The 57671-nt window shown below is 63.6% G+C and carries 43 protein-coding genes (1 of these 43 running past the window's edge); 14 read left to right on the forward strand and 29 right to left on the reverse strand.

Going from position 1 to position 57671, the window contains the following annotated elements:
* Positions 1 to 210: 210 nt before the first annotated feature.
* Positions 211 to 1002: an ABC transporter ATP-binding protein gene (locus FJ934_RS09115; protein WP_140608922.1), complete on the reverse strand. Its 792-nt coding sequence runs from the start codon at positions 1000 to 1002 to the stop codon at positions 211 to 213.
* A gap of 124 nt (positions 1003 to 1126) precedes the next feature.
* Here FJ934_RS09115 and FJ934_RS09120 point away from each other — a divergent pair, with 124 nt between their 5' ends.
* The gene (locus FJ934_RS09120) at positions 1127 to 1531 is read left to right on the forward strand and encodes a cupin domain-containing protein (protein ID WP_140608924.1); all 405 of its coding nucleotides are present in this window, start codon (positions 1127 to 1129) and stop codon (positions 1529 to 1531) included.
* 227 nt (positions 1532 to 1758) lie between these two features.
* Here the strand turns inward: FJ934_RS09120 and FJ934_RS09130 are convergent, their stop codons facing one another.
* From FJ934_RS09130 to FJ934_RS09150, 5 genes are all read right to left on the reverse strand, one after another.
* On the reverse strand, positions 1759 to 1956 hold the full coding sequence (locus FJ934_RS09130) for a hypothetical protein (RefSeq protein ID WP_140608926.1): 198 nt from the start codon (positions 1954 to 1956) through the stop codon (positions 1759 to 1761).
* Position 1957: 1 nt separating this feature from the next.
* Positions 1958 to 3409 (reverse strand): dihydropyrimidinase, encoded by a 1452-nt coding sequence (gene hydA / locus FJ934_RS09135; RefSeq protein ID WP_140608928.1) that lies wholly within the window; start codon positions 3407 to 3409, stop codon positions 1958 to 1960.
* A gap of 63 nt (positions 3410 to 3472) precedes the next feature.
* Positions 3473 to 4723, reverse strand: coding sequence for a Zn-dependent hydrolase (locus FJ934_RS09140; RefSeq protein WP_140608930.1), 1251 nt, complete (start codon positions 4721 to 4723; stop codon positions 3473 to 3475).
* Positions 4609 to 5163, reverse strand: a complete 555-nt coding sequence (locus FJ934_RS09145; RefSeq protein WP_348642482.1) for an endonuclease domain-containing protein — start codon at positions 5161 to 5163, stop codon at positions 4609 to 4611. The genes FJ934_RS09140 and FJ934_RS09145 overlap by 115 nt, the downstream gene beginning before the upstream one ends.
* Positions 5164 to 5275: 112 nt before the next feature.
* Positions 5276 to 6604: an aspartate aminotransferase family protein gene (locus tag FJ934_RS09150; protein WP_140608932.1), complete on the reverse strand. Its 1329-nt coding sequence runs from the start codon at positions 6602 to 6604 to the stop codon at positions 5276 to 5278.
* Between the two features lie 227 nt (positions 6605 to 6831).
* Between FJ934_RS09150 and FJ934_RS09155 the strand changes: the two genes are divergently transcribed.
* On the forward strand, positions 6832 to 7467 hold the full coding sequence (locus FJ934_RS09155; protein ID WP_027051045.1) for a TetR family transcriptional regulator C-terminal domain-containing protein: 636 nt from the start codon (positions 6832 to 6834) through the stop codon (positions 7465 to 7467).
* A 320-nt stretch (positions 7468 to 7787) separates the two neighbouring features.
* On the opposite strand, the gene FJ934_RS09160 is transcribed toward FJ934_RS09155, so the two are convergent.
* The 5 genes from FJ934_RS09160 to FJ934_RS09180 all read right to left on the reverse strand — a co-directional run bounded on the left by FJ934_RS09160 (position 7788) and on the right by FJ934_RS09180 (position 12598).
* Entirely contained in the window at positions 7788 to 8069 is a 282-nt protein-coding gene (locus FJ934_RS09160; RefSeq protein WP_140608934.1) for a DUF3592 domain-containing protein, read from the reverse strand.
* Between the two features lie 397 nt (positions 8070 to 8466).
* The gene (locus FJ934_RS09165; RefSeq protein WP_140608936.1) at positions 8467 to 8925 is read right to left on the reverse strand and encodes a carboxymuconolactone decarboxylase family protein; all 459 of its coding nucleotides are present in this window, start codon (positions 8923 to 8925) and stop codon (positions 8467 to 8469) included.
* A 28-nt stretch (positions 8926 to 8953) separates the two neighbouring features.
* Positions 8954 to 9472 (reverse strand): Rrf2 family transcriptional regulator, encoded by a 519-nt coding sequence (locus FJ934_RS09170; protein ID WP_140609128.1) that lies wholly within the window; start codon positions 9470 to 9472, stop codon positions 8954 to 8956.
* Positions 9473 to 9917: 445 nt separating this feature from the next.
* Complete coding sequence (gene preA, locus FJ934_RS09175) at positions 9918 to 11231, reverse strand: NAD-dependent dihydropyrimidine dehydrogenase subunit PreA (protein WP_140608938.1); 1314 nt, start codon at positions 11229 to 11231, stop codon at positions 9918 to 9920.
* A gap of 2 nt (positions 11232 to 11233) precedes the next feature.
* On the reverse strand, positions 11234 to 12598 hold the full coding sequence (locus FJ934_RS09180; RefSeq protein WP_140608940.1) for an NAD(P)-dependent oxidoreductase: 1365 nt from the start codon (positions 12596 to 12598) through the stop codon (positions 11234 to 11236).
* Positions 12599 to 12869: 271 nt separating this feature from the next.
* Here FJ934_RS09180 and FJ934_RS09185 point away from each other — a divergent pair, with 271 nt between their 5' ends.
* The gene (locus FJ934_RS09185; protein ID WP_140608942.1) at positions 12870 to 13646 is read left to right on the forward strand and encodes a VOC family protein; all 777 of its coding nucleotides are present in this window, start codon (positions 12870 to 12872) and stop codon (positions 13644 to 13646) included.
* Positions 13647 to 13721: 75 nt separating this feature from the next.
* Here the strand turns inward: FJ934_RS09185 and FJ934_RS09190 are convergent, their stop codons facing one another.
* Positions 13722 to 14210 (reverse strand): hypothetical protein, encoded by a 489-nt coding sequence (locus FJ934_RS09190; RefSeq protein WP_140608944.1) that lies wholly within the window; start codon positions 14208 to 14210, stop codon positions 13722 to 13724.
* 222 nt (positions 14211 to 14432) lie between these two features.
* On the opposite strand from FJ934_RS09190, the gene FJ934_RS09195 reads away from it, so the two are divergent.
* Complete coding sequence (locus FJ934_RS09195) at positions 14433 to 14825, forward strand: DoxX family protein (RefSeq protein ID WP_140608947.1); 393 nt, start codon at positions 14433 to 14435, stop codon at positions 14823 to 14825.
* 22 nt (positions 14826 to 14847) lie between these two features.
* Here FJ934_RS09195 and FJ934_RS09200 read toward each other — a convergent pair whose 3' ends face one another.
* The gene (locus FJ934_RS09200; RefSeq protein ID WP_140608949.1) at positions 14848 to 17274 is read right to left on the reverse strand and encodes an FAD-dependent oxidoreductase; all 2427 of its coding nucleotides are present in this window, start codon (positions 17272 to 17274) and stop codon (positions 14848 to 14850) included.
* Positions 17275 to 17501: 227 nt separating this feature from the next.
* Positions 17502 to 19040 (reverse strand): trimethylamine methyltransferase family protein, encoded by a 1539-nt coding sequence (locus FJ934_RS09210; protein ID WP_140608953.1) that lies wholly within the window; start codon positions 19038 to 19040, stop codon positions 17502 to 17504.
* A gap of 217 nt (positions 19041 to 19257) precedes the next feature.
* Here FJ934_RS09210 and FJ934_RS09215 point away from each other — a divergent pair, with 217 nt between their 5' ends.
* Positions 19258 to 19848: a transglycosylase SLT domain-containing protein gene (locus FJ934_RS09215; RefSeq protein ID WP_140608955.1), complete on the forward strand. Its 591-nt coding sequence runs from the start codon at positions 19258 to 19260 to the stop codon at positions 19846 to 19848.
* 107 nt (positions 19849 to 19955) lie between these two features.
* On the opposite strand, the gene FJ934_RS09220 is transcribed toward FJ934_RS09215, so the two are convergent.
* The 6 genes from FJ934_RS09220 to FJ934_RS09245 all read right to left on the reverse strand — a co-directional run bounded on the left by FJ934_RS09220 (position 19956) and on the right by FJ934_RS09245 (position 34599).
* Positions 19956 to 22301, reverse strand: a complete 2346-nt coding sequence (locus FJ934_RS09220) for an ABC transporter ATP-binding protein (protein ID WP_140608957.1) — start codon at positions 22299 to 22301, stop codon at positions 19956 to 19958.
* Between the two features lie 50 nt (positions 22302 to 22351).
* A complete protein-coding gene (locus FJ934_RS09225) occupies positions 22352 to 23509 on the reverse strand; it encodes an ABC transporter permease (RefSeq protein ID WP_140608959.1) in 1158 nt (385 codons plus the stop codon).
* An 11-nt stretch (positions 23510 to 23520) separates the two neighbouring features.
* The gene (locus FJ934_RS09230; RefSeq protein ID WP_140608961.1) at positions 23521 to 24555 is read right to left on the reverse strand and encodes an ABC transporter permease; all 1035 of its coding nucleotides are present in this window, start codon (positions 24553 to 24555) and stop codon (positions 23521 to 23523) included.
* Between the two features lie 149 nt (positions 24556 to 24704).
* Entirely contained in the window at positions 24705 to 26363 is a 1659-nt protein-coding gene (locus FJ934_RS09235; protein WP_140608963.1) for an ABC transporter substrate-binding protein, read from the reverse strand.
* Positions 26364 to 26615: 252 nt separating this feature from the next.
* On the reverse strand, positions 26616 to 32669 hold the full coding sequence (locus tag FJ934_RS09240; RefSeq protein ID WP_140608965.1) for a translocation/assembly module TamB domain-containing protein: 6054 nt from the start codon (positions 32667 to 32669) through the stop codon (positions 26616 to 26618).
* Between the two features lies 1 nt (position 32670).
* Complete coding sequence (locus FJ934_RS09245) at positions 32671 to 34599, reverse strand: autotransporter assembly complex family protein (RefSeq protein ID WP_140608967.1); 1929 nt, start codon at positions 34597 to 34599, stop codon at positions 32671 to 32673.
* A gap of 281 nt (positions 34600 to 34880) precedes the next feature.
* Between FJ934_RS09245 and FJ934_RS09250 the strand changes: the two genes are divergently transcribed.
* The 6 genes from FJ934_RS09250 to FJ934_RS09280 all read left to right on the forward strand — a co-directional run bounded on the left by FJ934_RS09250 (position 34881) and on the right by FJ934_RS09280 (position 46806).
* A complete protein-coding gene (locus FJ934_RS09250) occupies positions 34881 to 40361 on the forward strand; it encodes an alpha-2-macroglobulin family protein (protein ID WP_140608969.1) in 5481 nt (1826 codons plus the stop codon).
* 212 nt (positions 40362 to 40573) lie between these two features.
* A complete protein-coding gene (gene pbpC / locus FJ934_RS09260) occupies positions 40574 to 42664 on the forward strand; it encodes a penicillin-binding protein 1C (protein ID WP_246671470.1) in 2091 nt (696 codons plus the stop codon).
* A 240-nt stretch (positions 42665 to 42904) separates the two neighbouring features.
* The gene (locus FJ934_RS09265) at positions 42905 to 43933 is read left to right on the forward strand and encodes a sulfate ABC transporter substrate-binding protein (RefSeq protein WP_140608971.1); all 1029 of its coding nucleotides are present in this window, start codon (positions 42905 to 42907) and stop codon (positions 43931 to 43933) included.
* 17 nt (positions 43934 to 43950) lie between these two features.
* The gene (cysT, locus tag FJ934_RS09270; RefSeq protein ID WP_140608974.1) at positions 43951 to 44802 is read left to right on the forward strand and encodes a sulfate ABC transporter permease subunit CysT; all 852 of its coding nucleotides are present in this window, start codon (positions 43951 to 43953) and stop codon (positions 44800 to 44802) included.
* The gene (gene cysW / locus FJ934_RS09275; protein WP_140608976.1) at positions 44795 to 45679 is read left to right on the forward strand and encodes a sulfate ABC transporter permease subunit CysW; all 885 of its coding nucleotides are present in this window, start codon (positions 44795 to 44797) and stop codon (positions 45677 to 45679) included. Before cysT ends, cysW begins: the two co-directional genes overlap by 8 nt.
* Before the next feature lie 71 nt (positions 45680 to 45750).
* The gene (locus FJ934_RS09280) at positions 45751 to 46806 is read left to right on the forward strand and encodes a sulfate/molybdate ABC transporter ATP-binding protein (RefSeq protein ID WP_140608978.1); all 1056 of its coding nucleotides are present in this window, start codon (positions 45751 to 45753) and stop codon (positions 46804 to 46806) included.
* A 7-nt stretch (positions 46807 to 46813) separates the two neighbouring features.
* Here the strand turns inward: FJ934_RS09280 and FJ934_RS09285 are convergent, their stop codons facing one another.
* Both FJ934_RS09285 and FJ934_RS09290 read right to left on the reverse strand, forming a co-directional pair.
* A complete protein-coding gene (locus tag FJ934_RS09285; RefSeq protein ID WP_181165565.1) occupies positions 46814 to 47215 on the reverse strand; it encodes a type II toxin-antitoxin system VapC family toxin in 402 nt (133 codons plus the stop codon).
* Positions 47212 to 47484 carry an antitoxin gene (locus FJ934_RS09290; protein ID WP_140608982.1) on the reverse strand — a complete coding sequence of 91 codons (273 nt, stop codon included), beginning with the start codon at positions 47482 to 47484 and terminating at the stop codon, positions 47212 to 47214. Before FJ934_RS09290 ends, FJ934_RS09285 begins: the two co-directional genes overlap by 4 nt.
* A 223-nt stretch (positions 47485 to 47707) precedes the next feature.
* Between FJ934_RS09290 and FJ934_RS09295 the strand changes: the two genes are divergently transcribed.
* The 3 genes from FJ934_RS09295 to FJ934_RS09305 all read left to right on the forward strand — a co-directional run bounded on the left by FJ934_RS09295 (position 47708) and on the right by FJ934_RS09305 (position 50547).
* Entirely contained in the window at positions 47708 to 48694 is a 987-nt protein-coding gene (locus FJ934_RS09295) for a sulfate ABC transporter substrate-binding protein (protein ID WP_140608984.1), read from the forward strand.
* Positions 48695 to 48945: 251 nt separating this feature from the next.
* Entirely contained in the window at positions 48946 to 49395 is a 450-nt protein-coding gene (locus tag FJ934_RS09300; protein ID WP_023768256.1) for an Rrf2 family transcriptional regulator, read from the forward strand.
* 9 nt (positions 49396 to 49404) lie between these two features.
* Positions 49405 to 50547 (forward strand): hypothetical protein, encoded by a 1143-nt coding sequence (locus tag FJ934_RS09305; RefSeq protein ID WP_140608986.1) that lies wholly within the window; start codon positions 49405 to 49407, stop codon positions 50545 to 50547.
* On the opposite strand, the gene FJ934_RS09310 is transcribed toward FJ934_RS09305, so the two are convergent.
* From FJ934_RS09310 to FJ934_RS09340, 7 genes are all read right to left on the reverse strand, one after another.
* The gene (locus FJ934_RS09310; protein ID WP_140608988.1) at positions 50542 to 51090 is read right to left on the reverse strand and encodes a gluconokinase; all 549 of its coding nucleotides are present in this window, start codon (positions 51088 to 51090) and stop codon (positions 50542 to 50544) included. The genes FJ934_RS09305 and FJ934_RS09310 overlap by 6 nt on opposite strands.
* A gap of 2 nt (positions 51091 to 51092) precedes the next feature.
* Positions 51093 to 52079, reverse strand: coding sequence for an ABC transporter permease (locus FJ934_RS09315; protein WP_140608990.1), 987 nt, complete (start codon positions 52077 to 52079; stop codon positions 51093 to 51095).
* Positions 52076 to 53056: an ABC transporter permease gene (locus FJ934_RS09320; RefSeq protein WP_140608992.1), complete on the reverse strand. Its 981-nt coding sequence runs from the start codon at positions 53054 to 53056 to the stop codon at positions 52076 to 52078. Before FJ934_RS09320 ends, FJ934_RS09315 begins: the two co-directional genes overlap by 4 nt.
* Positions 53053 to 54600 (reverse strand): sugar ABC transporter ATP-binding protein, encoded by a 1548-nt coding sequence (locus tag FJ934_RS09325; RefSeq protein ID WP_140608994.1) that lies wholly within the window; start codon positions 54598 to 54600, stop codon positions 53053 to 53055. The genes FJ934_RS09320 and FJ934_RS09325 overlap by 4 nt, the downstream gene beginning before the upstream one ends.
* A gap of 75 nt (positions 54601 to 54675) precedes the next feature.
* A complete protein-coding gene (locus FJ934_RS09330) occupies positions 54676 to 55803 on the reverse strand; it encodes a sugar ABC transporter substrate-binding protein (RefSeq protein ID WP_140608996.1) in 1128 nt (375 codons plus the stop codon).
* Between the two features lie 223 nt (positions 55804 to 56026).
* Positions 56027 to 57061 carry a LacI family DNA-binding transcriptional regulator gene (locus FJ934_RS09335; RefSeq protein WP_181165566.1) on the reverse strand — a complete coding sequence of 345 codons (1035 nt, stop codon included), beginning with the start codon at positions 57059 to 57061 and terminating at the stop codon, positions 56027 to 56029.
* Between the two features lie 157 nt (positions 57062 to 57218).
* On the reverse strand, positions 57219 to 57671 hold the final stretch of the coding sequence (locus FJ934_RS09340) for an MFS transporter (RefSeq protein WP_140608998.1). The gene runs 777 nt beyond the window's last position; only the last 453 of its 1230 coding nucleotides appear in the window; its start codon lies off the right edge, out of view; it ends in the stop codon at positions 57219 to 57221.

The following is a 57671-nucleotide window of genomic DNA, read 5'->3' on the forward strand; positions in this document are numbered from 1 at the left end:
CGCGCCTCGGAAGGCGAACATTTTCGACCGCTCACACCCCTCGATCGACGTCACGGCATGGATCCTAGGGTCTGCGCCGCGTCGCTTCGCTCCTTGCTCCGCCCTAGGATGACGAAATCGCCATGGACGGCTCGCGTCACGCAGGCGGCTTCGCGCCTGCTCCGCCCTAGGATGACGAAGGCGCTCTTGGCCGCTCGCTTGCCATGACCCTCAATCATCATAGCTGTGCCCTGCCCTCAAGCCGTCGCGCACCCGCGCCGCGATTGCCAAAAACTCCGGGCTCTCGCGGATGTCGAGTGGGCGCTTCCTCGGCAGCGTCGATTCGATGATGTCGCTGACGCGGCCCGGGCGCGGCGACATGACGACGATGCGCGTCGACAGATACACGGCCTCCGGAATGGAGTGGGTGACGAAGCAGATGGTCTTGTTCGTCCGCCCCCACAATTGCAGCAACTGCTCGTTGAGATGGTCGCGAACGATCTCGTCCAGCGCGCCGAACGGTTCGTCCATCAACAGCACGTCGGCGTCAAAGGCCAGCGCACGGGCGATCGAGGCGCGCTGCTGCATGCCGCCGGAAAGCTGCCAGGGATATTTCTTCTCGAAGCCCGAAAGGTTGACGAGATCGAGCGTGCGCTTGATCCGTTCCACCTGCTCCGCCCTGGACAGCCCCATGATCTCCAGCGGCAGCGCGACATTGCGCTCGATGGTGCGCCACGGAAACAGTGCGGCGGCCTGGAAGACATACCCGTAGGCGCGCTTCTCGCGCGCCTGTTCTGCCGTCATGCCGTTGACCGATATCGTCCCGGACGTCGGCTTCTCCAGGTCGGCAATGACGCGCAGCAGGGTGGTCTTGCCGCAACCCGACGGGCCGATGAAAGAGACGAACTCACCCTTGCCGATGGTGAGATCGACATTGGACAGCGCCTGCACCGGCCCGTCATTGGTCTGGAAAGTGAGGCCAAGTTTGCTTGCCGCGACGACGGCTGGCGAAATCCCTGTCATCGGTGGGTGCCTGCCTTGTCCCGTCCCTGCGGCGGGATTCCGATTGCTTTTATCGCGATGTTGTTTTCCACTCGCCCAGTCCCATTGAATTTGTCCCACTCGATTGACGCCCGGAGTTTTCCCGATGTCGCCCAAACCGATATGCCATCTTATCCGCCCTGAAAGCACTTATGAAGGCAAGCAGGGATTGACCTATTTCGCCGGCATTGCCGCGGAATCGGTCGGCTCCTCCGGCATCTGCATGCACGTCCTCACCATGCCGCCCGGCGCGCGCGCCAAGGCGCATCTGCACGAGAACCATGAAACCGCGATCTACGTGCTCTCCGGCGAGGTCCACACCTGGTATGGCGACCGGCTCGAGCATCACATCGTCGTCAAGGCCGGCGATCTCTTCTACATCCCGGCCGGTGTGCCGCATCTGCCGGCCAATCTGAGCAACGCTCCCTCTTCGGCCGTCATTGCCCGCACCGACCCCAACGAACAGGAAAGCGTGGTCCTGCTGCCGGAGCTGGATGCGCTGGTTGCGTGACACCGGGACAAGGCGTGGAGGCCGCGCAATCGCTTCAGGCCGGTGCTGCCCCTCATCCGCCTGCCGGCACCTTCTCCCCGTATAGGGACGGGGAGAAGGGATCTCAGCGCAGCCTCGGCGATCTCTCTGGAAATTGGCGAAATCCTTGGCGACGGCGTCCTTCTCCCCGTCCCTATACGGGGAGAAGTGCCCGGCAGGGCGATGAGGGGCGGCGCCGATTTCGGCGATCATCGGCACCGGGAGACTTCGCCCATCACATTGCCGTCCTCGTCGACGACAACGAGCCGCCTGGCCACCTCCTGGCCGTTCCTGTTGATACAGCCATATTTGTCGCCATAGGGTTTGGACAGGTCGATGCCGGCCGCTGAAGCGTGGCCGCCAGCCAGGACGAGAACGCCGGTAAGACGAAGCTTCGCGTGCCTCACCTCAAACCCCGGTCGCCGGAATGCCTGTGCGTTCGACCTTGCGCGGCGCTGTGATCTCTTTCCATGTCGACAGTGCGCGGTTGACCGCGGCGTTCGGCTCGCGGCCGACGAATTGGCCGTGGCCGGGCCGGGCCTTGACCTCCGCCTCCTCGATCGACAGTTCGCCGCGCGAGAAGACGAAGCGCGGCAACCCTGTGACCTCGACGCCTTCGAACACGTTGTAGTCGATGACCGACTGCTGCTTCTTCGAAGAAATCGTCTTCTTGCGCTTCGGATCCCAGACGATGATGTCGGCATCGGCGCCTTCGACGATGGCGCCCTTCTTCGGATACATGTTGAGGATCTTGGCGATGTTGGTCGAGGTCACGGCGACGAACTCGTTCATTGTCAGCCGCCCGGTGTTGACGCCCTTGGTCCATAGCACCGGCATGCGATCCTCGAGCCCGCCGGTGCCGTTGGGGATCTTGGTGAAATCGCCGACTCCAAAGCGCTTCTGCTTGGTGGTGAAGGCGCAATGGTCGGTCGCCACCACCTGCAGCGAGCCCGCCTGCAGGCCGGCCCACAGCGAATCCTGGTGCAGCTTGTTGCGGAACGGCGGGCTCATTACGCGGCGCGCCGCATGGTCCCAATCCTTGTCGAAATACTCGCTCTCATCCAGCGTCAGATGCTGGATCAGCGGCTCGCCGAACACACGCATGCCCTTCTGGCGGGCGCGGCGGATCGCCTCGTGGCTCTGCTCGCAGGAGACGTGCACGACATAGAGCGGCACGCCCGCCATGTCGGCGATCATGATTGCGCGATTTGTGGCTTCGCCCTCTACTTCCGGCGGACGCGAATAGGCGTGACCTTCCGGGCCGTTATTGCCGGCGGCGAGCAGCTTCTGCGACAGGGCCGCAACCACATCGCCATTCTCGGCATGCACCAGCGGCAGCGCGCCAAGGTCGGCGCAGCGCTGGAACGAGGCATACATCTCGTCATCGTCGACCATCAGCGCGCCCTTGTAGGCCATGAAGTGCTTGAACGAAGTGATGCCCTTGTCGACGACGTCAGCCATCTCGTCGAACACCTGCTTGCCCCACCAGGTGATCGCCATGTGGAAGGAGTAATCGCAGGAGGCCTTGGAGGTCTTGTTGTCCCACATCTGCAAGGCTTCGAGCAGCGACTGCTGCGGCGCCGGCAGGCAGAAATCGACCACCATCGTGGTGCCGCCGGCGAGGGCCGCACGCGTGCCTGATTCGAAATCATCGGCCGAATAGGTGCCCATGAACGGCATTTCCAGATGGGTGTGCGGATCGATGCCGCCGGGCATCACATAGCAGCCGGTGGCGTCGAACTCATGGTCGCCATGCAGTTCCGAGCCGATGGCAACGATCTTGCCATGCTGCATCAGCACATCGGCCTTCCACGTGCGGTCAGCGGTGACGATGGTGCCGTTTCGGATGACTTTGGTCATTTTTGTTCCCTTGTTTCTCTTCGCGCTTCTTAATGAGCTGCGTTTGAAAGGTAATCTCTAAGCTCACTCCACGATGACCGCCGTTTCCACCACCGCGTGGAACAGCACGTCGGCGCCGGCGGCGGCCCATTCCTTGGTGATTTCCTCGGCCTCGTTGTGGCTGAGCCCGTCGACGCAAGGGCACATCACCATGGCGGTGGGCGCGACGCGGTTGATCCAGCAGGCGTCGTGGCCGGCGCCGGAGACGATGTTGCGGTGCGTGTAGCCGAGGCGCTCGGCGGCGTCGCGGATCGCCTTGACGCAGCCCTTGTCGAAGGTTACGGGATCGAAAGCGCCGACCTGCTCGATCTTGTATTGGATGTCGAGCGCGTCGCAGATCGTGTCGATGCCTTCGCGGATGCGACCGTCCATGGCGTCGAGCACTTCCTTCTCCGGCGAGCGGATGTCGATGGTGAAGACGGTGCGCCCGGCAATGATGTTGCGCGAGTTGGGGAAGACTTCCATGTGGCCGACAGCGCCGACGGCGTCGGGCTGGTAGTCCATGGCGATCTCGTGCACCAGTTCGATGACCCGCGCCATGCCGAGCCCGGCATTGCGGCGCTTGGGCATCGGCGTCGAGCCGGTATGCGCTTCCTTGCCGGTCAGCGTCACCTGCAGCCATTTCAGGCCCTGGCCGTGGGTGACGACGCCGATGTCGATGCCTTCGTCCTCGAGGATCGGGCCCTGTTCGATATGCAGTTCGAAGAAGGCGTGAATCTTGCGGTCGCCGACCTTCTCGGTGCCCTTCCAGCCGATGCGCTCCAGTTCCTCGCCGAATTTTTTGCCGTTCTTGTCCGTGTGCTCGTAGACGTCGGCCTGTTCGAGCACGCCGGCGAACACGCCCGACGCCATCATCGCCGGTGCGAAGCGCGCGCCTTCCTCGTTGGTCCAGTTGGTGACGACGATCGGATGCTTGGTCTTGATGCCGAGGTCGTTGAGCGAGCGCACGACCTCGAGCCCACCGAGAACGCCGAGCACGCCGTCATACTTGCCGCCGGTCGGCTGCGTGTCGAGATGGCTGCCGACATAGACGGGCGGCAGGCTGGGATCGGTGCCTTCGCGGCGGGCGAACATGGTGCCCATTTCGTCAACACCCATTTCGAGCCCGGCTGCATCGCACCAGCGCTTGAACAGATGCCGGCCCTCGCCGTCCTCGTCGGTCACGGTCTGGCGATTGTTGCCGCCGGCAATGCCGGGGCCGATCTTCGCCATCTCCATGATCGAATCCCACAAACGGTCTGAATTGATTCGCAGATTCTCGCCGGGTGCGGCCATTCAAAACCCCATCGATTGCGCGGCGTCCCCCTCCCCTCGAGGGGAGGGTGGCCGCGAAGCGGTCGGGTGGGGTCGCCGCTCATGCGCTCGACCTTTTCCTTGACCACCTGCGCGACATGCCAAGCGCTGTTTATGACATCAGGCTCGTCGACGTGAAAGACGTCAAACCCGAGCGAATGCAGATAGGCGTCACGGACAGCATCGTGCCGTTTGCCCTTCTCGTACTCGTGAAGATCACCGTCGACTTCAACGATCAGCTTCACGGAAAGGCAGGCAAAGTGAACGATGTAAGGCCCAAACGGGCACTGACGCCGGAATTTGATGCCTGCCGATTTCAGCTCACGCAACTCATACCAAAGGAGAGATTCACCCGTGGTCGCGTGAACTCGAAGCGCGCGCGCCTTCTGGCGCATTTCGAAGCTCACGCGGGTACGGGGCATCAGTGGCCGCCTCGCTGCAAAAAATCAGGTCGGCGCACTGCCGCGCTGACCCCACCCGGCCGCTTCGCGGCCACCCTCCCCTCGAGGGGGAGGGATATCCGCGCCCAGTTCTTCAATCGATAGACCTCAGCACTTCACGCACATGGTCGATCAGTTCATTGATCTGGCCCTTGGTGATGATCAGCGGCGGCGACAGCGCGATGATGTCGCCGGTGGTGCGGATCAGCGCGCCGCGTTCGAACGCCTTGACGAAGGCCGAGAAGGCACGCTTGGTCGGCTGGCCGGCGATCGGCGCCAGTTCGACGGCGCCGATCAGGCCGATGTTCCTGATGTCGATGACATGCGGCTCGCCCTTCAGCGAATGCAGCGCGTCCTCCCAATAGGGAGCCAGTTCCTCGCCACGGGTCAGCAGGCCTTCTTCCTTGTAGGTGTCGAGCGTGCCGAGTGCGGCGGCGCAAGCAACCGGATTGCCCGAATAGGTGTAGCCGTGGAAGAACTCGATCATGTGCTCGGGGCCGGTCATGAAGGCGTCGTGGATTTCCTTCTTCACGAACACCGCGCCCATCGGGATGACGCCGTTGGAGACACCCTTGGCGGTGGTCATGATATCGGGCGTGACGCCGAAATAATCGGCGCCGAACGGCGCCCCGAGACGGCCGAAACCGGTGATGACCTCGTCGAAGATCAACAGGATGCCGTGCTTGGTACAAATTTCGCGAAGCTTCTGCAGATAGCCCTTGGGCGGCAGGATGACGCCGGTGGAACCAGCGACCGGCTCGACGATGACGGCGGCGATGGTCGAGGCGTCATGCAGGGTGACGATGCGCTCCAGCTCGTTGGCGAGTTCCGCGCCATATTCCGGCACGCCCTTGGAGAAGGCGTTCTTCTCGGGCAGGTGCGTATGCGGCATGTGGTCGACGCCGCCAAGCAACGTGCCGAACATCTTGCGATTGCTGACGATGCCGCCGACCGAGATGCCGCCGAAATTGACGCCATGATAACCGCGCTCGCGGCCGATCAGACGGGTGCGCGAGCCCTCGCCCTTCACGCGGTGATAGGCGATCGCCATCTTCAGCGCCGTCTCGACGGATTCCGAACCGGAATTGGTGAAGAACACATGGTCCATGCCCTTGGGCGCGATGTCGACCAGGCGGTTCGCCAGTTCGAACACGATCGGATGGCCCATCTGGAAGGCCGGCGCGTAGTCGAGCTCGGCGGCCTGGTGCTGGATCGCCTCGGTGATCTTCGGACGGCAGTGGCCGGCATTGACACACCAGAGGCCGGCGGTGCCGTCCAGCACCTTGCGGCCATCGCTGGTCGTGTAATGCATATCCTTGGCGGACACGAACATGCGTGGCGCCTGCTTGAACTGCCGGTTTGCCGTGAACGGCATCCAGAATGCGCTGAGATCGTTCGGCGTGACTTTCAGCCGGTTGGACATGACCAAGACTTCCCCTTGTAACCTGTTTCGGTGCGTCCAACGCTTGGTCTTTGCCGCGCTTTCATGCTACGCAAATTTTTGACCGATTGGACAAACGTTAGCACCGCCCTGTCGGCGGTCAAGGGATTACTAGCGGAAATGCGGCTCCTGAAGTGCGTTCCACAGGCTGGGGAAAAACTGGTCCAGAGAATTGGTCCAGATAGACGTCAACACGGGGGTCCGCAACGGTGAACACCGGCACGGAAGCCCCACGCCGCACCCGCATTCAGCAGGAAAAGCGCGAACTGATCCTGGAGGCGGCGCTCGAGGTGTTCTCCACCAACGGCTTCCGCGGCTCGACCATCGACCAGATCGCCGAAGCCGCCGGCATGTCGAAGCCCAACCTGCTCTATTATTTCCGCCGCAAGGAAGACATTCACGAGACTTTGATGCAGCGCCTGCTCGACACCTGGCTGGCGCCGCTCCGGGAACTCGACGACATCGGCGATCCCATGACCGAATTGCGCAGCTACATCAGGCGCAAGCTCGAAATGGCGCGCGATTTTCCCCGCGAAAGCCGGCTGTTCGCCAACGAGATCCTGCAGGGCGCGCCGCGCATCATGCCGCTCTTGGCCGGCGAGTTGAAGACATTGGTCGACGAGAAGGCCGCCGTCATCAAAGGCTGGATGCGTGCCGGCAAGATCGCCCGGACCGACCCTTGGCACCTGATCTTCTCGATCTGGGCGACCACGCAGCACTATGCCGATTTCGACGTTCAGGTCCGCGCCGTACTGGGGCCGAACCGCGGCGGCGACGGCCGCTTCGAGGACGCGGCGCGCTTCCTCGAGCAATTGTTCCTCGATGGGCTGAAGCCGAAGGGCTAGGGTCTCGGGAAAAGGGCTTAACGGATAGGGCCAACTTACCGGTGATTTGGTTGTTACCGACCGTAAGGATTGGCCGAGGCACCCATCATTTCGTCATCCACGGGCGGAGCAAGGAGCGAAGCGGACGCGGAGACCCGTGGTTCCTGTGTGTTTGTTCAGTGCTATGATCAAAGTGGGAAGGAGGCCGAGAGGATCCTGGTCGTCCTTTGACGGATAGGCTGCGTGACTGCGGCGGGATCAGTAGGAGATCAGGCCGGGCCAGAAGGCGAACAGCAGCAGCCCGGCGACGATTGCGTAGCCGACCGCGAGGTGGACCGCTTTCATGATGGGGCGGCCCATCTCCCGGCTCGCTTAGGGTGCAGAGGATCGTAGATGACGTCGACCGCGGCACCGATAGACCGTGTCCTGCCATTAACCGGCAGATAGGATTCGAAACGCCAGGTTCGTCCGGAGCGATCGGCGAATTCTATGATCGGGTTGTCCGAATATTCGCCAGACTTATCGATATCCACCACCTTGCCGGTGGCAAAGATGCCGCGCCGCTTGAGGACAAAACCGCCATAGGTCTGCACGCCGATGGCGCCAGGAAGAAGGCGCCGCACAGGAAGCACCAGATCTGTAAGTCGCTTGGACGCCAGCCAACGGCTTCCGCGATCACGCGGAACGGAAACAGCGCCTGATGGAAGACCTCCGAAATGCGTGCCCAGAATGCGGTCCAGCCTTGCTCCATGCCCGCTCCACTCGTGAACCCGCGATTTTCATACAGGATAATCGCGACGGAGCGATTAACACGGGGCGGCGTCGATTGCGCCGAGTTCCCCGGCCCGCTCGGAAGTACTGCCTATGAAGCGTCAGGCCCGCTCAGCGTGACACTGAAGCCGTTTATGTGCTGCCCGGTGTCAGGGCCTTGATAGTCCTCCGGAAATCGGCTGCATCGACCGCTTCCTTCAAACAGCTGGAGCGCCGACGCTTTTGCGGCGCTCCTGGGCAATCGGGCAATCAGGCCGCCTTGGCGGCCGGCATCGGATGAATGGCGTGGAACGGAATGCAAAGCCTGTTCCAGGTGTTGATCATGCCGAGCGCGACCGACAGCTTGACCAGTTCCTCTTCCGAGAAATACTCGAGCGTCCTGGCATAGAGTTCGTCCGAAACACCATTGTTGGCGATCAGCGTCACCGCCTCGGTCCAGGCCAAAGCCGCGCGTTCGCGCTCGGAAAACAGTGGCGATTCCTTCCAGGCCGAGACCAGATAGAGCCGCGGCTCGGTCTCGCCGTCACGGCGAGCCTCGCGGCTGTGCATCTCGACGCAGAACGAGCAGCCATTGATCTGCGAGGCCCTGAGCTTGATCAGGTGCAGCAGGCTCACCTCCAACCCGCATTCGTCGACCGCCTTGTTGAGCGCCATCACCGCCTTCATGACCTCCGGCGCCTTGGCGAAGAACTGTATCCTCGGTTTCATCGTGTTGTCCTTTCACATCGATTGGGTTTTAGATTTGCTTGATGGAACCGGATTTCTGCGGCCGCTGGTGGCGCTCAACGAAAGCGCAGCTCGCTGCAATCGACCGGGGATCGCCTTCCTCGGCGAAATTGGCCACGACGTCGGACAGCTTGGTCTCGGCAAGCGCGGCCCGATAGGCCCTCTCCGCCTTCAGCATCGCGGCGTTGATGCCGCAGGGTTTGACATAGGCCGAGGCATCCAGCTTGACCGGACCATTGCGGCGGATTTCGCCGCAGCGGAAAGCCGGCTCGCGCCCTTCGACCGCCAGCACGATATCAAGCAGGGTGATGCGTTCAGCCGGCCGCGCCAGCCGGTAGCCGCCGGTTGGCCCCGGCACCGATTCCAGGATGCCGGATGAAGTCAGCATGTTGAGATGCTTCAGGAGATAACTCGGTGAAAGGCCAAAGGATTCTGCCAGCGCGGCGCCTGGAATGGTGCTGTTGCCTTCGACGCTCGCCAGCGTAGCCGCGCAGTGAATGGCCGCTTCAACGCCCTCGCCAAGCTTCATGAAGCCGATCTCCTTTTCATGGATATATTTTATCATGGATATTTCTTATCTGCAATAAGCCGGTAGGTAGCGTCTCGGAGAAAGGACCTGTTTTCGAGCCCAGACGCCACTCCAATTCGGCGCTGGCGCTGCCCCTCACCTGCCTGCCGGCATCCTCTCCCCGTATAGAGACGGGGAGAGGGGTGCTGTCGTGAGAGCTTTCGCCAATCTCCGACTTTGAGGAAGAGGAGCCGGCGTCGCGGCCAGCCCTTTCTCCCCGTCTCTATACGGGGAGTTGAGAAGTGGTCCGCGCAGCGGACGAAAAGCCAATTGCTTGGCTTTTCGAACGACGAACGTCCGGCAGGACAATGAGGGGGCAGCGCCAACCCACAAATTGAAGCATTACGAAAATCGCCCCGTTCAAAACACGGGGGCGACTGAACTCAACCGACGTTACGACCAGCCGCTACTCCGCTGCCACCTTGGCCATCGGGTTGTTCGGGTGTGTGGTCCAGTTGGCGTAGACTGGCGACACCGGCTTGCCCGTCCGCTCATCCATCGCGCCTGCTGCCAGCGGCTCCATGGTGATGCAGTTGTCGACCGGGCAGACATTGACGCACAGATTGCAGCCGACGCATTCGGCCTCGATCACCTCGAAATGCCTGACGCCATTGACCATGCTGGTGATCGCCTGGTGCGAGGTATCCTCGCAGGCGATGTGGCAGCGGCCGCATTTGATGCAGGCATCCTGGTCGATATGCGCCTTGGCGACATAGTTGAGGTTGAGATACTGCCAGTCGGTGACGTTGGGCGTGGCGCGGCCGATGACATCGTCGAGCGTGCGGTGACCCTTCTCGTCTATCCAGTTTTCGAGACCGGCGATCATCTCCTGGACGATCTTGAAACCGTAGGTCATCGCCGCCGTGCAGACCTGCACATTGCCGGCGCCGAGCGCCATGAATTCGGCCGCATCGCGCCAGGTGGTGATGCCGCCGATGCCCGAGATCGGCAGGCCGCGTGTTTCGGGATCGCGCGCGATTTCGGCCACCATGTTCATGGCGATCGGCTTAACCGCCGGACCGCAATAGCCGCCATGCGAACCCTTGCCGTCGATGGTCGGCATCGGCGCGAAATTGTCGAGGTCGACACCGGTGATCGAATTGATGGTGTTGATCAGCGACACCGCGTCGGTGCCGCCGGCATGTGCTGCCCGCGCCGGCTTACGGATGTCGGTGATGTTGGGCGTCAGCTTGGTGATGACGGGCATGCGCGTGTACTGCTTGCACCAGCGCACCACCATTTCGATATATTCCGGCACCTGGCCGACGGCCGCGCCCATGCCGCGCTCCGACATGCCGTGCGGGCAACCGAAATTGAGCTCGATGCCGTCGGCGCCGGTCTCCTCGACCAGAGGCAGGATGGCCTTCCAGCTTTCCTCGAGGCAAGGCACCATGATCGAGGCGATCAATGCCCGGTCGGGCCAGTCCATCTTGACCTGCTTCATCTCGCGAAGATTGGTCTGCAAATCGCGGTCGGTGATCAGTTCGATATTGTTGAGGCCGAGCAGACGGCGGTCCGCACCCCAGATCGCGCCGTAGCGCGGGCCGTTGACGTTGACGACGGGCGGACCTTCCTCGCCCAGCGTCTTCCAGACGACACCGCCCCAGCCGGCCTTGAAGGCGCGGATGACATTATAGGCCTTGTCCGTCGGCGGCGCCGAGGCCAGCCAGAACGGATTGGGCGATTTGATGCCGATGAAAGTGTTGCGGATGTCTGCCATGCTCACGCCCTCCCGTTAAAGGTCAGTGCCCGGTGGATGGACTCCGCCGCATCGCGCCCTTGCGCCACCGCCGAGACGGTCAGGTCGTCACCACCAAAAATACAGTCGCCGCCGGCCCAGACCTTGGCGAGCGAGGTGCGCCCTTCCGCATCGACCTTGATGCGGCCGGCTTCGAGTTCGATCAATTCTCCGCTGCCGTTGAGGGCGGCCGGGACAAAGCTCTGGCCGATGGCCTTGAACACCTGGTCGGCGACGAGCGTCAGCGTCTCGCCGGTGCCGACGAGCCTGTCGCCCTTGAGCGCGGTGTATTCGAGTTCGATTGCCGACACCTTGCCGCCGTCAGCGACAACCCGCTTCGGCTGCAACCAGTGGCGGATGGTGACGCCGTTCGCGGCCGCCAGATCCTGTTCGAATTCGGAGGCGTTCATGTGCTCCTGGCCGCGCCGGTAGCAGATGGTCACCTCTTCCGCGCCAAGCAGCTTCGATTGCACGGCGGCGTCGATCGCTGTCATGCCGCCGCCGATGACGACAACGCGGCGACCAACCGGCAGGCCCGAGAGATCGCTAGCCTGCCGCAGTTCGGCGATGAACTCCACCGCATTGGTGACGCCGGAGGCATCCTCGCCATCGGCGCGCAGCGCGTTGACGCCGCCAAGCCCCATGCCGAGGAACACCGCGTCATAATTGCGGATCAGGTCGGAGAGCTGGTAATCGCGGCCCAGCGCCTTGCCGTTCTGGATGTCGATGCCGCCGATCGCGGTGACGTAGTCGACCTCGGCCTGGGCGAAATTGTCGACGCTCTTGTAGGCGGCGATGCCGTATTCGTTGAGGCCGCCGGCTTTCGGGCGCGCCTCCAGGATGGTCACGTCATGGCCATGGCGGGCGAGCCGGTGCGCGGCGGCTAGACCGGCTGGGCCGGCGCCGACCACGGCGACCGTCTTCCCCGTCGCCGCTGTGCGCGGATAAAACTGCTTGTTCTCGCTCATCGCGATATCGGTGGCATAGCGCTGCAGCCGGCCGATCTGCACCGGCTTGCCTTCCGCCACTTCGCGAACGCATACCTCCTCGCACAGCGTCTCGGTCGGGCAGACGCGGGCGCACATGCCGCCAAGAATGTTCTGGTCGAAGATGGTCTTGGCCGACCCGATCGGGTTGCCGGTCGAGATTTGGCGGATGAACAGCGGGATGTCGATCGAGGTCGGGCATGCATTCATGCACGGCGCGTCGTAGCAGAAATAGCAGCGGTCGGATTCGACCAGCGCCTCGTGGTGATCGAGCGGCGGATGCAGGTCGGAAAAGTTGTCGGCATACTGCTCGGCCGCAAGCCGTCCGCCGGCAATGCCTTCCTTGAACTGGCCTTCTGGCATTTTCAGTTCCCCATGTTTTCGTTTTGGGAAAGGCTAGCACGTTTTATTTTTTTATCAATTGGTCAATTTTCTGGGTAAGTCGCTGAAAAACTTCGATAATAACATGACTTCTTTACTCATGTTATCGGCTGAAATCGGGCGATCCGTAGCATCGCGGACGAAACACCTTACTCAACGGCCTATCTTTGCGCAAAGTTGTCGGATTTCCGTCTCGAAGATCGTCCTATGATGGATCGAAACATGATCGACGACAAAGGTGAGGAGACCGACAATGCCGAAATCCCCAATGCCCTTCTTCTGGTACGAGCTGATGACCACGGACCTCGACGCCGCCGAGGCATTCTACACCAAGGTTATCGGCTGGACGGCGCAGCCCTTTGACAAAGCTCCCGGCATGCCGCGCTACATCGTCATGAATGTCGGCGAGCGAGGCGTCGGCGGCCTGATGACGATACCCGAGGACGCGGCCAAGATGGGCATGCCGCCCGCCTGGCTGGGTTATATCCATACCAGGGACGTCGATGCCGCCACGGCATCGCTGCAGAAAGCCGGCGGTACCGTTCATCGCCAGCCCGACGACATTCCAGGCGTCGGCCGCTTCGCCGTCGTCGCCGATCCGCAAGGCGCGACCTTCATGTTCCTGCAGCCGAACGGCCCGGACCAACCCGTCCTGCCGGCCGCGACGCCCGGTCATATCGGCTGGCACGAGCTCTACACGTCGGATTGGAAGGCCGCATTCGATTTCTATTCCGGCCAGTTCGGCTGGGCCAATGCCGGGGATTTCGACATGGGGCCGATGGGCATCTATCAGACCTTCACGGCCGGCCCCGAATCCGGCGGCGGCATCATGAACAAGCCGGAGCAGATCCCGGTGCCGGTCTGGCAGTTCTATTTCAACGTGACAGCCATCGACGCGGCGGCCAAACGCGTGACCGACAATGGCGGCAAGGTCCTGATGGGGCCGATGGAGGTCCCCGGCGGCAGCTGGATCGTGCAGTGCCAGGATCCGCAAGGCGCCCATTTCGCGCTGATGGCGCCGGGACGTTAAGGGAACTGCGACGGCTCGCACGACAGGCGGCCATTCATGACGTCGCCGACGAACGGCGATCCCGGCTGGCGCCCGTTATTCCGGCGCCAGCACGGCGACCTTGAGATCAGCTTTCTTCGCACCGCTGAACTGGAGGGTGGCCTGGCCGGCAGCAAGCTTGAAGCGCACGCTCTTGCGGATACCCGGGCAAGTCTTGACGCCGCTGTAATCGGCCGATCTCACGGCCTTGCCATCCTGGATGACATCGATCCAGGCCTCGCCCGACAGGCTTATCTGGATGCTCCCTTCGGGCGGCACGGCCACACTCGCAACGGCGCCAAACGTGCCCGGCGCTGGCGCATGCTCGGGCCGCATCGCGAAGCCGGCCTTCTCGACCGGCACCAGTGCGAGATCCGCTGCCGCACCGACCGCCAGCGTTGCCCCCGACGGCGTTGCTGGCGCCGCGGGAAACAGCGCCTGTTCGCGCGTCACCGGCCATTTGAAGGCCTCACACCCCGCGTCCTCGGCCATGACGGCGGTCGTCGCCGCCAGCATGGCTGCAAAACCAAGAACGAGTGACTTCATGGCGGGACTCCATAGGACCAAATGGCGGATCGGGAGAGATTTGCGCCAACTATAGCGCCACGATGCAAGATGACCAGTGCAACCAATCGGTTCGCTTCGCCTTCTTTCGCTGCCCAATGATGCCCTCCTCACCGACAATTGATACCGGTGCGAACGTTGTGAATGGTCCGGCTTTCGGGGATGCTTTATGGCCGGGCCGGGAGGGACAAAACGGAGTTCTAGATGAAGCTTTTCGAAGGTCTTGCCAGATACCAGCCGCAGGCGCTCGGCGTGCTGCGCATCATGACCGCGCTGCAGTTCATCGAACATGGCAGCCAGAAGCTGTTCAACTTCCCGGCAAGCGCCCAAGCCCACGCCCTCACCGGGCTGACCACGACTGCCGGCATCCTTGAATTCGCCGGCGGCATCCTGCTCGCGCTTGGCCTGTTCACCCGTCCGGTTGCGTTCCTCCTGGCCGGCGAAATGGCAATCGCCTATTTCTCGGCGCACATGCCGCGCGACTTCTTCCCGGTCAACAACAGCGGCGACGCGGCGGTCTCGTTCTGCTTCATCTTCCTTTATCTCGTCTTTGCCGGCGCCGGAGCCTTCGCGCTCGACAACCAACGCAACGCATGATGCTCCCGTGCGGGGGTGAACCTCACCCCCGCATCCGTTCGAAATTCGCATCGAACAGTGGCGTGGCCTGGATGCGCGCCGCATGCCGCTTGCCCAGCAACTCGATTTCGAAGCCGTCGCTCTCGTCGGCGATCTCCTTCGGCACATAGCCTACCGCGACGGATTTTTTGGAATGATGCGCGTAGCCGCCCGACGTCACCCAGCCGCGCACCGCGCCGCCGAACCAGATCGGCTCGTCGCCGATGACATCGGCATCGTCGGCCTCGACGATGAAAGTGCGCAGGCGCAGCTTGCCGCCCTGCTTGCGCTCGGCGAGTGCCGCCGCCTTGCCAATGAAATCGGCCTCCTTCCCATAGGCAACGAAGCGGTCGAGCCCGGCCTCCAGCGGCCCGTAGATCGGCCTGTATTCGCGTCCCCACGAGCCGTAGTTCTTCTCCAGCCGCAGTGCGTTGAGCGCACGCGAGCCGAACAGGCCGATGCCGAATTCCGCGCCGGCCGCCATCAGCGCCTGGAACGCCGCACGCTGATATTCCGGCGCCACCCAGATCTCGTAGCCGAGATCGCCGGTGTAGCTGACCCGGCCAACCAGGCACGGCGCCATGCCGATATCCATTTTCGCCACCGCCATGAACGGAAACGCCGCGTTCGAGACATCGGCGCGGCTGACCTTGGTCAGCACCTGCCGCGCCTTCGGCCCGGCGATCGCAAGGCCGGTGAGTTTCGTTCCCAGCGCTTCGATGCGCACCGAACCGTCCTTCGGCAGATGCGCCTCGAACCAGCGCAAGTGGTATTCCTCGGCGATGCCGGAGCCGGCGAGGAACCAGCCATCGGCTCCGAGATTGGCCAGCGTGAAATCGCCGATCAGTCTGCCGTCGTCCTTCAGCATCGGCGCCAGCGTCATGCGGCCGGGCTTCGACAGTTTGCAGGCAAGCATCCGGTCGAGCCAGGCCGCCGCCCCCTCGCCCGTCACCTTGTATTTGGCGAAGCTCGAAATTTCCGACAGGCCGACATCATTGCGCACCGTTGCGGCTTCGCTGGCGACATGGGCGAAATCGCTCGAACGGCGCCATGAGAACTCGTCCTTGATGCCCTCGGGGGCATACCAGAGCGGCACTTCCAGCCCGTAGGCAACGCCCCATTGCGCGCCCCTGGCCGACAACAGGTCGTAGACCGGAGTTGTCTTCAGCGGCCGCCCGGCCGGCAATTCCTCATTGGGGAAGCGGATCGAGAAGCGCCTGGAATAGTTCTCGCGCACCTTGGCGTTGGTGTAGGCCATCGTCGCCCAGTCGCCGTAGCGCGCCACGTCCATCGCCCAGATATCGGCGCCGGGATCGCCCTCGATCATCCAGTTCGACAGCGCCAGGCCAACGCCACCGCCCTGGCTGAAGCCCGCCATCACACCGCAGGCGACCCAAAAGCCCGGCAGGCCGCGCACCGGCCCGACCAGCGGGTTGCCGTCGGGCGCGAAAGTGAAGGGCCCGTTGATGATCTGCTTGATGCCCGTGTTCTGGAAGGCCGGGAAATGCCGGAAGCCGACCTCCAGCGACGGTGCGATGCGGTCGATGTCCGGCGCCAGCAATTCATGGCCGAAATTCCACGGCGTCTGGTATTCGGACCATGGCTTGTTGGCCTTCTCATAGGTCCCCATCAGCATGCCGCCGCGCTCCTGGCGCAGATACAGCTCACCGTCGAAATCGACCGCGTGGATGATCTCGGTGCCTGTCTTGGCGTTCCAGTCGGCAACCTCCGGCATGTCCTCGGTGATCAGGTACATGTGCTCCATGGCCAGAACCGGCAGTTCGAGCCCGACCATCCGGCCGACTTCGCGTGCCCACAGACCGCCGGCATTGACGACATGCTCGGCCACCACCTCGCCCCTGTTGGTGATGACGCGCCACATCCCGTCGGGCCGCCGCACGATGTCCTCGACCTTGGTGAAGCGCTCGACCTCGGCGCCGAGCTTGCGCGCGGCCTTGGCATAGGCGTGCGTCACGCCCGAAGGGTCGAGATGGCCGTCCTCCTTGTTACGGACCGCTCCGACGAACTGCTTGGGGTCGAGCAGCGGCATCAATTCGGCCGCCTCTTTCGCCGAGATTTCCTCGAGGTCGATGCCGAGATAACGGCCCTTGGCGACGACACCGCGCAGCCAGTCCAGCCGCGCCTCGGTCGCGGCGAGCAGCACGCCGCCTGTCAGATGCACCCCGGTCGCCTGGCCGGAGAGTTCCTCGATCTCCTTGTAGAGGTTGATGGTGTATTTCTGCAGCTTGGCGACGTTGGGGTCGCCATTGATCGTGTGCATGCCGCCCGCCGCGTGCCAGGTCGAGCCGGAGGTCAGTTCGTCGCGTTCCAGAAGCACGACGTCGGTCCAGCCGTGGCGGGCGAGATGGAACAGCACGGAACACCCGACGACACCGCCGCCAATGACCACGACCTTTGCATGCGATTTCATGGATTTTTTCTCGTTAGTTCAGTGAGTTGGATGGATGAGCGGATTCGGGATGGGAGGGATCTATTTGGGATTCCAAAAGGTTGGCGCTGCCCCTCATCCGCCTGCCGGCACCTTCTCCCCGTATAGGGACGGGGAGAAGGGAGAAGCTGCGACATTAGCGCCCCCCTCTCCCCGTTCTTCACGGGGAGAGGGTAAGGGTGAGGGGCAGCGCCGACCTTTGAAAACCATCACGGCTCACCCTGCCCGATAGCCTCGCGCCGCTTCGCCACATACGCCTCCAGCGCCTCGCGCACGGCGATATCCATCGCCGGCTCGACATAATCCTCTAGCGCCTTCTTCCACAGCCGCGTCGCGCGCGCGGTCGCGTCAAGCCCGCCGGCCTCCTGCCAGGCCTCGTAGTTCTGCCAGTTGGACAGCATCGGCTGGTAAAAGGCGGTGGCATAGCGCTCCAGCGTATGCGGCTCGCCGAAGAAATGGCCGCCGGTCGGCACTGCCCCCAGCGCCTCGACGGCAAGCTCGGCCTCGTCGACCACGATCGGGCGCAGGAACTCCATCATGTGCTGGATCATCTCGACATCGATGATGAACTTTTCGAAGGACGCCGTCAGCCCGCCCTCCTGCCAGCCTGCTGCATGGTAGACGAGATTGCCGTGGCCGAGCACCGCGCCCCACAGCGCCATCAGCGTTTCGTAAGCGCCTTGCGCATCGGCGGCGTTGGAGGCCGAGCCCGGCGTGGTACGGTACGGCAGGCCATAGCGCCGCGCCAATTGTCCCGACGCAATATTGGCCTTGGTGTTCTCAGGCGTGCCGAATGCCGGCGCGCCGGACTTCATGTCGACATTGGAGGTGAAGGCGCCGTACATCACCGGCGCGCCCGGCCGTACCAATTGCGTCAGCATGACGCCGAACAGCGCCTCGGCATTCTGCTGCGCCAGCGCGCCGGCCAGCGTCACCGGGCTCATCGCCCCCATCAGCGTGAATGGCGTCACCGCCACAGACTGGCCGTACTCGGCCATCGTCATCAGCCCCTCGGCCATCATCTCGTCGAAGCGGCGCGGCGAGTTGACCGAGATGATGGTGGCGATGCCCGGATCGTCACGCATCTGGTCCAGCGTCAGCCCGCGCGCGATCGCCATCATCTCGATGCCGTCCAGCGCCCTGCCCCGACCGATCGCCGAGACATGAAAGCTCTTGTCGGTCAGCGTCAGATTGGTGAAGTAGGTATCGAGATGGCGTGAATTGGCCGGCAGCTCGACCGGCGCGCAGACCTGGTTGCCGAGCATGTGGACGCAGTTGAAATGCTGCGCCAGCCGGGTGAGGTCGGCATAGTCGCGCAGATTGCCCGCGCGCCGGCCACGCTCCATGTCGTGCACATTGGGCGGCCCGGCAACAAGCGTGAAATTGATGGTGTTGCCGCCCAGGTGGACGGCGTTGGCCGGATTGCGCGGCGTTAGGCGATAGCTGGACCGCGTCGTCTTCAGCGCCTCGTCGACCATGCCGCGATCGATGCGGACATTGGCCGTTGCGTGGTCGACCTTGGCGCCGGCCTTCTCGAACAGCGACAGCGCCCGCGGGCTCATCACCTCGATGCCGAAATTCTCCAGGACGTGCATCGACGCCTGGTGGATTGCCTCGATCTGGTCGGCGGACAGCATCGCCATCGGCGGATAGGGATTTGTCACCCGCCGGGGCGGCAGTTGCGGGATGGGCGCTGGCCCCCTGTTGCTGGTGCGCTCGGCGCCGCGCTTGCGTCTTGGTTCGTTCATGCCCGACATCAAAGCCGTGGCCGACCGGCCGGTCTGTCAGGAATACGCCATTTGCAGACGCGATTTTAGCGACGGCGGCATTTCCATGACGCCACTTTATAAAGAGCGGCAACCCACGTCGAAATAACGATATCGCATTTTCTGAAGCGCCCGCGCTGGCGATGCGTTAATGGCGGCAGCAAGATTCCCTTTATGATTTCGGCCTATTGCTCATCCAATGCGTAGGTCGAGTTTTAGTAAAATTGTAGCGATTGGCGTGTTGCTGGCACTTTCGGCCTGCGCGACCGCGCCCAGCCACATCAACAATGTCTGCGCCGTATTCGACCAGAATGACGGCTGGTTCGACAATTGGCAGTCGGCCGCCGAGCGCACCTCGCAGAAATACGACGTGCCGGTCCCTGTGCTGATGGCGACGGTGCGCAAGGAATCCGGCTTCAAGAGCAACGCAAGGCCGCCGCGCACCAAGCTGCTCGGCTTCATTCCATGGAAGCACGTCTCGTCAGCCACCGGCTTCTCGCAGGCGCTGGACGGCACCTGGTCGCAATATCAGAACGAAACCGGCAATTGGGCGGCGCGGCGGACCAAATTCGCCGATGCCGTCGACTTCGTCGGCTGGTACCACTCCAAAACAGCCGATAGCTACGGCGTCGCCCGCAACGACACCTACAACCTTTACCTCGCCTACTATCTCGGCTGGACCGCCTACGGTCGCGGCAACCGTGGCGACGCCGGGGTGCAGAGCTACGCCCGGGCCACCGACAAGATGGCCCGCGACTATGCCGAACAGCTGAGGCAGTGCGGCAGCTGACGCGCTGCCAGGAGCAATTCCAGCAAAAGTGCGCGGCGGTTTTCCCGTCCGCAATTACAAACTCTAAAGCGGGTCAACGATTCCACCAAACGCTGAACCGCTCGAGCCTAATGCCGCCTTGTCGTATCGTCAGGCTTTGAAACCCCGGTTTCCGAAACCTCGTCGCGGACTTCGTGGCGACGGGCTCGGATGACAGCCTCGTTTTCCTCGACGGCCCCTCCGATTTGGTCAGCCTCCAAACTTCCCGTCTTGCCATGCGGCCGGCTGGGCTGGGTACCGGCAAAGCCGGGGCCGGCGCCATGCGGCGCGTCGTCCGGCACACCCTCCTGGGCGGCATGGTCCTTGTCGAACTTGATCACCGGCTCCATCGTCGAAAGCACGTCGTCGGAGAGCCAGCACAGGCTCATATGGCCATCGCCGAGGTTCTTGACCGGCGGCACCTTGGTCTCGCACAAATTGTCCGGCACCAGCTTCTTGTAGCCGCAGCGTGTCTGGAACGGACAGCCGGATGGCGGATTCATCGCCGACGGGATGTCGCCTTCGAGCACGATGTGCTTCTTGATCACGCTGGTGTCCGCGATCGGGATCGCCGACAGCAGCGCCTCGGTATAGGGGTGGTAAGGCGGCGCGAAGATCTGATCGGTCGTGCCCTGCTCGACTATGTAGCCGAGATACATGACGACGACGCGGTCGGCGATGTAGCGCACGACGGACAGGTCGTGGCTGATGAACAGCATCGTCGTCTTGTTCTTGCGCTGGATGTCCATCAGCAGCTCGGTCACGGCCGCCTGCACCGACACGTCGAGCGCCGACACAGGCTCGTCCGCGACCACCACCTTGGCGTCGCCGGCAAAGGCGCGCGCCACGCCGATGCGCTGCTTCTGCCCGCCCGAAAGCTGGCGCGGCTTGCGCGTCTCGAAGGCGCGCGGCAGCTTCACCAGGTCGAGCAGTTCCAGCATGCGCTTGCGCCGGTCGGCGACCGTCTTGCCGACCTTGAATTTCTCCAGCGTCCGGATGATCTGCGCCCCCACCGAATGACTGGGATTCAGCGTGTCGAACGGATTCTGGAACACCATCTGGATCGACGACACGGTGTCGACGCTGCGGTTCTCGATGCCGGTCGACTGGATTTCCTTGTTGGCGAGCGTGACGATGCCGGAGCTCGCCGTTTCGAGCCCGAGCAGCACCTTGGCCAGCGTCGATTTTCCGCAGCCGGATTCGCCGACAATGGCGACCGTTTCGGATTCACGCGCCGTGAACGAGATCGTCTCGTTGGCCTTGACGACGCGGCCTTCGCTCGAGCCGAACACCTCGCTGCCGCCAACCTTGTAGTATTTCCTGAGATCCTCGATCTTGAGCACCGGGGCGCCGGGCACGACCTTTTCGTTGACCTTCTTGGCACCGGGCGGCAGCGCCTCCCAGTCGATCTCGTTGAAGCGCACGCAGCGCGAGAAATGGCCTTCATGTCCCGCGACCTCGACCATCGGGATTTCGGCGGCATTGCAGACGCCCTCGACGAAATGGTGGCAGCGCGGGCCGAAATTGCAGCCCTTCGGCCGCTCATGCGGCAGCGGCAACTGGCCGGGGATCGAGATCAGCGGCCGCGAGTTCTTGTCCGCGCCTGGCAGCGGGATCGAGCGGAACAGCCCCTGCGTGTAGGGATGGCGCATCCGGTCGAACACGTCCTTGATCTTGCCGGTCTCGACCGCCTCGCCCGAATACATCACCGTGATGCGGTCGCAGGTCTCGAGGATGAGGCCGAGATTGTGCGATACGAAGATCATCGAGGTGCCGAACTTCTCGCCTAGCCCCTTGACCAGTTCGACGATGCCCGCCTCCACCGTCACGTCGAGCGCCGTGGTCGGCTCGTCGAGGAGGAGCAGCGCCGGCTTCGACAGCAGCGCCATGGCGATGACGATGCGTTGCTGCTGGCCGCCTGACAGCTGGTGCGGATAGGAGCGCATCATGCGCTCAGGGTCGGGAAGTTTGACCGAGCGCACCATTTCGAGTGCGCGCTTATGGGCCTCTTCCTTCGACACCTTGTCGTGGATCAACGGCACTTCCATCAGTTGCTGGCCGATCTTCATCGCCGGATTGAGGCTGGCCATCGGCTCCTGGTAGATCATGGCGATCTTGTTGCCGCGGATCGAACGCAGTTCGTCCTCGGAGAGCTCGCCCATGTCCTTGCCCTGGAACTTGATCTTGCCGCCGACGATCTTCCCGATGTTGGAAAGGTCGCGCATGATGCCGAGCGACACGGTCGACTTGCCGCAGCCGGATTCGCCCACGATGCCCATCGCCTCGCCGGGCATGACCGTGCAGGAAAAGTCCATCACGGCCGGGATCTCGCCCTTGCGGGTGAAGAAGGAGATCGACAGGTTTTCGATCTCGATGATCGGCTCATTGGTCGGCCCATTGGTCGGCTTGGCCGGATTTCGAACTGCCTCGTTCATGGGTCGCTCCAATCCTTGTTCTTAGCCAAGCGGGATCCGGGACCCCGCCTTCAATCCTTCATCGATTGCTCGCGCAGCGAGTCCGCGAGCAGGTTCAGCCCCAGCACGAACGACATCAGCGCGATCGTCGGCGGCAGCGCCGGGTGGATGAAGGAGCGCAGCAGCCGGCTGGCATCCTTGATCGCCGTGCCCCAGTCCGGGCTCTCGGGCGCGAGACCCAGGCCGAAATAGCCCAGAGTGCCGAGCAGGATGGTAGTGTAGCCGATGCGCAGGCAGGCGTCGACGATCAGCGGTCCGCGCGCATTGGGCAGGATCTCCCAAAGCATGATGTACCAGGGCGATTCACCGCGCGTCTGCGCCGCCGCCACATAGTCGCGCGTCTTGATGTCCATGGTCAGGCCGCGCACGATGCGGAACACGCCGGGACTGGAGGCGAACACCACCGCCACGAAGATGTTGAGCTGGTTGGGATCGATATGGACGATCTTCAGCGGATCCCTGTCGAAGACAAGGCCGATATAAATCCAGCCGCCGACGATGAGTGTCAGCCCGAGCAGGATGTAGATCCGGTCCGGCCGGTTCTTGAAGCGGGTCCAGAACAGCACGCAGAAGAAGATGATCGGGAACAGGAAGAAGACGCCGGCCAAAGCATACGGGATCGGCGTATCCATGATGCCCGGCGTCACCAGCAGGTAGAACAGCAGGATCACCGGGAAGGCTAGCACGAGGTTGGCCAGGAACGACAGGATCGAATCGATCTTGCCGCCGTAATAGCCGGCCGGCAGGCCGAGCGTGATGCCGACCATGAGCGCGAAACCGGTCGCCGCGGGCGCGATGATCAGCACGATCTGGCTGCCATAGACCATGCGCGAAAAGACGTCGCGCGCCAGCTTGTCGCCGCCGAACAGATAGACGAGCCCCGATTGTGGTTCGATGGCGCCGGGCAGCGTGTCCTTCATGATCGGGATCTGGCCGAGCGGATCGAAAGGCGAGATGGTCGAGGCGAAGATCGCGGTGAACAGCCAGAACAGGCAGATAAAGACGCCCGCTATGCCGACGCCGCTGTCGAACAGCTGGCCGTAGAGCGCCAGCTTCTTCTTGTAGAGGAAGCTGGCGCCCATGACGATGGCGAGCGCGACCCACACCGGCCAGAAGCGCCAGAGCACTTCGAGGATGATGGCGGAGCCGCTGATGTATTGGGCTTGCATGCGCCTTCTCCCTACTGAACCCGGATGCGCGGATTAAGGAACGCGTAGCCGACGTCGGAAATGAGCTGCGTGATCAGGACGATGAACACCGAGACCAGCGAGCAGCCGAGCAGAAGATCGATGTCGTTGTTGCCGGCCGCCTCGACCAGCGTGTAGCCGAAGCCCTGGTAGCGGAACATCACCTCGACGATGACGACGCCGGTGAGCAGCCAGGGGAACTGCAGCATGATGACGGTGAAGGGCGCGATGAGTGCGTTGCGCAGCGCGTGCTTGACCACCACGCCGCGGAAGGAAAGGCCCTTCAAGCGCGCGGTGCGGATATATTGCTGCGTCATGACCTCGACCATCGAGGCGCGCGTCATGCGGGCGATGTAGCCGATGCCATAGATGGCGAGCGTGATCACCGGGAGCGTGAAGTTATAGAAGGTGATGCCCTGGCTCGCTGACGCCGCCGACCCGTTCAGCCAGCCGAGCCAGGAGGCAAAGATGACGGTGAAGATGACGCCAGACACATATTCAGGCGTCGCCGTCGAGGCGATCGAGGCGACCGACAGCACGCGATCGGTGCGTGACCCCTCCCGCATGCCGGCAAGGATGCCGACCAGCAGCGAGACCGGCACCATCACCCCCAGCACGCACAGCATCAGAATGCCGGTGGCGCCGAGCGCCGGGAACAGCTTGGCCGCCACTGTGGTCTTGAACTTGGTCGAGCAACCGAAATCGCCCTCGATCACGCCGGAGAATGTCGGCACGGCCGGATCGTTGCAGAAGGAGAAACGCTGCGTGGTCTTTCCGGTCGCCGAATCAGTGATCGGCTGCTTGGGCACGACGCCCAGCCACTGGCCGTAGCGCACGAAGAAGTTCTGGCGGTAGCCATGATTGACCAGCCAGCTTTCGAGCTGCTCGGCCGAGGTGTGCATTTCCGTCTGGCTGATCGCCAGCTTCTTCAGATTGGGTTCGAGATTGACGAGGAAGAAGACGACCAGCGTCAGGCACAGCATCGTGAGCAGAATCGTGCCGATGCGCCTGATGATGAATGAGAACATTGTGCCCCCCTGCCGGCCGGGTTGGGGTCAGATCTGGTCAACCCTGTGTCGAAAACCCTGTGACGTGGCGCCGCCGCTGCATCCAATGCAACGGCGACGGTCCTGCGAATACGAGGGCTCAAATGCCCTCGTATTCCTCAAGCTGCGGGTCACGCCTTATCGAGCCAGACCTTGCCGAAATCGTGCTCGTAGGTGGGGTGCATCGAGTGGTTCTTCACCTCGGGCTTGATGTTGATGTAGAGCTTGCGCCAGTACGGCTGGATGATGATGCCGGATTCCTGCAGCGTCTGCTCGATGTCCTTCATCACCACCTTGCGCTTTTCTGCATCGGCGATGCCAAGCGCCTCGCCCACCTTCTTGTCGAAATCCGGATTGGCATAGGCCGTCTCGTTCCAGGCTTCGCCAGAGCGGTAGGCGATGGCGATGACCTGGATACCCAGCGGGCGCATGTTCCAGTTGGTTTCCGAGAACGGGTATTTCGTCCAGTCGTTCCAGAAGGTCGAGCTCGGCAGCACGGTGCGCTTCACCTTGATGCCGGCTTCGCGCAGCTGAGCCGCGATCGCGTCGGTGGTGTTCTTGTGGTAGTCCTCGTCATTGCTGATCAGCTCGTGCTCGAAATCGATCACCCCGGCTTCCGTCAGCATCTGCTTGGCCTTGGCCATATCGCGCTTGATCTCCGGCAGCTTGACATATTCCGGATGGATCGGCGCCACATGGTGGTTTTCAGCCGGCGTGCCGGCATTGCCGTAGCCGAGTTGCAGCACCACTGAATTGTCGACTGCCAGGCACATCGCCTGACGCACCTTCTGGTCGCCATAGGGCTTGGCGTTGACGTTGAAGCGCGACACCACGGTCGCCGCCGTCACCACTTCCGAAACCGGGGCGCCGACACCTTCGATAATCTTGACGTAGTCGGCGGTCGTCTCGTGGTTGGTCTGCACTTCGCCCGACTCAAACGCCGAAACCGTCGCGGCCGGATCGGTGCCGTAGTCGATGAACTCGACGCCGTCGAGGAAGACTTCGCCCTGCCACCACTTGCCGGTCTCGCGGCGCTTGTAGACCACCTTCTGGCCGACATCGTAGGACACGAGCTCGAATGGGCCGGTGCCGATCGGGCAGTTCTTGAAGTTGGCGCCCTTCGCATCGAAGGTCTTGTGCACAACGAGTGCCGGATAGTCGGTCAGGTTGGCGATAAGGGCGATGTCGGGCTTGCTGAGCTTGAGCTTGACGGTCATGTCGTCGACCTTGACGATCGATCCTTCGCTCAGCTTCTTGGTCTTCTCGTCGACGAGGCTGCCGAGGCGGCCCGGCATCGAATTGCCTTCCGCGGCCTTGTCGGCCCAGCGGGTGAAATTGTAGATGACGTCGTCGGCGGTGAACTTGTCGCCATTGTTCCACTCGACACCAGGCCGCACATGCAGCGTGTACTCGGTGGCGTCGTCGTTGATGTCCCAGCTTGCCAGCAGATATGGCGCGAACGTGTACTGGTGGGTGTACTTCACCAGGGGCTCGAGCGCCTGGCGTTCGGCATTGGCGATTTCAGACCAGTCGGCCGTGCGCGGATCCTTGGGATCCTTGACGGACATGGCGACCTTGATCACGCCGCCCTTCTTGCCCTGCACGTCCTCGGCCTTGGCCGGTGTCGGCGCGGCAAGGCCGAGCAGGCCGTAGGCCATGGCGGTCGAAGCGCCGAAGATGCTGGCGAGCGCCAGGAATTCGCGCCGATCCACCGTTCCCGCCTTGGCTTCTTCGGCCATGGCCAGGATGTGATCCGGAACGCTGTCGCCATTACTCTTGTAGATTGTCATCACTAACTCCCATTGTTGGCTTTCCGCCGATTAACATTCCGCATCCGGGCCGTGATGTCAAAGACGGCATGGATTGGGAACATGTTAGCGAATGTGCAACTTTGGAAAGAGAGCGGTTCGCGCGATAACGACAGTCTTGGCGCAAAATTGCTAGTGCGCCCAGATTTCGCCAAAATCTCTTCGGGCCATTAAACAGAGACATTTACACAGCTTACGACAGCGCCAGTCCCGGCCATGGTGAGGGCCAGACCCTCAATATTCCCTTTCGTAGAAGATGCCGCCCTTGGCCTCGCCGGCATCCGTCGCCTCGCCCCGCAATTTGACGCCGCGCCCGACATTGAGGTCGATGGCCGCCTTGCCCGATCCCGGCTTGTCGCCCTTCTGGATGGTCACATAAGTACGGTCGTTCAGGTATTTACCGGCCGAGACCGCCGTGCCGCCCTTCTCGTCGGTGGTGACGTCGAGATCGTCGACGCCGATGGCGCTGCGCAGATTTTCCAGCAACGAGGTCGAACCGCCGACACCGGCCAGTTGCCCCGCCGCTTCGGCCAGTTGCGCGATCTGCAGCGGCGACAGATTCGACATCGAACGGCCGAAGATCAGTTGCGCCAGCACCTCGTCCTCGGGCAGCGCCGGCACCGAAGTGAAGGTGAATTTCGGATTTGTCGCCTCGCCCGACACCACGATGGTGACGGTGGCGCTGGCCGTCGCCGTTGTCGCGGTCAGGTTGAGATAAGGCACCAGCGAGCCGGAAAAGCCGACCGTGCCCTCGGTGAAGGTCAGCCGCTTGCCGAGGATCGACAGCCGGCCGCGCTGCAGGGTGAAGGTACCGACAGCTTGCGGCGACGAAGCCGGACCGGTCAGCCTCAGCGAGCCGCCGAGTTCGGCGTCGACACCCCTGCCCTGGATAAAGATCTGATTCGGCGCGTTGACCGTGACGTCCAGCGCGAGACCGCTGCCGCCGCTCTTGCCGCTCGTCGTCGCCGGCCGCAGCGCCTTGTCCTGCGCCCTGACCGCGCCTGGCGCGTTCTTGTGCTTGACATCGAGCTCCGAAAGCGAGCCCGGCAGCTTGTCGGGAACGGTGATGACGGTCTTGGCCAGGTTGACGGTCCCGGCAATCGCCGGCGCCGACGTCAGCGGGCCCTTGATCGTCAGGTCGCCGCCAAGATTGGCGGTCACCACGCGCCCGTCCGTATAGCGGCCGTCGGTGAGCTTGATCGACAGGTCGGCCGGGAAGCCTTGCGCCGGATTGATGCCGACCGTGCCGCTGGCCGACAGGCTGCCGCGCGTCGACAATGTTCCGGTCAGCCGGTTGATCCTGGCGACGCCGCCGCCAATCGAGACGTCGGCGGCGATATCGTTGACGGCGAGGCCCGAGCGCGCATCGACGAGCCGCGCGCCGGAGGTGCTGACGCTGCCGCCGATGACCGGCGACGTCGCTGGACCGCGCACCTGAACATTGACTTTGGCCGTTCCCGTCAGCGACAGGCCTTGCGCGGCAAGCTTTTGGCTGAGGATGCCGAAGGGCACGCCGCCATTGAAATCGAGCACCAGCGCCGGCGTGCCCGCCGTCGTCACCGTGCCGCCGCCCTTGAGGCCAAGGCCGGCTCCGTCGCCGACATTGGCGTTGAAGGTGAGCTTGTTGGCGGCAAAGGTGCCGGACGAGGAAACGCTGACCGCGCCGACACCGGCGCCGCGGGTCTGCGACGTCTGCACGCCAGCCGCGTCGATGTTGAAAGCAACCGCCGGACTCGCTGGCGCACCGGTCACCTTCACCGTACCCGAAATCGAACCCGCCGCATCGAGGCCGCGCGAAAAACTGTTGGCGAGCGACATCGGCACCTTGGCCAGCGTGGCATTGATGTCGAGCGTCTGCCCGACCTTGCCGGTCACCGTCGCCGTGCCGCCGCCAAGGTTGAGCACCAGCCGGTCCAGCGTCGTGATGCCATTGGCGATGCTGACGGTGGAGGCTTGGGCAATGACCGCCTGGATGCCCTGGACAGTCGCCTGTCCGGAAGCAAGTTCGATGGTCGTCGTGCCGTTGGCGGCTTTCACCCGGCCAGCCGCCTTGGCCGGAATGCCCTTGACCGTGGCGCCGCCGGAGAAGCCGGTCCAGTCGCCGTCACGCTTCAGATCGACATCGATGCCGCTGATCACCGTGCCGCCCGATATGACGGTGTCGGCATGGATCTTGCCCGAGATCACCGGCGCCGCAAGATAGTTGGCGATCAGCGCATCGATGGAAACGGTTTTCGCCTGGAGGTCGCCGCGCGTGATCGAGGCGGTGGCCGCCTTGATGGCGACCTGGGGTGCCGTGCCGTTCTTCGAAAAGGCGATCGTGCCGCGCACGTCGCCTTCGGCCTTTTCCAGCGCCAGCGCGGCAAGCGGCCCGATATCGGGCAGGTCGAGCGAGATTGTGCCTTCAGGCACGAACTTGTCGTCCAATTCCAGATCGCCGGAGATCTTGTTTGGGCCCAGCGACAGAAGCAGGCCGTTGATGGCGCTCTTGCCGTTCGCCGTCGCCAGCACGGCACTGCCTTGCAAGGCCTGTCCCGCGACATTGCCGGTCAGTTGCACATTCGCAGCCGGGTTGATGGCATCCGCCTTGCCGGTGGCGGTCAGCTTCAGCCCGGTGATCTCGCGCGACGCCACCGAAAGCCGATCGCTATTGACGGTCAGCGACAGGTCGGGGGCGGTGGCCGGCCCCTGAGCAGTCAGCGCAAAGGCAATGGCACCCTTGGCGTCCTTGGACAGCGGGGAAATATCGGTAAGAGCGCCGGTAATGTCGGCGGCCACCTTGTTGTCGGCCAGGCTTGCCTGTCCCTGTGCGCTCAGCGCGCCGGAGATCAGCTTCAACCCATCGACGTTGATAGCGCCATTGGGATCGCGCTTTATCGCGGCGCTGATCTGCGCCCGTTCACCGAGCATGCCTCGCGCCGCTGGCGGCAAGGCCGATGACGGGGCATCCGCCTTCAGCTTGAGATCGATGGCGCCATCACGCAGCGATACCTGGCCGGAGACCTGGCTGTTCAGCGCATCGCTCTTGAGAGAGCCGCTGTCGATGGCCATGGCATCGGCTGTCAGGCGCCCGCTGAGCGCGGCTGTCACCTTGCCGGCGATCAGCGGTGCGATCGTGGCATTCTCGAGACCGACCTTGTCCACCGATACCGTGCCGGAAACCGGCCCGGCGCGGTTCTTGAGATCGAACGCATCCGAGTGCAGTGCCAGCGACAGCCCGTCCACTTTCGCCGGGCTGGTGGTGACCGAGGGCAGGATCGCCGCAAAGTCCAGCCGGGTATGCGTGCTTTCGCCCGCGATTTTGGCCGACAATGACCGGATCTCGATCTTGACTGGGCTTTGCGGGCTTCCGACCGTCAGTGGCAGGCTGGGGCCGGATGAGGTGAGATCGAGCGCGAAATCGCTGGCTCCGTTCGGATTGATGGTGCCGGCGGCCTGGCCGGAAATCTTGTCGCCGGAGAGCGTGGCATGGTCAAGAGTGACGCCACCGACGACGGTGTAGGCGCCCACGGCATCGATGCCGAGCGGCCCGAGCCCGGCCTGGCGCGTCTGGCTGGTTTCGGCACCGGCGAGTTGCGCGTTGAACCGGACCTCCGGAGCAGCCGGCGTTCCGGTCACTTGCGCGATGCCACTGAGGGTGCCCGCGGCATCGAGGCCGGGCGAAAATTCATTGGCAAGGGCCGCCGGCAGCGCCGAGAATTGTGCCGCGAGATCGAGCGTCTGGCCGGCGCTGCCCGACAGCGTCATCGAGCCGCCGCCAATATCGAGCGCAAGCTTCTCGATGTTGGTCGTACCATTGGCGATGGTCAGTGACGAAGGCTTGGCGAGCGCTGTCTTGATGCCGCGAACCGTGGCCTCGCCCGAGGCGATCTCCACACTGGTGGTCCCATCGGCGATCTTCACCCGCCCGGCAGCGGTCGCCGGAATGCCCGCGATGGTGGCGCCGCCGGTGAAATTGGTCCAGTCGCCGTCGCGCTTCAGATCGACGCCGATGCCACTGATTTCGGTGGTGCCCGAAGTGACCGTATCGGCCTTGATGGTGCCCGAGATCGCCGGCGCCTTGAGAAAGTTTGCGATGAGCGCATTGACGGCGATCGTCTTGGCCGTCACCTCGCCGCGCGCGATCGATGTGCTCTTGGCGTCAATGGCCACCGAGGGCGCATCGCCTTCCTTGGCAAAGACGATGCTGCCGTTGATATCGCCGGTCACAGCCTGGCCGGCGAGCGCGGCCAGTTGATCGATGGCGGGAGCGGCAAGCGTGAGCGTGCCCAAAGGCATGTATTTGTCGTCCAGCGCCAGGTCGCCAGACACCTTGTTGTCGCCCAGCGAGACGAGAAAGCCGTTGATCGAACGCTTGCCCTCGCTGGTGACCAGCGCCGCCTTGATGTCGAGCGGCTGGTCGTTGACGGCGCCGGTCAGCGAGACGGTGGCGGAAGGGCTCGATATGTCGGCCTTGCCGCTCGCCGTCAGCTTGATCGCCTTTACCGTGCGGCCCGAGGCCGTCAGGCTGTCGCTGTCGGCTGATACCGTGAAATCGGGCGCCGTCATGGCGCCGCTTGCCGACAGCGCGAAATCGACCCCGCCGGCAACCGGCACGCCGACCGTCGGCGACAACACCGAAACGTCGCCCAATTTGCCCTTGATGTCGGCCTGGATGTCCGTGCCGTGCATGCTGGCGGTGCCGCTGGCGCTAAGCGATCCGGAGGTGAGTTCGATCGAATTGGCGGCGAACGATCCCTGCGGATCGCGGGTCGCGGCAGCCGAGAATTTTACCCGCCCGCCGAGCACCGAGGCGATCTGAGGCGGCAAGGCCGTCGCCACGGCGTCGGCGTTCATCTTGAGTTGCATCGACAGGTCGGCAAGCGCCACTGTCGCCGTCAGCGAAGCGTTGAGCGCATCGGACCGCAGCGTGCCCTGGTCAATGGCAATGGCGTCCTTGCTGATTGAACCGGCCAGATCGACGTCGACCTTGCCGGTGACCAGCGGCGCCAGCGTCGCGACGTCGGTTTTCAGGCCGCCAGCCTCCAGCTTCACCGCAACCGGGCCGGCGCGATTCTGGATGTCGAAACCGTCGGAGTGGATTTGCGCCGCCAGATCGTCGAGCCGGGTGCCGCCGGCGACGATCGAAACGAAGGAGGCGCCGATGTCGATAATCGGTGCCTTGCCGTCGCCAAAGGCGCGGGCGGTGGCGTTCTTGATCGCCAGCGTGATCGGTTGCGCCTCGCTGCCGACGCTGACCACGACGGGCGGGCCCTTGGCGGCGAGTTGGACAGAGAGATCGCTGGCGCCGGCGGGATCGACGATGCCGGTGGCGGTGCCATGCATGGCGTCGCTGTCGATATTGGCCCGGTCGACGCTGATACCACCGGCTGATGTGGCGGTGCCCGCGACATCGAAGCTGGTCTTGCCGGCAAACAGGGGCTTCAAATTCTCCGGCAGGAAGCCGGCGAAGTCGCCGTCACCCTTGGCCTCGACATGGCTGCCCTTGTCGGTGGACTGGTGACGGCCCGTCAATTGAGTGACGATCTCACCGTCGACGGTGAACGTGGCTATGCCGTTCCAGTTGGCGAGCGGCCCGGTGCCTGATGCGACTATGTCGACGGGCGGCGCATCGGGCAGCTTGAGCAGATTGGCGATGATGCCGCCCGCCGGCTCCGAAGCCTTAAGGTCGAGGTCAAGCCTGTTGTCGGCCGGCGCAAAGTGGATTTTGGCGTCAACCTTGCCTTGCTTGCCGTCATGGCGGGTAACATTGAGCACCGTCTCGACCGCCAGCGGTGTGGCTTCGGCCTTGACCGATCCCTTCGCCGCAAGCTCGGCGATGCCGCTGCCAGCCAGCTCCTGACCAAGCGCGATTTCGGGCAAGTCGATCTGCTTGATATCAATGGAAACAGGCAGCGTCGTCGTGCCGCTCTGCGCGGGCTGTTGGGTGCTGGCCACCGGCAGCCGCGCCAGTTCGATGCGGTCGGCCGCGATGCGGTCGGCGCTGAAGTTTTTCGACAGCAGCGCCAGCGGCGACCAGTCGACCGCCACTTTGCGCGCCACCAACCAGGCACCCTCGCGGTCCTCCAGCACGACATGGTCGACGCTGAGCGCGCCCGACCAGATGCCGTCGATGCCGCTGACGGTGACCTTGCGGTCGTCGCTCGAGGCCAGGCGCGAAATGATGCCGGCGAGATTGTCGCGTCCGCGTTCGGTCTTGGTCAGCACGACCAGCGCGCCGATCGCCCCCGCGACCACGATCAGCAGCGTGTAGAGGACAATGCGAAGGATGCGCCAGACCGTCCTCATCTCAAAACGCCTGTCCGATGCCGGCATAGATGCCGAAATGCGGATCGCTGGGGTCGCGGTTGAGCGGCACGGCGGCGTCGATGCGCAGTGGCCCGAACGGCGTCACATAGCGCAGGCCGACGCCGGCGCCGACCTTGACGTTGGAGAAGTTGGGAACCGATTTGGTCGATACCGTGCCGGCATCGACGAACGGCACGATGCCGATCGTGTCGGTGACGGCGATGCGCATCTCAACCGAGGTCTCGAAGAAGGACAGGCCTCCGATCGGCTGGCCGGTGAAATCCTTGGGACCGATGCCCTGATAGGCATAGCCCCGTACCGAGCCGCCGCCGCCGGAATAGAAGCGCCTGTCGGCCGGGACATTCTCAAGCCCCGTGCCGACGATCGAGCCGACGGAGACGCGTTCGGCCAGGACGAATTTCGAGGCCGTATCCAGCGACTGATAGGCCGATCCCTCGCCCTTCAGCTTGAGGAAGGCCGCGCCGCTCAGAATGTCGTAGCTGGGCTCGGCATAGGCCAGTACCCTGAAGCCCTTGGTCGGGTTCAGCCGGCTGTCCCTGTTATCATAGACATACTGCAGGGGAACGCTGGCGATCAGGTAAGTGTGTTTGCCGAAGGCATCGCGGATGCGTGAATAGTCGAGCGCCACCTCGGCCGAAACGGTCTGCTTCTTGTCGAGTTCATAGGACAGGCCGGTGCTGCCCTTGACCGAGAAATGATCATACGCGTCCGGGTGCTCGAAGACCGTTTTCACGCTGGCAAAGAACTTCGAGGCCGGTCCGATCACGCCGGGCTTCTCGAACATGATGCCGGCATTGTAGTTCAGGTCCGACAGATTGTTGTTGCCGATGCCGCTGATGGCCCCGTCGATGCGCAGCTTCTCGGCGCGACCAAACAGGTTGCGGTGTCCCCAATAGCCTTCCAGGCCAAGGCCCTCGGTGTTCGAAAACGTGCCGCCAAGCCCGAAATAGCGCGGCTTGCGCTCGCTGACCTGGACGCCGATTGGAATGTTGCCGTCGGCGTCCAGTTTGTCGGCTTCCTTGAACGTCACGCTATTGAAGACCTCGAGCCCCAGCAGCCTGTCGCGCGCATCGCTGATCTCCTGCGGGGAGTATTGCCTGCCACGCTTCAGCCCGGTCATGTATTCGGTGAAGTCGCGGTCGACCTTCTCGGTGCCTTCCACCGTGGTCGCGCCATAGCCTGCGACCGGGCCGGCAGCGACCGTCAGCGTCACATCGAGCGTCGAGGTGGCGTGGTCGGCGACGATCTGGCGGTCCGTCACCTTGGCCAGCGGCCTGCCCTGCTCCTTCAGCGTGCGCACGACCAATGCTTCGGCCTTGAGCACCGCGCCGGAGCCGGCGTCGCCGCCTGATATCAGGCCATAGTCGGCGCCCATCAGCCCAGCCGCGTCGCCTTCCAGCCGAATGTTGCCGAGTGTGAATTTGGGGCCGGTCGAGATATTGATCGCCACCGGAATGGGCTGCGGACCCTTGAATTCGGCGTCCGGCGGCAACGCGTCGAGCGGCTTGCCATCGATGGTGATGGTGACCACGCCTTCATAGCGGGCATCCGCATAGAGGGCCGCTACCAGTTGTTCGCGGTCGCTGCGCGCCTTGGCCATCAGCCCGAGCGAGCCCGAGACGGGGCGGTCCTCGTCGCCTTTCAGGGCCGAGGCGTTTTCGAGCTTCTTGACGAGATCCTTGTCAGCGTCGGGCGCGGAGAGCGTCACCGAGTAGCGCAGCGGATCGACGATGTCCGCATCTTCGTCACTGGAAGAACCCCACAGCTTGATGCCGAAAAGCTCGAACGCGGCCGCTGGTCTCGATTCGGCGACCAGCGCCGCCGAGCACATCATGGCCAAAAGCAGGGCGCGCGGAAGCACGCGCCCTGGCGCGGTACCCCCTGACATCTGCTTTTCATGCGCCGGCATTATGACAACCTAGTTCACAAAACTAAAATTGGAATGAAGTTCTGAAGTGCTCGTAAAGGGGCCACAATCCAATTGTCTGAAATAGGACGGGCTTGGAATTCACACCTTTTGCGTTTCGGCAAGAAAGCGTGATCCCCTGTCCTATGGAGGTTACTGTCCGCATACCGGTGATCGGCCGGAAAATAAACCGTTGGCAGGCGGAACCTGCCGCGTTCGCGCGTTGACAAGCCTGACCGAAGCTTGATCATGCCCGGACGTCTGCAATTGTCTGGAGGGGTGTTATGGCAATGCGCGCGGCTCGTGGTCTGTCGATTCTCATCCTTCTCTTTTTTGCCTTGGGCACTGTCGCGCAAGCGGCCGAGGCGCGAAAAATCGCAACAACGGACAATTCCGACTATTTCGGTTTCGACCTCCGATCCGACCAGAACGTCACGCTCGACCAGTGCAAGACGACCTGCCTCGGCGATCCGGCCTGCCGTGCCTTCACCTACAACACCAAGGCCAAATGGTGCTTCCTCAAATCCGACTACAACCAGCTGAAGCCCTTCAATGGTGCGGTTGCGGGCAAGATCGTCAACATCGACGGCGATCCGGATATCGGCGCGCCGCCGGAGCTTGCCTTCTTCCCCAACTGGATGGCCGACCAGGCCCAGCAATACCGCAACAAACTGCTCGGTCCCGCCTTTACCAAGCCGACCGAGGGCATGGCGGCACTGACCAATGCCGCCGAGCAGGCCGTGCTGACCGGCGACCATCGCTCCGCCATGCAGAAATACGAGGCCGCGGTCTCGGTGATGCCCGACGACGGCCAGCTCTGGCTCGATCTGGCGCGCGAAACGCTGGCCGTGCAGCCTGCCGCCAACACATCCGAAGCCTCCACTTTGCCGGCAAATGGCACCTCCGCCGCTTTCAACGCCTACAAGCTGCTGCGCACCACCAAGACGCGCGCCGACGTGCTGGCGCTGCTCGGCGCCGGCCTCGACAAACGTGACCTCTACCGCCCGGCCTTGCAGGCCTATGAGGCGAGCCTTGCCCTCGTGGCTTCGCCTTCCGTCCAGGCCGAGTATGCCGATCTGAAGGCCCGCAAGGGTTTCCGCGTCATCGACCATAGCGTCGATGCCGACACCAGCGCGCCACGCATCTGCGCGCAATTCTCCGAGGAACTGGTTAAGACCGGTGTTGATTACGCGCAGTTCGTGACCGTCGACAACGCGCCACCCAAGGGCGTCGAGGCCAAGGACAAGCAGATCTGCGTCGAAGGCCTCGAACACGGCCAGCATTATGGCGTCACCTTCCGCGCCGGCCTGCCGGCCGCCATCGGCGAAGTCACCGCCGCCCCCGTGGTGCTGTCGATCTATGTGCAGGACCGCGCGCCGTCCGCCCGCTTCACCGGCGACAGCTTCGTGCTGCCGGCCGGCGCGCGCCGCGGCATTCCGATCGTCACCGTCAACATGAACGCCGCCGAGATGAAGCTCTTCCGCATCGGCGACCGTTCGCTGGCGCAGCTTCTGTCGGGCTACCAGTTCCTGCACCAGCTCGACGGCTATGACATCTCCACCGTTTCCGAGCAGATGGGCGCGCCGGTCTGGCATGGCCAGCTCGATATCGTCAACGATTTGAACAAGGAGGTCACCACCTCCTTTCCGGTCGACGAAGCCCTGCCGCAGCGCAAGCCCGGCGTCTATGTGCTGACCGCCCAAGCCGTCAACGACAAGGGCGACAGCTACAATTCGTTGGCCACGCAGTGGTTCGTCGTCTCCGACATCGGCCTGTCGACCTATACCGGCCAGGACGGTCTCAACGTCTTTGCCCGTTCGCTCGGCTCCGCCAAGCCGATTGCCGGCGCCGAACTGACGCTGGTTGCCAGGAACAACGAGGTTCTCGGCACCGCGACGTCGGATGCCGACGGCCATGCCGTGTTCAATCCCGGCCTGACGCGCGGCGATGGCGGCATGGCGCCGGCCGTGCTGATGGCGAAGCAAGGGGACAATGATTTTGTCTTCCTCGACATGTCCAAGGCCGGCTTCGACCTGTCCGACCGTGGCGTCACCGGGCGCGCGGCGCCCGGTGCGCTGGATGTCTACGCCTGGACCGAACGCGGCATCTACCGCGCCGGCGAGGATGTCCATGTCGCCGCCCTTGCCCGCGACGGCGCGGCCAAGGCGGTCGAGAACCTGCCGCTGACCTTCATCTTCTCGCGCCCGGATGGTGTCGAGGACCGCCGCATCGTCAGCGACGGCGCCTCGGCCGGCGGCCACGCCGTCGACCTGCCTTTGGAACCCAATGCGATGCGCGGCACCTGGTCGGTGTCGATCCACACCGATCCCAAGCAGCCGGCGGTGGCCAGCCAGATGTTCCTGGTCGAGGACTTCGTGCCGGATCGCATCGAATTCGACATGAAGGCCGACAAGCAGGAGATCGCGCGGAGCGAAACCACCAACATCAACATAGATGGCCGCTTCCTTTACGGCGCGCCGGCGGCGGGTCTGGCGCTGGAAGGTGAGTTGACGTTGTCGACGTCGCGCGACTGGGACCGCTTCCCCGATTTTTCCTTCGGCCTCGCCGATGAACAGTCGGCGGAGCCCACGGTCACGCCGCTCACCAATCTGCCGGTGGTCGGCGATGACGGCAAGGCGACCTTCCCGATCTCGGTCGACCAGTTGCCTTCGACCACCAAGCTGCTCGACGGCAAGGTGACAGTGCGCATGCGCGAAGCCGGTGGCCGCGCCATCGAACGGTCGCTCAACATCGGAATCCGCCCGCAAGGCCACATGATCGGCATCCGTCCGGACTTCGCCGACAATGAAGTGCCACAGGGCGGCACGGCCAAGTTCAGCCTGATCGCCGTCGATCCCGACGGCAAGCGCGAGGCGCTGAAAGGCGCGCGCTGGACACTGGTCAAGGTCGAACGCAATTACCAGTGGTACCGCTCCAACAATTCGTGGAACTACGAGCCGGTCACCTTCACCAAGTCGATCGCCAACGGCCAGGTCGACCTCGGCGCCGATGGCGACGCAACCGTCTCCTTACCGGTCGACTGGGGCCAGTACCGGCTCGAGGTCGAAACCTCGGACCCGGAGGGACCGGCGACCAGCTATGAATTCGACGCCGGCTGGTACGTCGCCTCGACCACCACCGAAACGCCTGACGGCCTGGAAATTGCGCTGGACAAGGACAATTATGCCGCCGGCGAAGTGGCCAAGCTCAAGGTCTCGCCGCATTTTGCGGGCGAACTTCTGATCAACATCGGTTCCGACAAGCTCTTGAAGACCATCACGGCATCCGTGCCGGCCGGCGGCGGCACGGTGGACATTCCGGTTGGCGACGACTGGGGCGCCGGCGCCTATGTCACCGCGACACTGTTCCGGCCGGGCGATGCCCAAGAGAGCCGCATGCCGGCCCGCGCCATCGGCGTGAAATGGCTGAAGGTCGACCCGGGCGCCAAGAAGCTCGCCGTTGCGCTCGCGCCGCCGGACAAGACCATGCCGCGCCGACAGCTGTCGATTCCGGTTTCCGTGGCCGGCGTGCAGCCGGGAAGCAATGCCTATGTCATGGTCGCGGCCGTCGATGTCGGCATCCTCAACCTGACCAACTACAAGGCACCGGACCCGGAAAACTGGTTCTTCGGCCAACGCATGCTGGGCATGGAAATCCGCGACATCTACGGCCGCCTGATCGACGGCTCGCTCGGCACCACCGGCAAGCTCCGGACCGGCGGTGACGGCGCCAACATGCAGGCGCAAGGCAGCCCGCCCACCGAGAAACTGGTCGCCTTCTTCTCTGGCCCTGTCCAACTCGACGCCGACGGCAAGGCGCGGATCGATTTCGACATTCCGCAGTTCAACGGCACCGTGCGCGTCATGGCCGTCGCCTGGACCAAGGATGCCGTCGGCCATGCACAGTCGGATGTGATCGTGCGCGATCCCGTGGTGATCACGGCCGGCCTGCCGCGCTTCCTCGCCCCTGGGGACAACGCCGTCATGCGGCTCGACGTGGCTGACACCGACGGCCCTGCCGGCGACTACGCGCTGTCGATCGACACCACGGGCGACCTGTCGACCGGCGACAAGCCCCTGCCCCAGAAGCTGACGCTCGCCCAGGGCAAGCGCCAGACCTTGACCGTGCCTCTGATCGCCAAGACGGCGGGCAATGCCTCGCTGACCATCCGGCTTGCCCATGCCGACGGCATCAAAGTCGAGCAGACGCTCTATGTGCCGGTGCGCCCGGCACAGCTGCCGGTCACCACCCGCCTGGTGGTCGACCTTAAGGGCAATGGCGGCGCGCTTCGCGTCGACAAGGAGCTTCTGGCGGCAAGCCTGCTTGATGGCGCCTCCGTCAGCGTCGGTGTTTCGCAGGCGGCTGCCTTCGACGTGCCCTCGCTCTTGATGACGCTCGACCGCTATCCCTATGGCTGCGCCGAGCAGACGACCAGCCGCGCCATGCCGCTCCTCTACGTCAACGAGATGGCCTCCGGCATCGGCATGGAAAGCGATCCAGACCTGCATGGCCGCGTCCAGGATGCCATCTACAAGGTCCTGAGCTACCAATCCTCAAACGGCAGCTTCGGCCTGTGGGGACCCGGCTCCGGCGACCTGTGGCTCGACGCCTATGTCAGCGAGTTCCTGACTCGGGCGCGTGAGCAGAAATACGACGTGCCTGCCCAGGCCATGAACCAGGCGCTGAACAATTTGCAGAACTCGCTCGGCTACGACCAGAGCGTACAGGACCGCGGCAGCGAGATCGCCTACGCCCTCTACGTCCTGGCCCGCAACAAAAAGGCCTCGATCGGCGACCTGCGTTACTATGCCGATACCCAGCTGGAAGCCTTCTCGAGCCCGATGGCCGTCGGCCAGTTGGCGGCGAGCCTGGCGCTCTACGGCGACACCCAGCGCTCGGAGGCGACGTTCAAGACCGCGCTGCAGCTTGCCAAGTCGAGTACCGACTACGACTACTACCGCTCCGACTACGGCTCGCCGCTGCGTGACGGCGCGGCGATGCTGGCGCTGGCGGCGGAATCGAAGCCGGTGTCGACGATCATGCCCGAGCTGATTAAGCTGGTGACCAGGGAACGGGCCGAAGCCCGCTGGACCAGCACCCAGGACGAATCCTGGATGCTGCTGTCGGCTCGTGCGCTGAAGGAAGGCAATGATTCCATCACGCTGACCGTCAATGGGGCGCCGCATTCCGGCGGCTATTCCAACCAGGTCGCCGGCTCCGACCTCGTCGACAGCCCGCTCGAAATCGCCAACACCGGCAAGACCCCGCTGCAGGCCGTCGTCACCACCGTGGCGTCGCCGGTCCAGCCTTTGCCGGCCGGCGGTGAAGGCTTCACCATCGCGCGCACCTACTACAAGCTCGACGGCACCGAAGCCAATGTGACGGAGGCAACGCAGAACGAACGCTATGTCGTCGTGCTCAAGGTGACGGAGCAGAACAGCTGGCCCTCGCGCCTCCTGGTCACCGACCTTCTGCCGGCCGGCTTCGAGATCGACAACCCCGGCCTGGTCTCCAGTGCCCAGCTGACGAACTTCTCCTGGCTGGCACAGACCGACGCCGCCCATCTCGAATTCCGCGACGACCGTTTCGTTGCGGCGTTCAACCCGGCCGATGGCGACCATGACCACAATCTGACGCTCGCCTATGTCGTGCGCGCCGTGACGCCGGGCACCTACGCCCATCCCGCGGCAACGGTGGAGGACATGTACCGGCCGCAATATTCGGCCCGCACCGCCACCGGCATGATGGAGATCAAGGCGCCGTAAGGTGTGCTGACAACTATGAACAGGACGATGGCGCCGCCCCTCATCCGCCTGCCGGCACCTTCTCCCCGTATAGTGACGGGGAGAAGGGGACTGCCGCGAATTTCGCCGCTGTTTCTGCAACGCTGGCGATTGGCGAAACCATCAGCAACAGCCTCTTTCTCCCCGTCTCTATACGGGGAGAAATGCCCGGCAGGGCGATGAGGGGCGGCGCCATGCTCTCCAGAAAATTTCTTCGCCGCGCCGCCATAACCGCTGGTGCCTGCGCCGGCTTCCTGGCTCTTTCCTTCGCAGCCCTTTGGGAGCTCGACCGCGCCTTCCCGCCCCCGCTTCCCAAGAAACTCGCCGTCTCCACCGAGGTCCAGGACCGCGATGGCCAGTTATTGCGCGCCTTCGCCACGCCGGACGGCTACTGGCGGCTCGAAACCCATCTCGATCAGGTCGACAAGCAGTTCGTCGATATGCTGGTCACCTATGAGGACAAGCGTTTCTGGGATCATGACGGCGTCGACGTGTTGGCGCTTGGCCGCGCCGCCGGCCAGCTCGTCACCAGCGGCCACATCGTTTCCGGGGGCTCGACCCTGTCGATGCAGCTTGCGCGCCTGATCGAGCCGCGCGAAAGCCGCAGCATCGGTTCCAAGATCAAGCAGATGCTGCGCGCCATCCAGATCGAGCGGCGGCTGTCCAAGCGCGAGATCCTCGAACGCTACCTGACGCTGGCGCCCTATGGCGGCAACCTCGAAGGCGTGCGCGCCGCCTCGCTCGCCTATTTCGGCAAGGAGCCGAAGCGGCTCACCGTCTCTGAAGCCGCGCTGCTCGTCGCCTTGCCCCAATTACCGGAAAAGCGCCGGCCTGACCGCAACCTCGAAATCGCCCATGCCGCCCGCGACCGAGTGCTGAGCCGCATGGTCTCATCCGGCCTGATCGGCGAGCGCGAGGCGGGACGCGCAGCACTCGACGATGTGTCGGGCCTGCGCCGCACCTTGCCGGCGCTGGCGGCACATGCCTCCTATGCGATGCTGCCGAAAGCCGTGCCCGGACAGCCGCTCAAGCTGATGATCCGCAAAAGCGTCCAGCAAGGATTGGAACAGGTGGCGCGCGACGCCGCCGCCAAGCTTGGGCCGCGTCTCTCCGTCGCCATGGTGCTGGCCGACTCCCGCACCGGCGACATTCTGGGCGAAGTCGGCTCGGCTAACTTCTTCGACGCCAGCCGTTCCGGCTGGATCGACATGACCAAGGTCGTGCGCTCGCCCGGCTCGACGCTGAAGCCGTTCATCTACGGCCTCGCCTTCGAACAGGGGCTGGTGGCGCAGGAAACGCTGATCGAGGACAGCCCTGTCGATTTCGGCGGCTATAGGCCGAAGAATTTCGACATGGGCTACCAGGGTGACGTCAGCATCCGCCAGGCGCTGCAACTGTCGCTCAATGTGCCGGCGATCCGCGTGCTCGACGCCGTCGGCCCGGCGCGGTTGACCGCGCGCTTCCGCCAGGCGGGCATCAACCCGATCCTGCCGGTCAATGAGGCGCCGGGCCTGGCCATTGGCCTCGGCGGGGTTGGCGTCACGCTGCGCGATCTGGTCCAGCTCTATACGGGGCTCGCCAATGGCGGCAAGACGCACACGTTGCACGATGGCACCGAACCGGCCAATGCCGAAAGCTCGGCCACCACCATCCTCAACGACCAGGCCAACTGGCAGATCATCGACATATTGTCGGGGGTCAAGCCGCCGGAAGGCGCCTTGCAGCGCGGCATCGCCTATAAGACCGGAACCTCCTACGGTTACCGCGACGCCTGGTCGGTCGGCTTCGACGGCCGCTATGTGTTGGGCGTCTGGGTTGGCCGGCCCGACGCCGGCGCTGTGCCCGGCCTCTCCGGCTATGTCTCGGCCGCGCCCATCCTGTTCGAAGGCTTTGTCCGCTCCGGCCTTGCCACCGTGCCGCTGCCGGGCAAGCCGCCCGGCGCTTTCACCCCCAAGCGAGAGGACCTGCCGGTGACACTTGCCCGCTTCGGCGCCGGTTCGGACGGTCTCGTGCAGGCAACGCCGACCGAGCCGGCGCCGACCATCATCTTTCCGCCCAATGGCGCCCGTATCGATCTCGGCACCAGTTCGGCCGATGCCACGCCGCTGGTGCTCAAGCTGCAGGGCGGCCGCGCGCCGTTCCGCTGGCTGGCCAATGGCAAGCCGCTCACCGGCATCGACCGCCGCCGCACGGCGACCTGGCAACCGGACGGCGCTGGCTATTCGACGCTGACCGTGATCGACGCCGTGGGACGGGCGGCCAGCGTGAAGGTTTTCGTTGAATAAACGAGGCCAGGCGATTCAGCGCATTGATTTTTTGCAGATAGAGTTTGGAAGGTTATTGCCCATGCCGATCGCGAGGCTGGGTGACGGATATCGATCCTCACCGAGCATGGATGAGGAAAACATTTCGCGACACAGCCCGATGTCGTCGAAGATTTTCTCCAGAAGGGCAAAAAAGGCAACATTCATTGCATCTAATTTCTATCAACTTGGTAGATTTTAAGCAGTTCAATGGAGGCAGAAATGACCAAACCTCATTTCATGAAGCTGCTCGGCGCGCTGATCGCCACATCTGTCCAGTTCGGCACGCTCGGTTTCGCGTTTGCCGACACCACCATTCTCAACGTGTCCTACGATCCAACACGCGAGTTGTACAAAGCCTATGACGAGGCCTTCACCGCGCATTGGAAAGCCGAGACCGGCGAGACGGTGACCATCCAGCAGTCGCATGGCGGGTCGGCCGCACAGGCTCGCGCCGTCATCGATGGCCTCGACGCCGACGTCGTGACGCTGGCGCTCGAGGGCGACATCAACGCCATCGTCTCGAAGTCGAAGAAGATCAATCCCGACTGGCGCACGAAATTCGAGAACAATTCAGCGCCTTACACCTCGACCATCATCTTCCTCGTCCGCAAGGGCAATCCCAAAGCCATCCACGACTGGAACGATCTGGTGAAGGACGGCGTCCAGGTGATCACGCCCAACCCCAAGACCTCGGGTGGCGCACGCTGGAACTATCTGGCCGCCTGGGCCTACGCCAACGCTCACGACGGCGGCGACGAGGCCAGGAACAAGGAATTCGTCGGCAAGCTCTATGCCAATGCGCCGGTACTCGACACCGGTGCGCGCGGCTCGACCGTGACCTTCGCGCAAAAAGGCCTGGGCGATGTGCTGATTGCCTGGGAAAACGACGCCTACCTGGCGCTTGACGAATTCGGTGCCGACAATTTCGACATCGTCTATCCGCCGACCTCGATCCTGGCCGAACCGCCGGTGGCGATCGTCGATGCCAATGTCGATGCCAAGGGCACGCGCAAGGTCGCTGAAGCCTATCTGAGCTACCTCTATTCCAAGGAGGGGCAGACGATCATCGCCAAGAACCACTATCGGCCGGCCAAGCCCGAACTCGTAGCGCCGGCGGATCTCCCCAAGACCCCGGATATCAAGCTGATCTCCATCGACGACCCGCTGTTCGGCGGCTGGAAAAAAGCCCAGCCTTACCATTTCGCCGACGGTGGTATATTCGACCAGATCTACAAGCCGGCCCAGTAAGAATAGACCAGGACAACATGACCACAGCACCCGCGCAGGCGGGGTGGCGGTTCAGACAGCCTAGCGTCATTCCGGGTTTCGGATTGACGCTCGGCTTCTCGCTTGCCTACCTCACCCTCATCATCCTGATCCCCTTGTCGGGGCTGATCTGGCGTTCGGCCGCCCTCGGCTGGACCGATTTCTGGGCGATCGCCATCGATCGCCGCACCACCAATGCGCTGGAAATCAGTTTCGGCACCGCCTTCATCGCGGCTGCCGTCAATGTGATCTTCGGCACGCTCGTCGCCTGGGTCCTGGTGCGCTACCGCTTTCCCGGCCGCCGCATTGTCGACGCCATGGTCGACCTGCCCTTCGCGCTGCCGACGGCGGTGGCCGGCATCGCGCTGACCACACTCTATGCACCGAACGGCTGGATCGGCAAATTGCTGATGCCGCTCGGCATCAAGGTCGCCTACACGCCATCAGGCATCGTCATCGCGCTGGTCTTCATCGGCCTGCCCTTCGTCGTGCGCACTGTGCAGCCGATCATGGAGGAAATCGACAAGGAGGTAGAGGAAGCCGCCGCCACGCTTGGCGCGAACCGGTTTCAGATCATCACCCGTGTGCTGTTTCCAGGCCTTGCGCCAGCCATTATCACCGGCTTTTCGCTCGCCTTCGCGCGCGGTGTCGGAGAATACGGCTCGGTCATCTTCATCGCCGGCAACTTGCCCTACAAATCCGAGATCGCGCCGCTTCTGATCGTCATCCGGCTTGAGGAGTACAACTACCCCGCCGCCACCGCGATCGCGGCGATCATGTTGTTGCTGTCTTTCATCATGCTTCTGGTCGTCAATCTCGTGCAGACATGGAGCCGCAAGCGCTATGGCTGATCCCGAGATCAAATCCTACGAGCTGTATCATGAAAGCCGCTCGGCGGCGGTCACCGAAAGCCGCCCGGCGCAAGCCGTGCTCATGGTCGTCACCTTCGCCTTTCTGGGCATTTTCCTGCTGTTGCCGCTGATCATCGTCTTCCATGAAGCGCTCGCCAAAGGCGTCGGCGCCTACACGCAATCGCTCGGCGACGCCGATACGCGCTCGGCGATCCGGCTGACGCTGCTGGTGGCGGCGATCTCGGTGCCGCTCAACATTGTCTTCGGCATCTCCGCGGCCTGGGCGATCGCCAAGTTCGAGTTCAAGGGCAAGGCCTTCCTGACCACGCTGATCGACCTGCCCTTCTCGGTCTCGCCGGTCATATCGGGACTGGTCTACGTGCTTCTGTTCGGCGCCCAGGGGCTGCTTGGCGCCTGGTTGAAGGCCAACGGCATCGTCATCCTGTTCGCCGTGCCGGGCATCGTGCTCGCCACCATCTTCGTCACCTTCCCCTTTGTCGCCCGCGAACTGATCCCGCTGATGCAGGAACAGGGCAATGGCGATGAGGAAGCAGCGCTCTCCCTCGGCGCCAATGGCTGGCAGACCTTCTGGTATGTGACGCTGCCAAACGTCAAATGGGGCCTGCTCTACGGCGTGCTGTTGTGCAACGCCCGCGCCATGGGCGAGTTCGGCGCGGTCTCGGTGGTTTCGGGCCATATCAGGGGCCTGACCAACACCATGCCGCTGCATGTCGAAATCCTCTACAATGAATACAATGCCGTCGGCGCCTTTGCCGTCGCCTCGCTGCTGGCCGGCCTCGCGCTTATCACGCTGGTGTTGAAAACACTGCTCGAGATGCGCTACGGCGCCGAACTCGCCGCGACCCGCGGGCACTAGCAATGCATGTCGCCCAAAACTGGCTACTGGTTTCGGGATGACGGCATGCATCCACTACAAAGGGACTGTTGATGGAAGTTCGCGTTGCCAATGTTCGCAAGGAGTTCGAGCGGTTTCCGGCGCTCCACGACGTGTCGCTCGACATCAAGTCCGGCGAGCTGATCGCGTTGCTCGGGCCATCCGGCTCCGGCAAGACGACGCTGCTGCGGCTGATCGCCGGGCTGGAACGGCCGACGCGCGGAAAGATCTTCTTCGGCGACGAGGATGCTTCGCAGAAATCGATCCAGGAGCGCAATGTCGGCTTCGTCTTCCAGCACTACGCGCTGTTCCGGCACATGACGGTGGCCGACAATATCGGTTTCGGCCTCAAGGTCCGGCACGGGCCGACGCGCCCGCCGGCGGCGGAAATCCGCCGCCGTGCCTCCGAGCTTCTCGATCTCGTCCAGCTTTCGGGATTGGAGAAACGCTATCCGGCGCAGCTCTCCGGCGGCCAGCGCCAGCGGGTCGCGTTGGCGCGCGCCATGGCGATCGAACCCAAGGTGCTGCTGCTCGACGAGCCGTTCGGTGCACTCGATGCGCAGGTGCGCCGCGAACTTCGCCGCTGGCTGCGTGAAATCCACGACCGCACCGGCCACACCACCGTCTTCGTCACCCATGACCAGGAAGAGGCGCTGGAGCTTGCCGATCGCGTGGTGGTGATGAGCCAGGGCCGCATCGAGCAGGTCGGCACCGCCGACGACATCTACGACACCCCAAACTCTCCCTTCGTCTACGGCTTCATCGGTGAATCGAGCTCGCTTCCGGTCAAGGTCGAGAATGGCGAGATCTGGCTCGCCGACCGTCCGATCGGGCTATCGGCGCCGCATGCGCCCTTGGGCGGTGCGATGCTGTACTTCCGTCCGCATGATGTCGAACTGCTCGACGGCTGCAGCGGCTGCATCGCCGGCACCGTCGCCGCCAGCCGCCGCGTCGCCGGCACCCGGCGGGTGGAACTCGAGATCGGCGGCGAGCGCCAGCGCGTCGAGATAGAGTTACCCGTCGACCACCCGGCGGCGCAGAAAAGCCGGGTTGCTTTCAGGCCGGGACGCTGGAAGCTGTTTCCGAAAGTCATAAACGTGACGGCCTGAATGAGCGTCAAGCCAGCCAGTTTTCAACCTTCAGCCCGCTGATCCGGGTGAATTCTCCAGTGTTGGCCGTTACCAGCGTGATACCAAGAGCGCAGGCATGGGCAGCAATGAAGAGATCATTGTGGCCAATTGGTTGGCCGAGGCCTTCCAATTCGGCGCGTATGGAGCCGTAGTCGGCGTCCACCGGCACATCGAGCGGCAAGACGGGAATCTCAGCCAACAGTTCCTCAACTTTCTTGAGCAGTTTTGCCGATCCCTTTCGGGCACAGCCATACCGCAATTCCGAGGCGACCACGATGCTGGTGCACACTGCGGAGTCCCCCACACGCAACACGGTACTCGCGGCTTTGCCAGCCGGGTTTCGGATCATGTCGCTGATGATGTTCGTGTCCAGCATGAACCGCATCAAAGAATGTCCTCGGGTTTGACAGGCGCGTCGTCGAATTCAGGGAAATCGTCCTCGGGACCGAGCGGTAGCTCGTTCGCCCACTGGGCAAGCAGCGCGGTGAGACCCGGCCTGCGAACCGGCTCGATGACCAGACGGTCGCCTTCCCGACTGATCAGGACCCTGTCGCCCGGAAGCTCGAACTCGACGGGAATGCGCACTGCCTGGCTTCGATTGTTGCGGAACAGCTTCGCCTCTTTGGGCGTCGTCGTTGACTGGCGGTGCTGGGGCATTGTTGGCTCCTTTGCATATGCCAAATGTATATGCATAAAAAAGCAAATACAATGCGCGAGACCGCCCGACCGGCTGGTTGGAACGAAATACCAATCAGACGCTGTTTCGCCCACGTCTTTTCTCACGGCCGGGGCGCAGAGCCTCCCCGCATGCCTCGTCGGGCGCTCCACACCCCGGCTATGGTGTGAGCCCATACACGCATTGCATCCGGAGCCTGTTTTCATGAAGCGATTTTTCCTCGGCATCGCAGCTTTTGCGGGTCTCGTCCTCGCATCCTCCCAAGCCTGGTCGGCCGACAAGCTGCTCAACGCCTCCTATGACGTCGGCCGCGAACTGTTCGTTCAGGTCAACAAGGCCTTCATCGAGAAGCATCCAGGCGTGACAATCGACCAGTCGCATGCCGGCACCTCGGCCCAGGCGCGCGCCATCGCCGAAGGCCTTGCCGCCGATGTCGTCACCTTCAACCAGGTCACCGACGTCGATTTCCTGGTCAAGAAGGGCCTCGTCTCCGCCGACTGGCAGAAGGATTTTCCCGACAACGCCTCGCCTTTCTATTCGCTGCCCTCTTTCCTGGTGCGCGCCGGCAATCCCAAACACATCAAGGACTGGAACGATCTGGTGCGCGACGACGTGCAGGTGATCTTCCCCAACCCGAAAACCTCCGGCAATGCGCGCTACACCTATCTGGCGGCGACCGCCTACGCCAAGGAAGCCTTCAAGGGCGACGACGCCAAGGTGAAGGAGTTCATCACCAGGCTGTTCAACAACGTGCCGATCTTCGACACCGGCGGGCGCGCCGCGACCACCACCTTCGTGCAGCGCGAGATCGGCGACGTGCTGATCACGTTCGAGTCCGAGACACGCGGCATCCGCAAGGAATATGGCAACGACAAATTCGAGCAGGTCACGCCCTCGGTCAGCCTGCTGGCCGAATTCCCGGTGGCGATCGTCGACAAGGTCGCCGACGAGCACGGCACGCGTGATCTGGCCAAGACCTATCTCGACTTCCTTTACACGCCAGAGGGCCAGGACATAGCCGCCGAAAATGGCCTGAGGGCCCGCGACCCCGCCGTCGCCGCCAAGTACAAGGCCGATTTCCCCGATGTTCGGCTGCTGACGGTGGAAGATGTTTTCGGCGGTTGGGGCAATATCCAGAAGGAGCATTTCGCCGCCGGCGGCCTGCTCGACCAGGCCTATGGCAGCCGCTGAGAGCTGCAGCACTGCGACGCGGAGAGAGCCGGCACTTTGCCGGCTTTTTCGTTTATGGGCCGGCAGCCGGTTCCGGCCGGGATTCTGCCGGCGCAATGCAAAACGTTACAAAGAATCAACGCGTTTGTGCCTAACGTGCCATCCGGCGACTTGTTGTCGCGAAACGGCAGCGCGCGGGAAAAGCGTCATCATTTACACACAAACAGCCGCCAGATGCGGGTAGTTGGGGTTTTTAGCGGGTTGACTTGGGCATGCTGACGAAAAAGGGCAAATACGGCCTCAAGGCCCTCGTGCATCTTTCCAGCCTTCCGGTTGGCCAATTGGCCTTCGTCAACGACATTGCCGTCGCCAACAACATCCCGAAGAAATTCCTCGACGCCATCCTGGGCGAATTGCGCAATGCCGGCTTCGTCCAAAGCCGCAAGGGCAAGGAAGGCGGCTATCGCCTCGCCCGCCCCGCCTCCGAGATCAAGATCGGCCACGTCGTACGCGTGCTCGACGGGCCGCTGGCGCCGATCCCTTGCGCCAGCCGCACGCAATATCAGCGCTGCGAGGATTGCGACGAGGCCACCTGTCAGGTCCGGCACATGATGCTGGAAGTGCGCCAGGCAATCGCCGAGGTGCTGGACAATCGCAGCCTCGCCGCCATGCGCGATGCCGACAATGATGATTTTCCGGTCGAGTTGACATCCCAGATCTAGAGCCGGTGGATGAGGCTGCCGAGGTTTACGAAATCCCGAAAAGCCGCCCGCAAGCAGCCATCGGCTGCCAGCCTTCGCACTGAAATCATCGCCGACATCTTTGTCCCGGAATATGCCGAGGATGTGCGTTTCTTCAGCCGCAAGCTGGTTCATCCCGGCAGGCTGCGCCGCTTTTCCAACCGGGATTTTCGCGAAGGCCTGCTTGCCGTCTTCTATCTGGCGGTCGCGGCGGTGCTGCCGGTGCGCTGGTGGGCGCCGATCTGCGACCGGGCGTCCCGGCTTCGCCAGAAGCGCCATATGCGCAAGGACTTTTCCGGCTATGCCGGCGCCGTGCGCGCAGTGCTTGGTGACGGCATCGACGCGCGCAAGCTGTTCGAGGCCTTGCTCGCCGCCCACCATCGCCGCCGCTTGCAGCTTGCCGCACATCTGGCTGCCAGACGCTGGTCACCTGTGATCCGGCTGGAGGGGCTCGACGGACTGCAGGCCGCCCTGCGGCGCGGCCACGGCGCCATCCTCTGGTGTGATCAGTTCACCGCCCAGACCATCATCGGCAAGCGCGCCTTGCATGAGGCCGGCATCGAAGCGCATCAGGTGAGCGTCAACACGCATGGCGTGTCGGAAACGCCTTTCGGCCTGCGCTTCCTCAACCCGGCGATGGTCCGTGTCGAAAACCGGTTCCTGAAAAGCCGGATCGTCTTCGATCGCCATGACGCCTATCAGGTCACGATCCGCATCCAGAAGATCCTGAGGCAGAACGGCGTTGTGCTGATGACCAACACCATCCATGCCGGCTCGACCTTTACCGAGGCCGCCATGGGAGAGAGCGGCTGGACGCACCTGGCCTCGGCACCGGCGAATTTCGCCGCCAGAAGCAAGACGCCGCTGTTTGCCATGTCGACTTTCGAGACGGTTCCCTTCCGCGACTACCGCGCCGTGATCAGCCCCGAACTGCTGCCGGCGACATCGGCGACAGACCCAGCCAGGGACGGAGCGAAGAACCTTGCCTTGCAGGCGCATTACATCCTGCTGAAGCGCGACTGTCTGCTGCAGGCTCTGAAACATTGCCCCGAGCAGATGATGTCCTGGTCCGGGCGCCAGCGGCTGACAGAGGCGGCTCCAAGCGTCGGGATCGGCGCCGAAGAAGCCTCATGACCGGCGTATCGAACGGACCGCGTCGGTGACGAGTTCGTCGACCGGGCGCGTCGCGTCGAGCGTCAATGCGCGTTCCTCCACCCCAGGCGGTTCGAGGATGGCGAACTGGCTGTCGACAAGGCTCGCCGGCATGAAATGGCCCTTGCGGTTGCCGACGCGCCGCCTGGCGGTGGCGGGATCGATCTCCAGATAGAGGAAGACGATGTCGGGGCAAAAGCGGCGCAGGCGAGCGCGATAACCCCACTTCAGCGCCGAGCAGGCGGCGACCACGCCTTGCCCCCTGCCAACCGACGCCGCGATGCGCTCGCCGATCGCATCGAGCCAGCCTTCGCGCAGCTGGTCGGTGAGCGGCTCGCCGCGTGCCATGCGGGCGACATTCTCAGGCGGGTGCAGTCCGTCGCCTTCGATGAAGGCCGCACCCAGCGCAGCGGCCAGCGCGGTGCCGACGGCCGACTTGCCGCAGCCCGCGACGCCCATCACCACGATGGCCGGAGGCGCCGAGCCGGGAGCGCCCGTCGGCGCCTGTGCTGCCTCTTCATCCACTGTCAGCGGCTTGCCGGCGCGCGGCCATAAAGCAAGAGCATGGCCACGATGACGACGCCATAGATGATCTGCCGTCCGGCTTCCGGCATCTGCATGACCGACAGGATGGATTGCAGCAGCGTGATCAGGATGACGCCGGCAACGGTGCCAAGATAGGAGCCGCGCCCGCCCAGGATCGAGGTGCCGCCCAGCACGACGGCGGCGATCGACGGCAGCAGGTAGGCGTCGCCCATCGATTGTGCCGCCTTGGACGCGTAGCCGGCCAGGAGCACGCCACCGAAGGCGGAGAGCCCGCCGGAGACGGCGAAGGCGATCATCACCACGCGCCGCGTATCGACGCCGGAGAGATAGGCCGCGCGCTCGCGGTTTCCGATGCCGTAGACGGTGCGGCCGAAGCCGGTGCGGGTCAGCACGAACACCATCGCCGCACCGATCAGCGCCCAGATGATGACCGCGTTGGGAACGCCGGGAATGGTAAAGCCTGTCGCAAGATATCGCATGGCGCCCGTGGCCGAGTCCTGTGGCGAGAAGCCGCCGGTATAGACGACCATCAGCCCTTGCGCGACGGCGTTGGTGGCGAGCGTGATGATCATCGAGGGGATGCGCAGATAGGCGACGCCGATGCCGTTGACGATGCCGATCAGCACGCCGCAGAAGATGCCGAACGGGATGGCCAGTGCCACGCTGGCCGGACCGTAGGCCGCGGCCGCGCAAGCCATCATCGCTCCCGCCGCCACCGACCATGGCACCGACAGGTCGATCTGGCCAAGCAGGATGACCAGCATCATGCCGGTCGCGATGACGCCCAGGAACGAGGCCACCTTGAGCTGCTGCAAAAGATATTCAGGCGACAGGAAACTGCGCGAATAGAGGCTGCCCAGCAACAGCAGCAGCACAATGCAGGCAAAGGCCGTCAGCACCGCCGGATCGGCGCGCCGGATGAATTTCGGCATGCGGCCGGCAATGCCGCCAAGCGTCGTTTCGCTCACAGGAACCACTCCAGCCGGTTGCGGACCCGAAACAGGGCGAAGGCGCCGAGGCTGACCGCGACCAGCAGGATAATGCCCTGGAACAAGGGCTGCCAGAGCGGATCGAAATCAAAGACGAACAACAAATCGCCGATCGTGCGGAAGGCAAGCGCGCCGAAAATGGCCCCGACGGCACTGCCCTTGCCGCCGAACAGCGAGACGCCGCCCAGCACCACGGCGGCGATCGAGAACAGCGTGTAGGCGTTGCCGCTGGCATAGGCCGCCTCGCCCGTATAGGTGAAGAAGGTGAGGAACAGCCCGCCGATCGACGCCAGCAGCCCGGCCAGCGTGTAGGCGGCGAACTTGCCGCGCCGGATCGGCACGCCGGACATATAGGCCGCAGTCTCCGACGACCCCGCCGCGTAGGCCGCGCGGCCAAGCACCGAGCGGCTGAACGGCCCCCAGATCACCAGCACGATGGCGAGGAGCACGACAAGGCTCGCCGGCACAACGCCGAACACGCGGCCCGTCAACGCATCGGCCAGGTCCTCATTGACCGAACCGCCCGGAAACGGCCGCAGCAGGAGGCCGATACCGTAGTAGATCGCCCCCGTGGCGATGGTGGCGACGATCGGTTGCAGCCTTCCGTAGATGACGATGGCGCCGTTGATCGCGCCGCACAGAAGGCCGACCGCCAGCACGGCAAGCACGCCAAGCGCCGTCTGGATCGGAGTGCCCACCACAAGCCAGGAAGCCAGGCAGTTGGTGAGGAGGAAAATCATGCCGACGGACAGGTCGATGCCGGCGGTGATCACCACCAGTGTCTGCGCCATGGCGACGAAGGCAAGCAGCACGCCCTTGTTTGCCGCCGTCTGTACCACATTGGGGGTCAAGCCGGCCGGATGGTTCGAGGTATAGATGACGAACATGGCAATAAAGATGCCGAGCGCCAGCAGCGTTCCACGTTGCTCGGCCAGCCAGTAGCGCCAATCCTTCACGCCTCCGCTCCCAGGCCCACCGGGCTCTCCTCGCCATGGATGTTGAGCGCGCTCGCTATCAGCGCCCGCTCGGTGATCTCGGCGCCGACCAGTTCGCGCTTGACCGCTCCGTCATAGAGCACCAGGACCCGGTCGCAGCAGCCGATCAGTTCGTCATAGTCTGTCGAATAGAACAGGATCGCCGCCCCGGCATCCGCCAGCTTGCGCATCAGCTGATAGATCTCCTGCTTGGTGCCGACATCGATGCCGCGCGTCGGATCGTTGAGCAGGATGATGCGCGGCTGGCGCATCAGCCATTTGGCGATGACCACCTTCTGCTGGTTGCCGCCCGACAGCGCGCCGACCGGAATGTCGAGACCGGCGGTCTTGATCGCCAGAAGGCCAACCAAATCGTCTATCAGCCGCTGTTCGGCGGCGCGGTCGATAATGCCGCCCTTCGACAGCCGGTCGAGCGAGGCGAAAGACAGGTTCTCGCGCACCGTCATCGGCAACATCAGGCCCTCGGTCTTACGGTCTTCGGGGATGAGCGCCATGCCGATGCCGTCCTCGCGCGCCGTGGCGGGACTGGTGATCGCAACGGGTTTGCCGTCGATCAGGATCTGACCGGACAGACCGCGCAGCACGCCAAAAAAAGCGAGCAGCAATTCACGCTGGCCCTGGCCGTCGAGGCCGCCAAGCCCAACCACCTCTCCTGCCCTGACGCTCAGCGAGATGTCGTCCAGCCGGTCCGTCCAACCGAGCTTGCGCGCCTCAAGCCTAGGGGCGGCACTGGCCGGAGCCGCCGGCAGTTTGGGCGGAAAAATGTGGCTGTATTCGCGGCCGATCATCAGCTCGACCACCTCGTTGTCGCTCTTCGAGCCGGCCTTGTAGCTGGCGACGTTACGGCCATTGCGGAACACCGTGCACTGGTCGGCGAGTTCGGCGATCTCGTTCATGCGATGCGAGATATAGAGCAGCGCCAGCCCTTCCGAGCGCAGCCGTTTCAGGACACCGAATATTTTCGAGACATCCCCGGCTGTCAGCGCCGAGGTCGCTTCGTCAAGGATCAGGATGCGCGGCTTCCTGGCCAGCGCCTTGGCAATCTCGACCATCTGCCGGCGTGACAGCGGCAGGTCCCTGACCAGCGCCAGCGGATGGATGTCGGCCGCGCCCGCGCGCGCCAGCGCGTCCTCGGCGATGCGGCGCTGGGCCTTGCGGTCGATCATGCCGAAGCGCTTGGGCGGATCGGAAATGACGATGTTGTCGGCGACGCTGAGTTCGGGGATCAGCGACAGTTCCTGAAAGATGCAGACGATGCCCGCTCTGTTCGCCGCACCTGGCGAAGCGAAGGTCACCTCGCGCCCGTCCAGCAGCATGCGGCCCTCGTCGGGGGCCACGACGCCGGCCACGACCTTGATCAGCGTCGACTTGCCGGCACCGTTTTCACCGAGGATGGCATGGATGCTGCCGGCCTCGACTGAAAGTTCGGCCTTTTCCAACGCGCGCACGCCGCCATAGCGCTTGGAAATACCTTCCATGCGAAAGAGAGGAGCCGCACCGTCCATCAACCCTCCAGGGCGATCATGGGATTGCAGGCTGGCGCCGAGGGGTGAGCCGCGGCGCCAGACGATGGCCAGCGATTACTGGTTTTCCTTGGTCTGCCCCATGATTTCCTGGGCGCTGAAATTGATGCCGCAGGTCGGGAAGGAATTGCCGACGAAGAAGTTGTCCGACTCTTTCGGGAAGTAATCCGTGCCTTCCTTCATGTCCGGATCCGTGGCGACAGCCAGGGGCAGCTTCACCTCCTGCGGCACCACTTCGCCTTCGAGTGCCGCGATGGCCGTCTTGATAGCGACGGCGACCTGGGCCGGGCCGGAGCCGGCGGAGGTGCACTTCAAGCCGTCGGCCGAATGCGCCGCGCAGAATTTGCGGAAGCCGTTTTCGGTCTCGCCGCCGAACGGCACGAATGGATGCTTGGCGTCGATCATCGCCTGCACGATGCCGGTGTCGCCGCCCTGGCCGGTGATGCCGTCGAACGGACCGTTGGTGGCGATCGCGTCGGCGGTCACCTTCTGCGCCACGCCGTCATCCCATTTACCGGCAACTTCGGTGACGGCCCATTTCTTGCCGGAAGCATCCAGCACTTCGTGGATTCCGTTGTGGCGGTCGGTGTCGACCGAGGTGCCGGCCACCCCGCGCACTTCCAGGATCTTGCCGCCATTCGGCACCTTTTCGACCAGCCATTTGGCCCACAATTCGCCAAGGCCCTTCTGGTCGACATTGACGTTGATGGCGTCCTTGGTGTCGAGGATGTTGTCGAAGGCGACCAGCACGATGCCGGCTTCCTTGGCGCGCTTGATGACCGGGCCGAAAGCGGTCGGGTTCTGCGCGTCGGTGACGATGGCATCATAGCCGGAATCGATGAAATTGTTGATCGCCGAAATCTGCGCCGGCACATCCTCTCCGGTCGACACGACCTTGAATTCCTTGATCTTTGCCTTGACGTCGGGCTGCGCCGCATAGGCTTTGGCCGTCTGCACCATCTGGATGCGCCAGGTGTTGGCGATATAGCCATTGGCGAAGGCGATGCGGTACGGCCCTTCCTTCTTCGGATATTTGAAGAATTTCGTGTCCGCGCTCCACGGCGCGAAACAGTCGGCCTGGGCGGCGGGACCGGAGACGATCTCCGGGCCGGCGGCCATGGCGGCCGAGTTGAGCATGACGAACGCACTGGCGGCAACGATGCCACCGACAAGTGACTTGATCATCGATAATCCTCCCAATTGCAGTTCTGATTTGTCGTTTCAGTTTTATGGAATTTCCGCGTTTCCGGCTGGCCCCTTCATATTATCCATAATAAACAAGCTTTAGCTGTTGCTTATGTATAATAAACAGACTTGGCGCCTGAGGCTCAACACTCTGTTCAGGATAGTGGTAGCGCTACCATGACGCTGTGTAAAGCACCATTCGGGGGCGTTCTCGAAAGCGTGTTCAGCGTGCCGTGCTCTCGCGCCGTTTCAGTTCGAAGCCAAGGTCGACGACCCGCTCTTTCGGTCTGTCGCCGGCGATCGCCGCCAGAGCCATGGCGACCGCCCTTCTGCCGATTTCGTAGCGATGGGTGCGGACGCTGGTGACCGAGGGAAAGGCCACCTGCATCATGTCGAGATCGTTGAAGCCGACGATGCCGATCGTTTTCGGCACATCAATCGCGGCGCGGTGGCATTCGAACAGCACGCCGAGCGCGATATCGTCATTGTTGCAGAAGACGCCGTCGAGCGTCGGCATCTTGGCCAGGGCATCGCGGAACAGTTCGCGGCCGAGCGACACGCTGGAAAGCACCGGCGTCGTGGTGATCAGGCGCGGGTCGAACAGGCCGGCCTTCTCCATCGCCCCGCGGTAGCCGGCCAGACGCCGCTGCGAGCGCGGATCCATGCGCGCGCCGATGAAGCCGATGCGGCGATATCCCACTTCGATCAGATGTTGGGTCGCCGTCCTGCCGCCGTCGAGGTGCGAGAAGCCGACCATCATGTCGATCGGATCGGGCCCGGTCTCCATGACCTGCACCACCGGGCAGCCGGCAGTCTCCAATAGTTTTCGCGAGGCTGGCGTCTGGTCGATGCCGGCCACGACCAGCGCCGCGGGCCGCTGGGATCCGAACACCTGCAGCAGCCGTTCTTCCTCCAGCCCGGAATAATGCGTGTTGCCGAGTTGGATGCGGAACGGGCTGTCCGACAGGCTGTCATAGATGCCGCGCACCACCTCGGCGAAGACGTTGTTGGTGAGCGACGGCACCAGCACGCCGAACACCTCGGCGCGGGCCGAAGCAAGGGCCCGCGCATTGGGATCCGGCACATAGCCGAGTTCGTCGACAGCGGCCTGGATCTGGCGGCGCAAATCTTGGCTGACCCGTTCCGGCTCGCGCAGCGCGCGCGACACGGTGATGGCGCCGACGCCGGCCTTGCGCGCGACGTCCGCTATGGTCGGGCGGCCGCCTCCGCGGCGCGAGCGCGGCTTGATCAAGGCCATGGCCGGTGCGTATGGCCGCCGAAGCGCCCCTGCAATACGATCATTCCAGCTGTCGTCATCTCACCGGCCTGCTGCCGCGCCCCTTCGCCTCTGGCGTCGCGCAGTGGTTGGCCATTGTCAAGCCGAGGCGATCGAGGGCCACGCCCCCTCCCTTGGCTCAGACCGCTACGGCGGTCCTGTGCTTTGCCTTCCAGAGCACCAGCACCATGGCCAGTATGTTGAGCAGATTCCAGGCGATGCCGTTCAGGAATGCGGCGGCGTAGGAGCCGGTCAGGTCGTAAATCCAGCCCGACATCCAACCGCCGATCGCCATGCCGAAGATGGTCGCCATCATGACGATGCCGATGCGCTGGCCGGCTTCCCTGGCGGGCATGTATTCGCGCACGATGATCGCGTAGCAAGGCACGATGCCACCCTGCGACAGGCCGAAGACCAGAGAGACGACATAGAGCGAAGCGAGCCCGTCGAACGGGATGTAGAAGAACAGCGACAGGCACTGCAGCACCGAGCCTATGAGCAGGGTCTTCACACCGCCGATCCGGTCGGCGACAAAGCCCGAGGCAAGCCGGCTGACGACGCCCGCCGCCATCATGATCGACAGCATGTCGGC

The organism is Mesorhizobium sp. B2-4-12 (assembly GCF_006441575.1).
Taxonomy (GTDB): domain Bacteria; phylum Pseudomonadota; class Alphaproteobacteria; order Rhizobiales; family Rhizobiaceae; genus Mesorhizobium.

Bases quoted from the DNA above. Each gene is read 5' to 3' on its own strand.
- FJ934_RS09115 (WP_140608922.1), bottom strand. From the start codon at position 1,002: ATGACAGGGATTTCGCCAGCCGTCGTCGCGGCAAGCAAACTTGGCCTC.
- FJ934_RS09120 (WP_140608924.1), top strand. From the start codon at position 1,127: ATGTCGCCCAAACCGATATGCCATCTTATCCGCCCTGAAAGCACTTAT.
- hydA (WP_140608928.1), bottom strand. From the start codon at position 3,409: ATGACCAAAGTCATCCGAAACGGCACCATCGTCACCGCTGACCGCACG.
- FJ934_RS09140 (WP_140608930.1), bottom strand. From the start codon at position 4,723: ATGGCCGCACCCGGCGAGAATCTGCGAATCAATTCAGACCGTTTGTGG.
- FJ934_RS09145 (WP_348642482.1), bottom strand. From the start codon at position 5,163: ATGCCCCGTACCCGCGTGAGCTTCGAAATGCGCCAGAAGGCGCGCGCG.
- FJ934_RS09150 (WP_140608932.1), bottom strand. From the start codon at position 6,604: ATGTCCAACCGGCTGAAAGTCACGCCGAACGATCTCAGCGCATTCTGG.
- FJ934_RS09165 (WP_140608936.1), bottom strand. From the start codon at position 8,925: ATGAAACCGAGGATACAGTTCTTCGCCAAGGCGCCGGAGGTCATGAAG.
- FJ934_RS09170 (WP_140609128.1), bottom strand. From the start codon at position 9,472: ATGAAGCTTGGCGAGGGCGTTGAAGCGGCCATTCACTGCGCGGCTACG.
- preA (WP_140608938.1), bottom strand. From the start codon at position 11,231: ATGGCAGACATCCGCAACACTTTCATCGGCATCAAATCGCCCAATCCG.
- FJ934_RS09180 (WP_140608940.1), bottom strand. From the start codon at position 12,598: ATGCCAGAAGGCCAGTTCAAGGAAGGCATTGCCGGCGGACGGCTTGCG.
- FJ934_RS09185 (WP_140608942.1), top strand. From the start codon at position 12,870: ATGCCGAAATCCCCAATGCCCTTCTTCTGGTACGAGCTGATGACCACG.
- FJ934_RS09190 (WP_140608944.1), bottom strand. From the start codon at position 14,210: ATGAAGTCACTCGTTCTTGGTTTTGCAGCCATGCTGGCGGCGACGACC.
- FJ934_RS09195 (WP_140608947.1), top strand. From the start codon at position 14,433: ATGAAGCTTTTCGAAGGTCTTGCCAGATACCAGCCGCAGGCGCTCGGC.
- FJ934_RS09200 (WP_140608949.1), bottom strand. From the start codon at position 17,274: ATGAAATCGCATGCAAAGGTCGTGGTCATTGGCGGCGGTGTCGTCGGG.
- FJ934_RS09210 (WP_140608953.1), bottom strand. From the start codon at position 19,040: ATGAACGAACCAAGACGCAAGCGCGGCGCCGAGCGCACCAGCAACAGG.
- FJ934_RS09215 (WP_140608955.1), top strand. From the start codon at position 19,258: ATGCGTAGGTCGAGTTTTAGTAAAATTGTAGCGATTGGCGTGTTGCTG.
- FJ934_RS09220 (WP_140608957.1), bottom strand. From the start codon at position 22,301: ATGAACGAGGCAGTTCGAAATCCGGCCAAGCCGACCAATGGGCCGACC.
- FJ934_RS09225 (WP_140608959.1), bottom strand. From the start codon at position 23,509: ATGCAAGCCCAATACATCAGCGGCTCCGCCATCATCCTCGAAGTGCTC.
- FJ934_RS09230 (WP_140608961.1), bottom strand. From the start codon at position 24,555: ATGTTCTCATTCATCATCAGGCGCATCGGCACGATTCTGCTCACGATG.
- FJ934_RS09235 (WP_140608963.1), bottom strand. From the start codon at position 26,363: ATGACAATCTACAAGAGTAATGGCGACAGCGTTCCGGATCACATCCTG.
- FJ934_RS09240 (WP_140608965.1), bottom strand. From the start codon at position 32,669: ATGAGGACGGTCTGGCGCATCCTTCGCATTGTCCTCTACACGCTGCTG.
- FJ934_RS09245 (WP_140608967.1), bottom strand. From the start codon at position 34,599: ATGCCGGCGCATGAAAAGCAGATGTCAGGGGGTACCGCGCCAGGGCGC.
- FJ934_RS09250 (WP_140608969.1), top strand. From the start codon at position 34,881: ATGGCAATGCGCGCGGCTCGTGGTCTGTCGATTCTCATCCTTCTCTTT.
- pbpC (WP_246671470.1), top strand. From the start codon at position 40,574: ATGCTCTCCAGAAAATTTCTTCGCCGCGCCGCCATAACCGCTGGTGCC.
- FJ934_RS09265 (WP_140608971.1), top strand. From the start codon at position 42,905: ATGACCAAACCTCATTTCATGAAGCTGCTCGGCGCGCTGATCGCCACA.
- cysT (WP_140608974.1), top strand. From the start codon at position 43,951: ATGACCACAGCACCCGCGCAGGCGGGGTGGCGGTTCAGACAGCCTAGC.
- cysW (WP_140608976.1), top strand. From the start codon at position 44,795: ATGGCTGATCCCGAGATCAAATCCTACGAGCTGTATCATGAAAGCCGC.
- FJ934_RS09280 (WP_140608978.1), top strand. From the start codon at position 45,751: ATGGAAGTTCGCGTTGCCAATGTTCGCAAGGAGTTCGAGCGGTTTCCG.
- FJ934_RS09290 (WP_140608982.1), bottom strand. From the start codon at position 47,484: ATGCCCCAGCACCGCCAGTCAACGACGACGCCCAAAGAGGCGAAGCTG.
- FJ934_RS09295 (WP_140608984.1), top strand. From the start codon at position 47,708: ATGAAGCGATTTTTCCTCGGCATCGCAGCTTTTGCGGGTCTCGTCCTC.
- FJ934_RS09300 (WP_023768256.1), top strand. From the start codon at position 48,946: ATGCTGACGAAAAAGGGCAAATACGGCCTCAAGGCCCTCGTGCATCTT.
- FJ934_RS09305 (WP_140608986.1), top strand. From the start codon at position 49,405: ATGAGGCTGCCGAGGTTTACGAAATCCCGAAAAGCCGCCCGCAAGCAG.
- FJ934_RS09325 (WP_140608994.1), bottom strand. From the start codon at position 54,600: ATGGACGGTGCGGCTCCTCTCTTTCGCATGGAAGGTATTTCCAAGCGC.
- FJ934_RS09330 (WP_140608996.1), bottom strand. From the start codon at position 55,803: ATGATCAAGTCACTTGTCGGTGGCATCGTTGCCGCCAGTGCGTTCGTC.
- FJ934_RS09335 (WP_181165566.1), bottom strand. From the start codon at position 57,061: ATGGCCTTGATCAAGCCGCGCTCGCGCCGCGGAGGCGGCCGCCCGACC.